The following is a 57,671-nucleotide window of genomic DNA, read 5'->3' on the forward strand; positions in this document are numbered from 1 at the left end:
GCTGCCCACAGAGCCGTTACAGACGGAACAGCCGCAGGCCGAACCGCCCCAACCGGAGCAACCACAGACCGAGCCAGCATTGTTTCCCACGTCCCTCCTAGGGCAACAACAATTTTGGCTGAGCCAGCTCGAAAACTGCGACATCTCTATCAGCACGACAACCGCCTGCACTGTTAATGCGCCTCCAGAGTATGTAGAAGCAGAACTCACCCCCCAAGCCATGCTGGCAGAGGTCAGACAAGTTTCTACAAATTTGCAAGAACGGCTATTGAAACAAAGCAGCGCCCTCACCTCAGTCCGGGAGGCCATTACAACCGCGCTTTTAGAAGATGGTGATGGGACCGGCGAATCGACCGGTGAAAGTCTTGAAACCGAAGGCAATGCCTCAGCAGCAGAGGATGCAACTGCGGCAGAAGAGGGCCAAAATTCAGGCCCTAATACTTTAGCAACCGCGCTTTCTGAAACCGAGTTAACGGCCTTAGAGAACGCTTTGACAACTTCAACCATCTGGGGAAGTTTGCAGGCAGAAGAGAGACGCCAGATTCTCAGAGCCATTCGGCGACCTAGCAGACTCCAGAGAATAGACGAGCTGTTTGAGGTTATTCAGCAGAGCTTTAACACCGTCGATATTCCGCTGATTTTAGTGGTGATGGCCACCGGGGCACTGGGTAGCTTTGTCAGCGTGATTGTGCGGGCCGACGAATTTGTCACTAAGCAGTCGGTGAATCAGTTGGACTTATTCTATATCGGCTTTTTCAGACCCCTGGTGGGCATGACCTTCGCCTTTTTCCTGGTAGCCCTGCTGGAATCTGGCCTGTTTGTGAACTTCCTCTCCACCAGTGAAATCAAGCCCAGCCAAAAGATTTATCTCTATATCACCATTTCCTTTGTGGCGGGCTTTAGTGAACGCTTGGTTAGAGACATTATGGGCAAAACGGAGCAGTTCGTCGGAGCGCGGCGAGATGAGCTATAGTCACCAATAGATTCTTCTGGGGGCAAAAAAAGCGATATGTGTCGCCTTTTGGGGTATTTAGGCCCTACTGTCACGCTCGATCGCCTGCTAATTAAGCCAGAACACTCGCTGATTGAGCAGAGCTATCAGCCGCGCGAGATGGAAACTGCCTTGCTCAATGCCGATGGCTTTGGTCTGGGCTGGTATCATCCGCAGCACTCCTGCGAACCTTTTGTCTATCACAACACCCTGCCGATTTGGAACGATACCAATCTGCCAGCCCTAAGCCGCTACATTGAATCTAGCTGCACTCTGGCCTACATTCGCAGCGCCACTATTGGTCAGGCCATCAGTATCGATAACTGCCAGCCCTTTCAGCACCGGCAAATCCTCTTTGTCCATAACGGCTTTATTGAAAACTTTCGTCAGTCGCTCTATCGCCCGCTGCGCGATCGCCTCTGCGATGTCGCCTACCAGAGCATTCACGGCTCCACCGATTCTGAGCATATTTTTGCCCTGCTGGTGCACCAGCTTGAAACCCAGCCCCATCTCTCCCTAGGAGAAGCCCTGTATCAAACTCTGCAGCAGCTAGCCGAGCTGAGCCAGCAGCACCGCATCCGTACCCTGGCCAATGTTGTGGTTAGCGACGGCCAGCAACTGATATTCGCTCGCTTTGCCACGGCAGATCCGCAGCCCTCCCTGTACTGGCTGCGAGACGATCCGCTACTGTCAGAATCAGTGCTGGTGGTTTCTGAACCGCTTTTTGCTGCCGACTGGCAACCCTGTCAGCCCTCTATGCTGCTACAGGTCAGCCGCGACCTAGAAATTCACAGCCGTCCCCTAGACTTTGCCTAAGCTATGACCGCTAGCTCTCTCAGCCGGTTTCATCCTGAGCGATCGCCCCATGCCGCCCGACTAGACGCTGACTTAGAACAGACGCGATCGCACCTGCGGCAAGCCTACCTTGCCTGCCGGGCTGACACCCTAGCCCTAGCCAATTCTCTAGACGACACCGCGTTTTACCAGCAGGCCCACCCCGACTTCAGCCCCATCGGCTGGCACCTTGGCCATATCGGCTTCACCGAATCCCTCTGGATTCTAGAACATCTAGCCCAGCGCCCCTGCCCTTTCCCCCAGTACCGCCAGCTTTTTGCTGCTGACGGCTTGCCCAAAGCCGAACGGCAAAACTTACCCGATTTGCCTACCCTGCTCACCTATCTCGACACCCTGCGGGCTGAAGTTTTAGACTACCTGGCGATCGCCCCCCTAGCCCAGCAAAGCCGCCTCTGGCACTGGCTCCTGCAGCATGAAAGCCAGCACTACGAAACCATGATGATGGTGCAGCAGATGCATCGGCTAGGAGAGGGGGAGACGGGGAAGATGGGGAAGCTTGAGACGATCGAGACAGAAAATGTTGGGCAATTCAGCAATCCACGTCTACTATCAACGTCTTACTATTGCTATCCATCTGCCTCATCCTCCCTATCTGCCACCCCCCACCTCATCCCCGCTGGTCCCTTCCAAATGGGCTATGACGGCATCGAGGCAATCGACAATGAGACACCAGCTTATTCAGTTTATTTAGACGATTTCTACGTTGACCCCTATCCGGTGACGCAGGCAGAATTTCACCAGTTCATGGCTGCTGGCGGCTATCGAGAGCAGCAGTATTGGTCAGCGGCGGGCTGGGAGTGGCTGCAGCAAGCACGAGTAGAGCGTCCGCTCTATTGGCGATCGCACTCGGATGATGCACCTGTCTGCGGCGTGAGCTGGTATGAGGCAGCGGCCTATGCTTGCTTTGTGGGGAAACGGCTGCCGACCGAGGCAGAGTGGGAAAAGGCAATGCAGGCTCATTCTGTATCAGAAGTCACTCCAGCGACAGACGGACGGGGCGATCCCAGGCTCTACAATGGCAGCGATCGCGCAAAAGCGGTGCCTACGGCCCAGTCTGCTCTAGCGGCCTCCTGCGGGCAGGTATGGGAGTGGACAGCTTCCTGGTTTACTGGATATCGCGGTTTTCTAGCTTATCCTTACCGGGGCTACTCCCAGGCGTATTTTGACGGTCAGCATCGAGTCTTGAGGGGAGGAAGCTGGGCTACTCGTCCTTGGGCACGGCGCACCACATTTCGCAACTGGTACCACCCCCATGTGCGACAGGTTTTTGCGGGCTTTCGCTGCGTGTCTGACTAATGTATCTAAAACCCTAGCCGCAAAGCGATCGCCAGTGGGACAATACGCTCGCATCCTAATGTCTGCCAGTTAGCTGTGCATTTTTTACGCCTAAAGCCCCCAAGGCTGATTACAGGTGCTGCTGTCACGTTGATAAAACACTATGCCAATCTCTAAGCCGCCTCATATGTCGCCGCTAAAGCCCGTTGAGGCAGGAGCAACAACGTCTATAGAAGACCGGCTGACCTTGCAAAATGGGTTAAATAGCGGAGCTGAAACCGAAATGGGGCAGGACGTTATTCATGGGCTGACCCAGCAGCCTAAGACACTTCCCCCCAAGTATTTCTACGACGATCGCGGCTCGCAACTGTTTGAGCAAATCACCCAGCTACCGGAATACTATCTGACCCGCACCGAAACTCAAATATTAAAAAGCTCAGCCGCCGCGATCGCGCAGTTCACCGGCCCCTGTGAACTCGTTGAATTAGGCAGCGGTAGCTCAACTAAGACGCGCCTGCTGCTAGACGCCTATCAGGCGGCGGGCTATCCCCTGCGCTATCTGCCGATTGATGTCAGCGGCGGTATGCTCAAAGACAGTGCCCTCCAGCTTTTGCAGGACTATTCCACCCTGCAGGTACACGGCTTGGTCAGCACCTATGAAACAGCGCTAGCTCACTTGCCAAAGGCGAAGCTGCCTAGCCGCATGATTGGTTTTATTGGCAGCACTTTGGGCAACTTGACGCCAGCGGCTTGTCAGGCATTTTTGGCGAAGATATCCCAGGCGCTACAGCCTCAGGAATACTTTTTGCTGGGCGTGGACTTGCGCAAGCCCAAAGCAGTTTTAGAAGCGGCCTATAACGACAGTCAGGGGGGGACAGAGGCGTTTAACTTGAATATGCTGCATCATCTCAACTGGCGCTTTGACGGCAATTTTGAGGTTTCTCAGTTTAAGCACGTGGCTTTTTATAACGAGGTCGAACACCAAGTCGAGATTTACATTGAAAGCCTAGTTGAACAGACGGTTAGGCTAGCAGCGCTGGATCTACGGGTGCATTTTGCCCAAGGCGAACGGCTGCTAAGTGAGATTTCACGCAAGTTTGATGTGCAAGTTCTAACTCAGGAGCTAGCAGGCTTCAATCTCTCTGTGCTTAAAACCTTCACCGATGAGCGTGACTGGTTTGCTCTACTGCTATGTCAGCGTCAATAGCCTGTAAACCATAGCTACGGTAGGGGTTTGACCGGCCAAATCCCTACCGCAGACGCCAGCCTTATTCGTTTACCAGTTCGGTGTTCACCTCGTTGACCGGACGCCGCTTTAGCTCAATTGATTCCGATCGCGGCAGCAGATCAAACACCTGCCGCATCACATCGTCTACAGTCGTGTACTCAACAGTGCCAGCCTCATTGAAGACCACCTCGCCCGCCTGATTAAAAACCAGAGTTTGCGGCACGACTCCCTCAAAGTAATAGCCTGGCTCCGTCGGCTCGTAGCGCTCTTTGACCGGCACTGAGTCGGCCATGATCGGAATGAAATTAGCGGCTCGTCCATAGGGCGCCTGAAGCTGAGAAACAACAGACGAATATTCTTTGCAGTCAGAGCTGTCGTCTACGTAAAAAACCAGAAGTACGGGCTTATTGGTTTTGAGAGACTGGGCCAAACTGACGCGCGGCGGCACCAGTGAACCATTGCCCGCATATAGCGCAAAAATGTTGCCGTCATAGCGATCGTCATTCAGTCCGGCCCAAGCCGCTCCGGGCAGCAGCCCCAATAGGCTGAACAGTACCAGCGCTAAGGCAATACACTTGAAAAAACGTCTGAAAAAAGCAGTTACGTGAAGCAGCATTCAACTAGCCGAAAGTCAGCAAGATAGATCAAGGCCAAAGCGCGATCGCGCTAGTCCCTTCTTCATTAGGCCATATTTTGACAGCCGTGACTAATTCTCGCGAAAGCTATTGGCTATCTGCTGAAACTCGTCTACATGTTGATCAAACTGGTCAGCCTGCGTCCAGCTAATGATCTGATAGTAAGCCCGCTGGGTCGCCACGGTGGTATGCAGGTATGTGATGGGCACTTCGTCGTAAATCCCTTCAATCACGTACTGCACCGCGTTGTTGCTGTTGACTAGATCTACCTCGGTAGGGGTTTCTTCAATGAACTGATCTAAGCCAGCAATTAGCAGGCGGCGATAGGTCGTGGCGTTATTTTCGAGGGTGAATTTATCTAGGTTGTTCTTATCTTCGGCCAGTACAAGGGTGTAGAGATCCTCAGCCGGACGCGCCAACTGCAAATCCGCATTGCGGTGCAGTCCTTCCGTTTGCTGCCAGTTGAGGGGAGGCGATAGCTGAATGTCTCCCTCGTCACTGCGAAGACCCAGATTGAGGCTATCATCGCCTGAGCTGCGGATACCTGAATCTGGATCTACCGAGTCAATCTCAACTGGCTCAGAAATGCCCAGGAGATCTTCCATAAAGCTACAGCCACCAAGCAAGGAGCTGAGCAAAATTGCAGTAGTCGCCGCCAACCTGACGCGCCGAATGGCCATCGCTCTCATTGCCACGAAAGAACGGGATTATTGTAGCCAAAGCATAGCATCTAAGCGATAAGATAAATCTTCGCCGAGGTCTGAGCCAAAGCAGAATCTGCCTGAGCCTTTTCTAGCTGGTTCGCTGTCTGGCGCCTTTAAAAAATGGCAGGATAGGTTGAGAGCCACTGCTACCCTTTAGTTGCTACCGCAAACGCTAAAAAATCACCATGCTAAGAGCCGGAATTGTTGGTCTCCCGAATGTCGGTAAATCAACGCTGTTTAACGCCCTCGTCGCTAATGCTAAAGCCCAAGCGGCTAACTTTCCTTTCTGCACGATTGAGCCAAACGTAGGCGTGGTGGCGGTGCCGGATGAGCGCTTGGGCGTTTTAGCCAAAATTTCGGAATCAGCGGAAGTGCTGCCAGCCCGGGTTGAGTTTGTCGATATTGCCGGACTGGTGCAGGGAGCCAGTAAAGGGGAAGGACTGGGCAACCAGTTTTTAGCCAATATCCGGGAAGTTGACGCCATTGTGCACGTGGTGCGCTGCTTTGAGAACGACGACATTATTCACGTCTCTGGCTCAATCGATCCGCTGCGCGATATCGAAGTCATCAACTTAGAACTGGCGCTGTCAGATCTGGCCCAAATCGAGCGGCGGCTAGAGCGGGTTCGCAAGCAGGCTCGCAACAATAAAGAAGCTCAGGCAGAACTGGAAATTTTAGAAAAGCTGCAGCCCGCTCTAGACGAAGGCAAACCCGCCCGCGCTGTTGAGCTAGAGGCCGAGGAAGACCTGATCATCAAACCCCTAGGACTGCTCACCCGCAAACCGATTATCTACGCGGCCAATGTCTCAGAAGAAGACCTCGCTACGGGCAATGAGTGGGTCGAGCAGGTGCGGCAGCTTGCCGCGACAGAAGCAGCTCAGGTAGTGGTGGTTTCGGCCCAGGTGGAGGCAGAGCTAGTAGAACTTTCGGCTGAGGAACGAGTGGACTTTCTGGAGTCTTTGGGTGTGACAGAAGGGGGCCTCAAGTCACTGATTCGCGCCACCTACGAGCTGCTGGGGCTGCGCACCTATTTCACCACGGGGCCAAAAGAGACGCGGGCCTGGACAATTCAGTCCGGGATGCTGGCCCCCCAGGCGGCAGGGGTGATTCATACCGACTTTGAGCGCGGCTTTATTCGCGCCGAAACCATCGCCTATGAAGATTTAGTCACAGCCGGTTCGATGAATGCGGCCAAGGAGAAAGGCTTAGTCCGCAGCGAGGGCAAGGAATACACTGTCAAGGAAGGGGACGTTATGCTGTTTCGCTTTAACGTATAAGCCTTGTCTACTCCAGGCCGTGACTTTTGCCGATTACCCAATGACGGCGGAAAAAGCGCGACAGGCTAGACTCCTCCAAATTGAGGCAAATAGGCCGACCGTGAGGACACGTCCGGGGATGGCGCGTCTGCTGCCACTGACTTAGCAGCGCCTGCATCTGCGGCTGGCTGAGGGCAACGCCGTTACGAATGGCAGTGCGGCAGGCAGTTGCCACCAGCGCCGCGTCTAGGCTACCGCCCAGGCTCAGCTCCACTAAAGCCTCAGCACAGTCTTCCCTATCCGCCAACGCTGCCGGGACCTCCCGCACCGCCCACAGGTCTTCCCCAAATGGCTCAACTGAGAGCGAAAGCGCTTGGAGCTGCTGCACCTGGGCTGAACTGAGATGAGACAGCACAATCGGCGGTTCCTGGGGCACGATCTGCCAGCGATCGCAGAGCTGCTCATACAGCACCCGCTCATGGGCAATGTGCTGCTCAATTAGGCAAACTCCGGTGGGAGACTCCGCCAGAATGTAGCGGCCATGCACCTGGGCGATCGCCTGCAGACTGCCCTGAGGTTCCGTCGGCTCCGCAGGGGAAATTTGACGGGAATTGCCATAGACGCCTGCCGCCTCCGCTGTCTTCAGGACCTGATCAATCCGGCTGTTGTCAGCCGTTTCCAGCAGAGAGTGCGGCACCCGGCCCAGTCCCTGGGCGATCGCCTCTGAAACCTGAGCCTGCCAGTGTTCTAGATGGTGCAAATAGACGACTGACTTGGCCGGATGGCGGTTCCAGTCGATGTAAGCGGGGCTGAGCTGCAGGTGGACAAAGCAAACCGGATAGCGATCGCGGGGCAGCATTCGCTGAAAGCTGCCAATCAAAGTATGCTCTAGCTCCGGGGCCTGGACAACGCGGCCATTGAGGGCCACCTTAATCCAGTCAGCGCGGCGGCGATGACAGCGATCGGGCAAGCCCAGCAGCACATAAGCCTGACCGCCGCTGGCAGCGTCAGCGGGCAGCGTCAGCGACCAGTTCACCTCGCGCAAATCAGCGGGCTGGGTATGGCGCAGAAGCTGGGGCAAAATAGTCTGGGCTGAGGGTCCCGGCCACAGGGTAAACCAGGGACGATGGCGCTGCTCTACCTGCCAGGTGACGTGGGGATGACACAGGGCTAGCTGCTGCACCATGAGCTGGATGGCCCGGAGCTGCTGCGGGATGCTGGGTAAGCTATCGCGGCGGGTAGGCCAGTCCTGAAACAGATGGGAAACGGTGACAATGCTGCCGGGGGCGATCGCTATGGTTTTGAGGTCAGCCACCTGGCCTTGGCGATCGTAAACGGCCTGCCAGCCCTCAATCTCAGACGGCTCACGGCTGCAAATCTCTAAATTGGCTAGCTGACTCAGACTGTGCAGGGCCTCACCCCGAAACCCCAGACTCCGAATCGCCCACAAGTCATCCTGGGTGCGAATTTTGCTGGTGCTGTGGGGAGCAGCGGCCTGCTTTAGATCCGCTAAACTCATTCCCCGGCCATTATCCACAACGCGGATGCGGCCCTGCTCCGGCCAGACTGAAATTATCAGGCGCGTAGCACCGGCGTCTAAGGCATTCTCCGCTAGCTCGCGCACCACAGCGGCGGCAGAGTCAATAACCTCACCGGCGGCAATTAAATGAACCAGCTCAGTTGAAAGGGGCTGAATTTGAGAAATCACGCGCTAGGGCAATCTTGCAGACAATCTGTATATTCCTTGTTCTCAGCCTAGCGCAGCCAATTGCAGATGTTTAAGCGGCTGGGTTATCTCTGTTCTAAAAGTTTTGGCGCTTGGCGCTTTAAGCATTGAATCAGCTTAAACAAAACGATAAATAGTGCCCTATGACACAGCCCATACCAGAAAACGGTAATATTTTAATTCATCAGGCATAAATTTTTACACAAATACAAAATGTTTTGTTAAGTTGCAGATATATTTCTCATTTTTCTAGCTTCAACCTCTTCTAGGAGAACCGACCATGTTTCCTAAGCCCGCTCCGATTCAGGCGTATTCGCGCGTGTATGATCTCAAGTCTCGCCTAGACTGGGGTGAGCCAGCCCTGACCATTATTGATGTGCGCGATCGCCAACTGTTCAACCAGGCTCGCATCTTGGGAGCGGTTTCGATGCCAATGGCGGAGCTGGTCAACAGCGCCACCGCAAGCCTAGAGCCTGAGCGCGATCTATACGTTTATGCTGATACCGATGAAGAAGCGGCTGAAGCCGTCGCCCATCTGCACTCAGCCGGATTCCGCAATGTTTCGCTACTGCGCGGTGGCGTAGCAGCCTGGAAAGCAGTCGGTTTTCCCACCGAGTCTACCGGCAACTTAGCGGCCTAAGCCGCAGCAGATAGGTGGGCGTAAGCTTCACCGTGAGCGGGGAAAAAGCGTAGCTGCTGCGGCCTGACGGCAGCGCGGACGTGCGCTCCCACCGGCAGACGGACAGTCGTGCGGGCATGGAGCATTTGGTTGGAAGGGGTTTTGAGGCAGTATTTATATTCTCTGCCGAGAAAATGGCGATCGCGCACCAGCAACGGCGCCTGCTCGTCCAGCTCAATCTGCAAGTCTTCCTGGCGAATCATCAGTTCACCGCGCTCTGCCTGCGCTGTCTGGCTGGCGCTCAGTTCAAAGTGACCAATTTCTGTCTCCCACAGCTTGCCCTGTCGCCGCGCCGGAATAAAATTGGCCTGCGTCACGAATTCAGCCACAAAGCGGGAGGCAGGCTGACAGTAGATTTCTTCCGGGGTGCCGACCTGTTCAATGTGTCCGCGTCGCATCACTGCTAGGCGATCAGAAATGGCGAGGGCTTCTTCTTGGTCGTGGGTGACAAAAATTCCCGAAGCGTTGATGCTTTTAAGGATATCGCGCACTTCCTGTCGCAGATAGAGCCTCACCTGTACATCTAGATTGCTGAAAGGTTCATCTAATAAGATCAAAGCCGGACGCGGCGCCAGTGCCCTAGCAAGCGCCACCCGCTGCTGCTGTCCGCCGGATAGCTCATGGGGATAGCGCTGCTCTAAACCGCTTAGACCCACCAGGGCGATCGCTTCATGTGCCCGGCGCTGGCAGTCTGACTTGACTAAATCGCCCTGCCGAACCAGGGATTTTAGACCAAACATGACGTTCTCAGCCACATTCAGGTGCGGAAACAGGGCATAGTCCTGAAAGACAATGCCCACCCCTCGCTGCTCCGGCACTGTCCAACGCCCAGCCGCACAGACCGTTGCGCCAGCTAGCTCAATTACGCCCTGCTGGGGCCGCTCAAATCCGGCAATCAGACGCAGCAGAGTCGTCTTACCGCAGCCAGAGGGGCCCAGCAAACTCAAAAGCTCACCGCTGCCCAGGTGGAGGTTGACAGCTTCAACCGCGTAGGGACCAGTGCGGCCATAGCGTTTGGCAATATTTTCTAGGCGCAGAACGGGCTGTGGCTGTAGGGTAGGAGCAGAGGGAACTTTGGATTGAAGCAGCATTGATAAGACTAGAGAATATAGTGAGACAAAAATTTGTAATCTAAATTCTTTTGACTGTTTTTATTGAAAGTCTGATGCATTAAAGCGTCTACCGACTTAAGGTCCATTTTAAGCTTATTTCACACTCGTAACGCAGAATCTTAGCCATTCGCTCATTTTTGTCAACGGCCTAGAGCTGGGTAGAGACGAGTTTTGAGACTGATTTCACGCCTTAGCAGACGGCCAGTTTCGGGTTTGCGGTTGAGAATAGGGCCACGGCTAACGCCGTAAATTACTCGGTTACTGCTGCGATCTATTTTCAACTGGTTAGAGCAGTTGACTCCAGCCTGGCGATGTCTTAGTAGACTCAGCTACAAAGCTGTTGTTGGAATTCCCGCTGACGGCAAAGCGATCGCCTAAAAAGTCGCTATGCCTGCTAAATAGACATTAGCTGTCAGCTCAGCGGTTTTACTCGATAGATGGACGGTTTCTGCTGATGCCCATCCCTATCTGCGGCATCGAGAGGCCGACTAACATTTATGCCCTAGAGAACCTTTAAAGTGAGAGACTCCAGACTAAATCCGCAAAACAATCAGCGATTAATCAAGAAAGCCTCTAAAATAGTTGGGATTTTTCAGAAGCCGTAAAGTCTATGCCCCGTCGTGATGACCTCCACAAAATTCTGCTGATTGGTTCAGGGCCAATCGTTATTGGTCAAGCCTGCGAGTTTGACTATTCGGGTACTCAAGCCTGCAAGGCACTGAGAGAGGAAGGCTACGAGGTCGTGCTGGTCAACTCCAACCCAGCCACCATCATGACTGATCCAGAAATTGCCAACCGCACCTATATTGAGCCGCTGACGCCAGAATTGGTTGAAAAAGTCATTGCCCAAGAGCGGCCTGACGCGCTGCTGCCGACGATGGGAGGCCAGACGGCGCTGAATATAGCCGTGGCGCTGGCGAAAAACGGTGCCTTAGAAAAATACGGCGTTGATCTAATTGGTGCCAACCTAGCCGCGATCGAGATGGCAGAAGATCGCAAGCTCTTTAAGGAAGCAATGGAGCGGATTGGGGTGGGGGTCTGCCCGTCAGGGCTAGCAGAGACGATGGACGAGGCCAAGACCATTGCCGCCCAGATTGGCAGCTATCCGCTGATTATCCGTCCGGCCTTTACGATGGGCGGCTCTGGCGGCGGTATTGCTTACAACCAGGAAGAGTTTGAGGAAATTTCCCAGTCCGGCCTCGATGCCAGTCCGGTTTCGCAAATCCTAATTGAGCAGTCGCTCTTGGGCTGGAAAGAATACGAGCTGGAGGTGATGCGAGATCTGGCAGATAACGTGGTCATCATCTGCTCGATTGAAAACCTCGATCCGATGGGCATTCATACGGGCGATTCCATCACCGTAGCGCCCGCTCAGACCTTAACCGACAAGGAATATCAGCGGCTACGGGACTTCTCGATCAAAATCATCCGCGAAATTGGGGTGGAAACGGGAGGCTCCAATATTCAGTTTGCCGTCAATCCCGATGACGGCCAGGTGATTGTAATTGAGATGAACCCGCGCGTATCTCGCAGTTCGGCCCTCGCCTCCAAGGCTACTGGCTTTCCTATTGCCAAATTTGCCGCCAAGCTGGCAGTAGGCTACACCCTAGACGAAATTCCCAACGACATCACCCAAAAAACGCCCGCGAGCTTTGAGCCGACCATTGACTACGTGGTTACCAAGGTGCCGCGCTTCACCTTTGAAAAGTTCAGCGGTGCCAAGCCCATTCTCACCACTCAGATGAAGTCGGTCGGGGAGGCGATGGCGATTGGTCGGACCTTCCAGGAGTCGTTTCAGAAGGCCCTGCGATCGCTAGAAATTGGCCGGGCGGGCTGGGGCTGCGATCGCCGGGAGAAGCTGCCAACGCTGGCCCAGGCCCGCGCTAACCTGCGCACCCCCAACCCCGATCGCATTTTTACCCTGCGCCACGCCCTGCAGCTCGGCATGACAGTAGAAGAGATCTACGAGCTGACCGGCATCGACCCCTGGTTTCTCGACAAAATGCAGGGCCTGCTCAGCACCGAAAAGCTGCTAAAGCGAACTCCCCTGAAAGAGCTATCGGCAGAACAGCTTTGGGGCGTGAAGCAGCAGGGCTTTAGCGATCGCCAGATTGCCTTTGCCACGAAAACTGCCGAAGACGAGGTGCGCACTTACCGCAAGTCCCTCGGCATCATCCCCGTTTACAAAACTGTAGACACCTGTGCCGCTGAGTTTGAAGCGTTCACCCCCTACTACTATTCCACTTACGAAAAAGAGAACGAAGTCACCCCCTCCGATCGCCGCAAAGTCATGATTTTAGGTGGCGGCCCCAACCGGATTGGTCAGGGCATCGAGTTTGACTACTGCTGCTGCCATGCCTCCTTTGCCCTCCAGGATGATGACTATGAAACCATCATGGTCAACTCTAACCCAGAGACCGTTTCCACAGATTACGACACCAGCGATCGCCTCTATTTTGAGCCGCTGACTAAAGAAGACGTGCTCAACATTATTGAGATGGAGCAGCCAGAGGGCATCATCATTCAGTTTGGCGGGCAAACGCCGCTAAAATTGGCGGTGCCGCTACAGGAATATTTGGCCTCTCTATCAGAGACGAAAACCCAAATTTGGGGCACCTCACCGGACTCAATTGACACAGCCGAAGACCGGGAACGCTTCGAGCAGATTCTGCGCGAGCTGGATATTCTTCAGCCTCCCAACGGCATTGCCCGTAGCTACGACGAAGCCCTACGCATCGCTCAGAAAATCAACTATCCGGCAGTAGTGCGCCCCAGCTATGTGCTAGGCGGGCGGGCGATGGAAATTGTCTACTCGGATAAGGAACTGGAACACTACATGACCTACGCAGTGGAGGTAGAGCCAGATCATCCAATTCTGATCGACAAGTTTTTGGAAAACGCGGTGGAGGTGGACGTAGACGCGATCGCCGATCAGAGCGGCACAGTGGTCATCGGCGGCATCATGGAGCATATTGAGCAGGCTGGGATTCACTCTGGAGATTCCGCCTGCTCCATTCCCACCATCACCCTCAGCGAGGCTGCCCTCAGCACCATCCGCGACTGGACCACCAAGCTAGCTAAGCGCCTGCAGGTGATAGGACTGATGAATATTCAGTTTGCCGTCCAGGGAGATCAGGTTTATATCCTAGAAGCCAACCCACGGGCCTCGCGGACGGTGCCCTTTGTCTCTAAGGCGACGGGATTGCCTCTGGCTAAAGTTGCGGTGCGGGTGATGTCGGGCAAAACCCTAGCTGAGCTAGGCGCGACTGAGGAAATCATTCCAGACCACATTGCGGTCAAAGAAGCTGTGCTCCCCTTTGAAAAGTTTCCGGGCACAGATACCATCCTCGGCCCCGAAATGCGATCGACCGGGGAAGTCATGGGCGTAGACGTAGACTTTGGCCGCGCTTTTGCCAAGGCGGAACTCGCGGCTAATCAGCGACTCCCCCTAGAGGGCACCGTGTTTATTTCGATGAACAATCGCGACAAAGCGGCGGTTGTCCCGGTTGCCAAAGCCTTTGCGGAAATGGGCTTTAAAATCGTGGCGACTGCGGGCACCCGGCAGGTCCTGCAGGATGAAGGGCTAGACGTAGAGCTGGTGCTGAAGGTACACGAGGGCCGTCCCCACGTGCTGGACTGGATTAAAAATAATCAGATTCAGCTGATTCTCAACACCCCTGCCGGAGAAGAAGCCCAAGAAGACGATCGCTCTATTCGGCGTACGGCTCTGGCCTATAAGATTCCGATTATCACCACCATTGCCGGGGCCAAAGCGACGGCTGCCGCCATTCGCGCCTTGCAGAAAGAAGCCCTAGGTGTCAAAGCGCTGCAGGATTATCTCAGCGTTTAGAGAAATGTGTCGATTACCTAACTTTTCGGCAGACCACACTCGACTGAGTTAGCAAAAAAGGGCTTACTAGAGATAGAGACGGTTATTCTTTTTTGCTGTCACAATCGTCTTTGCTTCTTTTATCAAACTCAAACTCCAGCACGCACCTGTAGATCTATGAATACGCCAAGACAAAATCCCTCCAGCTCCACCTTCAATCCCGAAACGCCCCTACCGCGAGAAAACTTCAATCGCTGGGCCAGGGCTGTCCGCCAGCAAATGCTAGAAGCTTTGCGTAAGCACGAGCAGCAGTAGCGCTGAGCTGACACGAACAATCTTAAAGTCCCAGGTTTTACTTGGGACTTTTTGTTTTTGATCTCAAGCCGCAGAACGGCCCGCAAAGGGGACAACAGCCTCTTCGGCGATCGCGTAGGCTACCGTCTGCGGCTGTAGCGTCATTTCATAGCCGCCGGTGAATTCGCCAAAGGCGGGCAGGATGAGCTGATTAGCCGCCTTGTCAAGAAAGAAGCAGGGCAACCGCAGCCGATCCAACCGGGTGCGGAGCTGCAGGCAGGGATGTACGTGACCGCAAACATTGAAGCGATCGCCTAGGGCTAGCGGTTCATGACTCAAAACCAAACTGCCTAGCTCTAAAACTTCTGCTACGCAGGCAATACCGCAGGACTCTAAGCTAGCAGCCAGGCCGCGATCGTGATTACCCACAATCAGCTTGATGTCTACTTCCCCTGTCGCCACAAACTGCTGCAGTGGCCCTAGAGCAGAGTCTACGAGGGACAGCCGTGAGTGGAGTAAATCCCCCAGAATTAAAAGCTGTTTGGGCCTGAACTGAGCGCAGAGCTGACTGAGACAATCCAGCGTAGTTTGGTTAACCGTACTAGCGATGGGAATGCCAAAGTGCTGAAAGGTTTCGGACTTGCCAATATGGACATCGGCTACCAAAAGCGCTTCAAATGCTGGCAGGTAGACTGCCTTTTGGGGTAGCAGATGAAGGGTTAGCCCGTCACAAACAATCGCCTGCATAATCTCGCTCTGCCTGTCAAAACTCATGATATCCTCTCATCCCATTCGCTGAAATAGAGCAACAGCGTACAATAGCTACAGGATGTGAGCTGAAAAGGAAATCTATGGCTGGCAAGTTAAAAAAAGGCAGTATTGTGCGAGCGGTGCGGGAGAAGCTAGCGGGCAGCTTAGAAGCTCAGGCCAGCGACGATCGCTTTCCGCCCTATCTGTTTGAAACCAAGGGCGAAATTTTAGATACCAAAGATGACTATGCCTTAGTCATGTTCGGCCACACCCCTACCCCCAACATTTGGCTACGCCTAGATCAGCTAGAGGAATTTGAGTAGACGCTGCGTTAAGAAAAAAGCACCGCGCCTGACAACCCTACGATCTAGCTTCTAGGATCGAGGTATTCCCCACCTTTTTGCCGCTACACAAGGGGCCTAGTCTCATGAATTCTGTCTCAGCTTATCGGTCTGGCCGCGTCACCATTGTGGGCGCGGGCAATGTGGGCAGCACCCTGGCCCAGCGCATAGCTGAGAGAAACCTAGCAGACGTGGTGCTGCTAGACGTAGTAGAAGGACGCCCCCAGGGATTGGCCTTAGATTTGCAGGAAGCCAGCGGTCTGGTAGGGCATCATCGTCAAATCACGGGCACTAACGACTACGCTGATACCGCTGAGTCCGATATCGTCGTCATCACTGCCGGACTGCCGCGTAAACCCGGCATGTCGCGGGATGACCTGCTGCAGGTGAACGGCAAAATTGTCTTAGACGTGGCCCGACAGGCGATCGCCCATTCTCCTCAGGCCCGCTTTATCGTCGTTACCAATCCGCTGGACGTGATGGTCTATCTGGTATGGCAGGCCACGGGCTTGCCCTGGCAGCAGGTAGTCGGGATGGCCGGTGTGCTGGACTCCGCCCGGTTTCAAACCTTTATTTCTCTAGAGCTGAAGGTGCCGCCCCAGGACGTGTCAGCGATGGTCTTGGGCGGACACGGTGACCTGATGGTACCGCTGCCCCAGTATTCCACGGTCTGCGGCATTCCCATTCCCGAACTGCTGGATCAGGGGACAATTGAGCGCCTCTGCCACCGTACTCGCCACGGCGGCGCTGAGGTGGTAGATCTGCTGCAGAAAGGCGGGGCCTACTCAGCTCCCTCCGCCGCTATTTACAAAATGGTGGAAGCCATCTTACTCAACCAGTCTCGCATTCTGCCTGCGTCGGTTTATCTGCAGGGGCAGTATGGCTTAAAGGATCTCTATCTCGGTGTCCCCTGTCGCTTGGGCTGGCAGGGCGTTGAGGAAATTTTAGAACTGCGTCTGAACCAGTCAGAACAGCAGCTTTTGCAAAAGTCGGGAGACTTTGTGAAGCAGCGAACTCAGGAAACGATGGCGCAACTGCTTTAGTCATTATTTTTTGCTTTAGTCATTATTTTTAACGTGAAGGGCAGCGGCGGTAGATGACACTGAAAGCAGCAACAGCAACTTTTGCCTGTCCGCTGCCACCAAGTGTTAGCGGGCAACACTACTCCAGGCAGCAAAATCCTTTCTCACCTTTCAATTTGCCATCGAAACTTACAGTTTCTGCGCAGCCCGCTTGGCGAGATACTGCCCCAATCAGGTAATCAGAAAAATCAGCTTTGCCCTGTTTATATCGCTGTAGAGCCTGGTCAACCGTCGAGCGGTCTTCAAATTCAAACGCAGCGCTATGCAGCATGGCATCTAAAACGCTTGCAATTTCTTCCTTTCGGAAACGGTAGTTAGTCCCTCTAAGCACCCAAACCAGTTCACAGAGAACAATATTGGCAATGAAGCAAGGTTGGTTTTGCTGAATCAGGTCGGCAGCTTGTCGCCATTGCTGCTCGTTATCGCGGGTGAGGTAGCGCACCAGAATGTTGGTATCAAGCCCAATCATTGGCTCTCTCAGCGATGGCAGCATCCATGTCTGCGAGGGTGGCGGGCTGGATGTTGGGCCGATGCAGTATGCCAGATAGAGTTTCTACCGGGACGTTGAGGGGAAAGATCTTGACCTGGCCGTCTTCGTCAATGACGAACTCAACTCGGCTACCACTGGTGAGCTTGAGATGCTGCCGAATTGCGTCAGGCAGGGTGATTTGGCCGGTATCGGTGACGGTGGTGCTGAGCATAGTGGCCAAGGTTGAAGAGGACTTGCTTCTATTTTAGTTGTGTCGGTCGATTGGGCTTTGCAGCAGGTTGCACTGGCGCTATCGTTTCTGAATGTCCAAGTTGGTGAAGTGTTCTTGAACCAGACGACGAATGAAGCGGTAGCGATCGCCTACGCAGTCTTAGACTTAAAACCTTTGCAGATTAGGCTATCGGCGTTTTCACCTGTGCTTTGACCGTGGTGAGCTGTTGCGATCGCAGTTGCCAAGCCTTTTGCAAACTGACAACGTCATAGCTCCACTCTGGCAACAGCAGCGTCATCACAATCTCTTCCAGGTTGTGCAGAATGCCGGTGACAATTGCCAGCCCCAGCGTCCAGCCTGCGTAACCAAAGCCAAAGAGGGCTACCGTGGCGATCGCCAGCGTCAGTCCCCAAAACTTAGCCGAATAGCTGTGATAGCTAGCCAAGCGGCCATACTTGAGCAAACTCGCCAGCCAGTGCAAAATCTGGGAGCCAATCAAAGCCAGCAAAGGCAGCTCAAACGCTAGCCAAATTTGGGGATAAACCCGCCACAAACTAAGAGCAACGCAGATGTAAAGACATAAATCAGCCCGGCTATCCGCTTCTCGAAGCCAAGCCGTGACACCGCCAAAGCGACGGGCAATCATACCGTCGATAATGTCAGAAATAACGGCCAGGATGAAAATAACAGTAAAGCTGCCGTCTACATGACCGTCCCAAGCCATTTTTAACAGCACAAAGGCAGCAAAAAACCGAAAAATAATGAGGAGGTTGGGAATAGTTTTCAGAACCGATTGAGGCGCTAAATTTTCAGGTAGAGCTTTCATTTTGAGTGACTTCTTTGACAGGTTAAACCGCGATTGTAACGCTCGCGCAGTTAACAGCCTGTCATTAGAATCAACAGAAAAGCGATCGCCTATGACGCTTTCAAGACCGTCTCCGCCTACCTATAAACGTCAGTTTAGAAACTATAGCTACTGCTCGTACTGGCTAGATACCACTCGTCTAATTGGGAAGGCTAAATCGAGTCCAACTTAGATTGCCGGGTTTCGACTTCGCTCAACCCTCTGCCTAGCAATGGCCGAGCACTAAGCGGAGTCGAAATGCATCTTATAGATAATCAGACTCAATCGCCTACAGCAAACTCGACTTTGCTCAACCCTCTGCTCAGCAATGGATCGAGCATTGAGCGGAGTCGAAATGCCTCCTACAAACAATCAGACCTTCTTACGTACAAAGGGTTAACGCCGCTTAGCGGGATGTCATACAGGCGAGAGGCTTGAAGCTAAACAACCTCTGCAACGGCGAAGCTTCAGACCAAAATAATAACTAGCAGCAGGAAACCGGCAACGGAAATACCAGATTCAGCAAAAATTTTAAAAACTGTATCGTTGGATTGCATAAGTTTTAGCTTGAAGTCAAGCAGTTGAGCTTATATTCTTAAGCTAACAAATTCTACAATTAGGCTGTGTGATAGCCTTTTAAGAAAGACGTGATTTCTAGCTGAGAAAGCTGTGCTTTAGGTGGCAAAAAGCTGTGACCTAAAACTATCTTTTCGGTGATCAGAGTCACATCTGGGCATCAGCGGTAGCGAGGTACGCCAAAGCTGTTCTATGCGGTTGGCTGGCATAGTGAGATAAAGCACGTCATTTTCCTGCAGGCCGTATTCCAGCAAAGACAGGCCATGCACCGTTCCCTGGCGAGACTCAACGTAGAGCGGCACAAAATCTGCCGTGGTGGCGGCTTCCCGAATAGATTTACCGCAGAAAGGATGCCCCGGCGTAATCAGAGTAGCGATCGCCACCCACAGACTATTGGCCGTCATGCCGTTGCCCAAAATCCGCCCGCCCAAAGCCGCAGCCGCAAAGGCCGGAGCCGCCAGATCCGTCGGACTCATCACCCGCTCGAACTCAAACACCTGCTGTACCTGCTGGGCAAACTCTGGGTCCTGATTGCGCACGACAACGGCCAGGCGCGGCGCCAGACTTTTGGTGGTGAGGGCAATTTCTAGATTGACGGTGTCATCGCTGGTGACGGCTAGCAGCGCCGCAGCCTGCTCCACGTTCACCATCGACAGCGTCGCGGCCACGCTGGCATCCCCAATCACGACGGGAATCTTTAGCGATCGCGCCGCGTTGATAAAGCGATTGTTGGGGTCGCGCTCTAGCACCACCACATCCTGATGCAGCGCCTTGAGCTGACTGACAATCTGAAAACCGACTCCCCCCAAGCCACACACTACATAGTGATGTCGCTGGGGCAAACGCGCCGCATTGAGTACCTGCTGGAAGCGAGCACCCAGCACATAGTCATTCAGCAGAGCATAGCAAATGCCGATCACCCCCGCCCCCACCAGCATCATGAACGCCGTAAAGACCTTGATCAGGCCGGAAGAGGTTTCGGCGACCTGCTCCAGGCCGCCTGCCCCGGTAATCATACCCACGGAAAAATAGAGGGCGTCGATAAATGAGGTGTTGAGGTTAACGCTGATATAGGTCAGCGTGGCGGCAAAAATGGTGGTGAGCAGGGTCAACAGCACCAGCAACGTCACCCGGCTCTGCCGCCGAAAATGACTAAAGCTGACCAAAAACCGCTGAAATCTTTGAATCAGGTTAATCCGGCGCTTGCGCAGGCTGGGCTTAGTCGCCACAATCAGGCGATCGCCCGTTTGCAGCGCTCTGTTTTCGGCCACGGCAGAAACCAGGTCGATCGACTGATTTTTGGGCAAGTAATAGATCAACATGCGGGAGCGATTTTCCCACAGTTCCCGCATCTTGCGCCCGTTCCAGGGATGCTCTTCGTCAATATACTCTTCATGAATCGGCCAGGTCCGATCCATTAGACGAATCTGCCCAATGGCCCGGTTGCCCAGAGCCGCAAAGGCAAACAGAGGAGCTGCCAGGGAAGCGACGCTCATGCTGACGTGGTGCGGCAGGGTGCTGTCTAAGCGATCGCCCAAACTGGCGTTGAACAAGCGATTGATGATGTGAATACGCGGATTCAGCAGTCGAGCCTGGGTCAAAATTGCCAAATTTAGCGTGTCATCAGAGTTGGCGAGCAGCAAGGTATGAGCTTCCCGGATGCCCGCACTGATTAGGGTCGTGGCTGACCGCATGTCTCCCACGACAACTTGCCCTTCCTCGTTAGCTAAGGGATGATAGTGAATGCCAACCACGTAAGCCCCCTGCTGTTTGAGCAGGGAAAAGATGCGGTAGCCGGTTCGACCTAAACCACAGACAATAATTTGCGGTTTCATGCATTTAATGGCAACTAAGGCGGGCGGCGAATCGATTCAAAGCAATCGCGAATAAATTCAGGATTGAAGTTAGCTTTCTATTGTCTTTGGCTAACGGCTCTAGGACTGTAAAGCAGAGCACTTACAGCCTCAGTCTTTAGCAAATCGTAATTGTCTACTGCTGCCATGCCCTCACGGTAATTTCTCTCCTGCCATTGCGCTGCCATTCTGGCTAGGAGCTGCAAAATATAGCGATCGCGCTAGAGAATTGACTCAGTCAGTCCAGAAATTGTTTAGAACCAACTCGGCTAAGACTGAGAGGCCACCGGAACTCGCTCCGTCTCGGTAGCCTCAGCCGAACCGTCGTCCGAGTCATCGTCGTTATTGAACAAATAGCGATCGCTGAGCTGCTTCACCACAATGTAGAGAATTGGCACGACAAACAGGCTGAGAAACGTCGCTACAAACATGCCGCCAAACACCGCATTTCCCAGCGATCGCCGACTCGCGGCACCTGCACCCGAAGCGATCGCCAGCGGGAAAATACTGCTCAAAGTAGAAATCGCCGTCATCAAAATCGGGCGCATCCGCTGCTTAGCGGACTCGAACGCCGCTTTGACAATGGGGAAGCCCTGATCTCGAAGCTGGTTGGCTAACTCCACAATCAGGATTGAGTTTTTGCTGGCAAGGCCAATCAGCATTACCAGACCAATCTGGCAGTAGACATCATTGGGATAGCCCCGCACCCACTGGGCCGTCAGTGCCCCCAGTACCGCCAGCGGCACCGCGAAGAGAATGATCACCGGGTCGATATAGCTCTCGTACTGGGCGGCCAGCACTAAGAAGACAAAAACCAAGCCCAGACCGAAGATAATCGGGGCCTGGTTGCCTGACTGGATTTCTTCGAGGGAAATGCCCGACCACTGATAGCCCGCGCTGGGCGGGAGCGCCTGGGCCGCTGCCTGCTCCATCGCCTGAATCGCCGCGCCGGAGCTTTCGCCAGGGGCGGCGCTGCCGTTGATGGCAATGGAACGATAGAGGTTGTAGTGGTTGATGGTTTGAGCCCCCGTGGTTTCGGTTAGTGTGACCAGGTTGCCCATCGGGATCATCTCGTCCGTCTGCGATCGCACATAAAGCTGAGAAATATCCTCCGGGTTAGAGCGGAACTGCTGGTCAGCCTGGACGTAGACCCGGTAAGTCCGCTGTCCCTGGATAAAATCATTGACATAGCGCGAACCCAAATAGGTTTGCAGCGTAGCAAAAATATCGTCTACGTCTACCTGCAGTGACTTGGCCCGGTTGCGATCCACCTCAATTAGAATTTGAGGGGTACTGGCCGCATAGGTGCTAAAAGCCTGCTGAATCGAGGGCTGCTGGTTAGCCGTCCCCAAGAGCTGCCCCATTATCTCAACCAGTTGAGAAATACTGAGGTTGCCCAGTCGATCTTGGAGCTGAAACTCAAAGCCGCCAAAGTTGCCTAAACCCTGAATTGGTGGCGGATTGACCGGAAAGACGCGGGCCTCAGTGATGGTGCTAAACTGACCCTGAAGCTGTCCAATCAGATCTTGCACTCGGATATTTCGCTCTTGCCAGGGAATCAGGGTGGTGAAAATAACGCCGTTATTGGCCGTGTTGCCGCTGAAGCTAAAACCGCCCACGGCAAACGTTGCCCGGACTCCATCTTGGGCCAGCAGTTCCTCCTCCACCCGGCTCATCACGTCGCTGGTGTAGTTCAGCGATACTCCTTCTGGCCCCTGAATCAGGGTAATAAAATAGCCCTGATCTTCATCGGGCAAGAAAGCCGAGGGCACAGTGCGGTAGAGCCAGCCTGTCATCACCAGCAGAAACACAAAAGCGGCTAGAACTAGAGGCTTGACGGCATTGAGGGCATCTAGAGACGAGCGATAGCGATCGCGCAGCCAGTCTAAGCCATTGTTAAAAACGCGAAAGGCGCGGCCCAGCCAGCCAGTACGCTCAGGCCGCGATCGCAGCAGCAGCCCCGCTAGGGTCGGCGTCAGCGTCAGGGCATTGAAGGTCGAGAGCACAATCGCAAAGGCGATGGTTAAGGCGAACTGCCGGTAAAGCGCGCCAGTAGTGCCAGGGAAAAAAGCCACCGGCACAAACACCGCCATCAGCACCAGCGAGGTGGCAATCACCGCGCCCGACAGCTCCTGCATCGCCACGATTGCCGCCCGCGTCGGCTTCATGCCGTCATCCTGAATCTTGCGGGCAATATCTTCTACCACCACAATGGCGTCATCGACCACCATCCCGGTAGCCAAGGTCAGGCCGAACAGCGTCAGGCTATTGATTGAAAAGCCAAAGATTTTAATGATGGCAAAGGTACCAATCAGCGAAACCGGAATCGTCACCGCCGGAATCACCGTCGTCCGCCAGTCCTGCAAAAAGATGTAGATCACCAGCACCACCAGCGCCACCGCCTGCACCAGCGTCCAAATCACGCTGGAGAGAGACTGCTCTACAAACTCGGTGGTGTCAAAGCCGATGCCGTACTCCATCCCCGGCGGAAAGGCGTCAGACAGGTTTTCCATCTCGGCCTTGACGCCTCTGGCCACATCCAGGGCGTTGCTGCCCGGCAGCTGAAAAATACCCAAACCCACGGCATCTTTGCCGCGAAAGCGCAGAAACGTGCTGTAGTTTTCCGCCCCCAGTTCGGCATAGCCTACGTCCTTCAGCTTGATCAGCCCCCCATTCTCATCAGACCGCAGCACCAGCTCCTCAAACTCAGACACATCCTCCAGACGGCTAACCGCCCTCAGGTCAATCTGAAACTGCTGATCAGAAGGGGCCGGTGGCTGACCAATTTGGCCGGCGCCCACCTGAATATTTTGCTCTTGCAGGGCGTTGACTACATCCTGAGCTACCAGGTTGCGGCTGGCGAGCTTTTGCGGATCTAGCCACAGCCGCATGGCATAGGTACGTTCACCAAAAATGACGACATTGCCAACGCCGGGGACGCGCCTCAGAGCATCCACAATGTAAAGATCGGCGTAGTTGCTGAGAAAAATATTGTCGTATTCGTCATTCTCCGTGTAGAGACTCATCGCCAGCAGGATATTGCTGGTTTCTTTGGTCACGGAAACGCCCGTCTGCCTGACCGGCTCCGGTAGCTGTGGCTCTGCAAGAGACACCCGGTTTTGCACGTCAACAGCGGCAATGTCTTTGTCGCGGGAAGAGTCAAAAGTGATGGTGATATTGCTAATGCCGTTGTTACTGCTGGAAGAGGACATATAGCGCATCCCCTCCACACCGTTGATTTCCCGCTCTAGCAGCGTGGTAACGCCGCGCTCAACAGTGACGGCATCGGCCCCGATATAGTTGGCCTGAACGCTGATCTGGGTGGGGCTAATGTCGGGATACTGGGCGATCGGCAGCGTCGGAATGCTGATAGCGCCTACCAGCAGCAGAATCAGGGCACAAACCGTAGCAAAAACCGGACGCTTAATAAAATATTCGACAAACATAGTCGTTACAGGCGAAGACTACACGAACCGGAGCGGAATGCTTAAGGCGACTGAGGGGCTGACTGCTCGGCAGGCGCTTCGGACTGGGGCATGATGGGAGCACCATCTTGCAGATTGATAACGCCAGAAACCACAATAGTTTCTCCAGCGCTGAGGCCGTCTAACACCTGATAGCTATTGCCTTGAATATCTCCCAGGGTGACAGGCTGCAGGCGGGCTACCTGCTGCGGCCCTTCAGCTTCAGCGGCAGGCTGCGGCTGCCCCTGTCCGGTAGGCTGCTCGGCGGGATCTGCAGTGGCGACCTGGTAAACAAAGGTTTGGCCGCCCAGACGCGCGATCGCACTGGTAGGGACTAAAATACCGGGGCGTCGATCCCAGATGATGCGGGCATTGACGCGCTGATCGTCTTGCAAACGGCCAGAGGTATTTTCAAAGCGGGCCTTGGCTAAGATGGTCTGTGAGTTGGCGTCTGCTTTGGGCGAAATAAAGGTGATGCTGCCGGTAGCCAGGGGTGCTTCGCCGTCGCCGCTCAGCAGTTCAACGGGCAAGCCCAGTTCTAGCTGATCGGCTTGGTCAATCGGAATGGAAAGCTCTAGCTCTAGGGTGCTGTTTTGCACAATGGTGGTTAGCACGGTGCCAGGACCCACATAGTCCCCTAGCTCTACGGGAATATCGGCCACAATGCCAGCAGTCGGGGCGCTGACCGTGCGATCTTGCAAATCTTCGCGGACGGCAGCGGCGTTCGCCTGAGTCTGTTGGTAAGCGGCCTCTGCCTGATCAAGGCTGGAACGCGCCGCCGCAATTTCTTGTTCAGCAGCGCGCAGGCTGGCGCGAGCGGCTTCGCGATCGCGGCTAGCAATGTCTAGATCCTGCTCTGACTGCGCCCCCCGTTCAACCAGATAGGCCGTGCGGCGATACTCTTCTTCCTGCAATTCAGCTTCGGCCTCGACTTCGGTGCGTCTGGCCAACAGCGAATTGAGCTGAGAGCGGCTGGTATCGCGGGCCGCGCGAGCGGCATTGGCATTGGCTAGCGCAGCGCTGAGTTCGGCCTGGGTGCGATCGGGGCTGAGCTGCAAAATGGGGGCACCTGCCGCCACGCGATCGCCCGCAGACACATAAATCTGGGTGATTCGGCCCGACACTTCTGGCTGTAGCGCCACCCCTGCCTGGGCGTCTAGACTGCCGATAAACTCTGAGCTATCCCGCAGGGTGCCCTGCTGCACTGCCTCTAACTTGACAGGCACCCCCTGGGGCATCTGTGCCCCAGCTGGCGGCCCCTTAGGCGAGAACACCCGCCAGAGCAGGAACCCACCGCCTAAAATCACCAAGGCCCCAGCCAATCCCCACAGCGCTTTTGAGGACCAGCGATTTGAGTCAGAAGAGGGGGGAAGCGCTTCTGAAGTGGCAACGGAATTGGGGGGCTGAAGCTTAGGAGATGCCATGAGCAACCAAATTGTGATGAAGACCTGAAACGCTGCTGTGCCGGAAATGAGCTAAAAATTAAATGAGCTAAAAATCAGTTAATAGCCGTATAGTATGGCACCTTATTAAGTTCTATGAAATAGGGTAGCAAGAATTATCAGCGGAGGAGCAGTTTTTGCCAACTTATTCAGCTATTGAGAAAATACCGGGAAGGTATTGAGCCGCTCAAGGCTCTAGCTCAGCCGCCTGAGGTAACTTTTGCGCTCCTCGCCGTAGCTTCTGCAACAGAGACTGCAGCAGCTTCATCTCAGCCGTTGTCAGTTCCGACAGCATTTGGGCAATCAGGGCAAAGTGACGCGGCAAAATCTGGTCGAGGCGCTGTTCGCCCGCGGTCGTCAGTGACACATACAGCCGCCGTCGATCTTCAGGGCAGGGGCAGCGCTGAATCCAGCCTTCTCGCTCTAGTCCATCTAGTAGTCCTGTCACCGTTCCCCGCGTGACGCCAGCCCGTTCTGCGCATTCTGAGGGCGTCAGCCATTCTTTCTCAGCGTGAACCAACAGCATCAGCAGGGTGAATTTGCCCATTGATAGGTCGTACTGATCAAAATGAACATCCAATACGCCATAGACATCAGTAGCCGTACGCAGAAAGGTAAGACAGGTTTCTACCGAGGTGATATTGAGTTCGGGGTAGCGCTGAGCCAGAGTCAGCAACGCTTCGTACTTAGGAAGGTCTTTTAGGGTTAACAAAGGTCTGCCGCAGTCAATGCAATCTGGAACACATCTACAGTTCGTCTAATTATAGAGCGGCAGACCTCTCTAGCCTGTCAGCTATCCCGGATACGCATTGCCGATTTGATCGACAAATACATTATTTGACAGGGGCAATCGACCCGGATTTTTGCGTGGCTCTGCTTTGTAACCAATGGGCAGCAGAACGGCGATCGCTAAATTGTCTCCAGCCCCAATAACTTCTTTAACCTGATCCTCTGCCCAGCCGTTCATGAAGCAGCTTGAAAGCCCCATTGCTTCTGCGGCTAGCGCCATATGGGTCGCCGCAATCATAGCGTCTTTGATGGCATATTCGCGGTTGCGATCGCCCAGATTTTCCTGAAACTCAGGAATCACGCTCTTAAACCGCTCCACCGCCTTGGGGGGCCAAGCGCCGCGATCTAGGGCTTCCTGATAGATTTTTTCCATCTGGGCCTCGTCTTTCCAGGCATAGGGAGCCGCCGCAAAAACGAAGGTGACGGGAGCCTGCACAATCTGCTCTTGCCCCCAAGCCGCTTCCGAGAGAGCTGCTTTTTGCTCGTCGCTTTGCACAAGTACGATGCGCCAGTCTTGCAGATTCCAGCTGCTGGGAGCGGCTACAGTAAGTTCTAACAATTTTTGCAGCATTTCCGGTGCGATCGGATCGGGCTTAAAGCTCTTGATCGATCGGCGCTGCAGAATTGCCTGAGCCGTATCTAGCAGAGGAGTTGCAGGTGCAAATGTCATGAAGTTCTGTCCTTGAGGGTTAGCAACCGTAACCTTATCTGGGGTTTACCAAATCACCTTTGAAATTAATGGAGCTTTTAGCGCAGCAGCATCCCTCTCAAGTCCGAGGTTGGTGATATTGCTAGATGGGGTGTGATGCCAAACGGGGCAAACGCCATCTTTTGCTTTAATAACACCACAAATCGTCTTGAACAGTTGCCACAACAAACAATTTTCTGAGTATTTTCAAACTTACAAATAATTTCAAAGAACGAGCCCAAAAACTCTGTAAAAAGCTAGTTAACGATCAAGATAAGCGGCGGCAAGCAACATCAAACTCAGCACCAGTGGTTTTCGTCCGTTCGCTGTCACGCAGTGTTGGGCGGCTAGCTATGGGCCTACTGTTTTGCTCTCAGACACAACTCGAAAGCAAGATCAGCGCGATAGAAACACACGTCAAAGTCTGCAAAGAAATTCATGTAACCCAAAATCAATGGGACTTCTCTCCAACCTCATAAGACAGAACGTTGACGCTTGCACCAGTGTCTAGCAAAGCCATTAGCTCCAGAGAGCGATCTCTGTAGCTCAGTGTTATTGCCAAATAAGGCATTACACTGAACAAGCATTGCCCTCTTGCCTTGCTGTCTCTAGAAGGTCTGAGGGAGTTTGAGCGGCTCCATAAGCATTATGAAGTGACCACACAACCGCTTCAGTAGCTTCTAACTGTTCTAGTAATAAATCTTCTTGAGTCTAAATCTCAGATGTTTGTAGTTCATAGCCTTCCTCTTTAGCGACTACAAGCAGAAGAAAATGAATCAGGCGTAACTTGTCTTGGTGTGACAACTGAGCAACATTAGGAAGCAGTTCATTTAAGGACATATCGCTACTCGCATGTGGAGATATGAACAATCAGTCAGGCTTGTCTTGAAAAGCTATTTGGAAGTACGCAACTTGTCTGCTTGAAGCACCAGTTTTTATCTAAATTCTAAAATCGATGCGGGTGTAGTAAGAATAAAGGCGATCGCCCATCTATAGTCATCTATGCTTGACGCCGCTCGCCTATATGCGTATCCTCAAACATTAAGCCGTTTCGACGGCGAGTTAACCGCAGAACTCGAAGACCTTCGGCGGTGCCTGCTAGTGTCGTAACCACTAACAGACACCTGACCCGCAACCTGATGCGTCCAGATTACGGGCTAGTGGTCAGTTTACCCTAGCCACCGGATTTGTATCTCGCGCGGTGTGCTGGGGTTTTCGTGTTCTGTTTTCCTCAACCACCTCCATCCTCTCTACTTAGAGCGGACATCGTGGCGGTGGGGTTCATTGCAAACCCAAAAACAGGAAACAGAACATCATGTTTCAAGAATCTCACTCGGACGCCGCAGCGTCCACAGTTTCGGCTACGCCCGCACCTCAACCCGCCCCCAAGCGTAAGCGAGTGCGCCATGTGCTCATCGGTGACGCCGAAGCCGTCAAGCTCGACATTCACCTGATGCACATCAAAGGCTATGCTGAAGCCACCGCCTGGAGCGAACCGCAGCGGACAAGCAACCCCAGCGAAGTCGTGTGCGTGCTAATCAAGACGCCTATAGCCGAATAGTGCCGCCAAATCCCAGGGATTTAGTCATTAGATGAGAGAATTTCATCCCAACGCTGAAATCTCTGGGATCTGCCCTCATCTGCTCCAGCTTTAACCCATGACTCTGCGCCCCTACTGCTATCAGTGCTACCTTGAGAAAATAGCCCGCTGCGATCGCCGCAGATTGTTATGTTTTTGAATCGTCGTGATTTGCTCAAGCTGAGCATTTTCCTGCCGCTGGCCGCACCCTCTTGGGCACGCACCGTGTCTGACTGGACGGGTCAGCTCAACCGCCTCTTTGATCGCGCCAAGAAGCAAGTCCTCAAAGCGCTGAATCTGGAAGAGCCGCTGCAGATCATGACCTACATGGGCTATGGCACCCCCCAGCAGCTCCACTTTATGGGCCGGGTGCTGCAAGATGAAAAAATCGATCACGGCACTAGCGCAGCGCCCATCTGGAAGAATCTGCTGAATATGTACCGTCGCTTTGAGAGTGACGAAATTCCGGGGGCAAAGCTGCGGCTCACGTTTGGCGATCGCACCCAAGAATTTGAAACCGATGCCGAAGGCTATTTTCACACCGTTGTCGAGCTGGCGCAGCCGCTAGAGCGCGATCGCCTCTGGTATACGGCGGAGCTAGAGCTATTAGAGCCAGAGCCGCCTAAACAAGAGCGCGTCACCGCGATCGCCCCGGCCCGCATCCCCGGCGCTACAGCCCAGTTTGGTCTGATCAGCGACGTGGACGACACGGTGGTCAATACGGGCGGCGACAACTTTTTTCGCATGGTGCAGATGGCCTACTTGGGCAACGCCTACACCCGCATCCCCTTACCCGGCATGGCCAGGCTGTATCAGGCCCTAGAGTCGGGCGATCGCGGCGAGCGGGGCAACCCCATTTTTTACGTCTCCAGCAGCCCCTGGAATATGTATGACGTGTTTGAGCGCTTCATTGCCATTCACGGCCTGCCCCCCGGCCCGGTTTTTCTGCACGACATTGAGCTGGCCCTCGATAACATACTGTCCTTCAGCCACGAAAAGCACAAACGCCAGCAAATCGAGCCAATTTTGCAGCTCTACAGTGACCTGCCATTTATCCTAGTAGGCGATAGCGGCCAGCAGGATGCCGAGATCTATGCGCGGCTGGTGCAAGACTATCCGGGGCGCATTCTCTGCATTTACATTCGGGAGGTCAATCCGGCTGATCAAAAGCGGCGACAGGTTTTAGAGGCGATTGCGGCTGAGGTGGCCCAGCAGGGCAGCGAACTCGTGCTTATGTCCTCTACGGCAGTAGCAGCGAACCATGCCGCCCAGCAGACCTGGATTTCTCAGGCGGCGCTGACGGCGCTGCAGGAAGAGACGGGCGATCGCCCTGATTCGATTAATTCAGCTTAGCCTTATGATAAAGTAAGCCACGATTTTTTCAGTATTTCCGATTTGCGGCTGTCACTTGATTCAATTCGTGACGTGCCTGAGCCTCAACTCGCTTCTAGACTCAACACATAGTGCAGTCAGTGTCATGGAAACTAGCAAGCTTCTAGTCATCAGTGACGGAGCGAATGAGCTGCAGGACTTGTTCGCCATTCTGCAAGCGTCAGCCTGGGACTGCTCAAGCATTACTTACGATGACAGCACTCTCCAGCAAGTCAGGACGCTACAGCCTGACCTACTGCTGCTGAGCATGGCCCAAACTGCCGTTGCTCAATTCTGCCATCATCTGCAGACCGCTGCCGCAGTCCGGGACATACCCGTTATTTTTGTCATTGATGTCGGCGAGCTGGCCCAGCGCAAAGACGGTTTAATTAGCGGCGCGGCAGATTATCTCATCAGACCCTTTCAGGCAGAAGAAATCGCCGCCAAAGTTGGCACGCAGCTAAAGCTACGGCACCTGAATCAACACTTCGAGCAGCAGAACACAGCGCTGCGAAAAGCTTTTGAGGCCCATCGGCAGGCAGAAAATGCCTTACAGCAGGGGCAGGCTGGCCCTGTCCCAAACAGGAGCGATTGCCGTCAGACCGAGCCCCAGATACAGCCGCAGTCGCTTTTTCCGCTGCTGAATGACGTAATTGCTGCTCGCATAGAGGCTACTAAGGCCAAAGACTTGCTCACCAGCGTCTTCGAGCGTATGCATGATGGCATCGTGGCCTTAGATACGGAGTGGCGCTATGTCTATGTCAACGACAATGCGGGCAAACTGCTGGGGCGTCCGGCAGCCGAGCTGATTGGCAAGCATATCTGGACAGAGTTTCCCGACGGCGTCGGACAGCCTTTCTATCAGGCGTATCACCGAGCGGTGGAACAGCAAACGACAGTCTATCTAGAAGAGTATTACGAACCCTGGGATCGCTGGTTTGAAAATCGAATTTACCCAGATGCTAATGGCTTGACTATTTACTTTACTGAAATCACCGATCGCAAACAGGCCGAAACAGAGCGGCTGCAGGCAGAGCAGGTTCGGCAAGAACTGACTCTGCTAGAGCAAATCTTAGATGTGATTTTAGCGGGCTATTGGGACTGGGATATTCCAGGCAATCAGGAGTATCTCAGTCCTGGATTCAAGCACATGTTTGGCTACGCCGATCACGAGCTGGCTAACACGCCTGACACCTGGCAGGCGCTGATTTTTCCAGAAGATTTGGCTAAAGTTCTAGTCTGTTTTGAACAGCACGTTCAGAGTCACGGCCAGATTCCCTACTACAACGAAGTGCGCTATCGCCACAAAGACGGCTCGACGGTATGGGTCATGTGTTCAGGCAAGGTGATTGAGTGGGACGAAGCGGGCAATCCGCTGCGCATGATTGGCTGTCACGTTGATATTAGCGATCGCAAGCGAGCCGAAACGGCTCTGCGTGAAAGTGAACGTCGCTATGCCGCTTTAGCAAAGTCAGCGCCAGTGGGCATCTTTCGCAACGATGTGAACGGCAGCCTGATCTATGCCAACGAGCGCTGGAGCGAAATTACGGGACTCACTTTAGCAGAAGGACTGGGGGATCGCTGGCTAACCTGCGTTCACCCGAACTGGCGCGATCGCCTTGTCAGTGAATGGGAAGCAATTATTGAGGAAGGCTCCCACCACTATGTAGAAAGCTGTCTGCAAATGCCGGATGGCAGCCTCAAATGGGTTTACTGTCAGGCCCAGCCGGAAAAAGATGCGTCCGGTCAGGTCGTCGGCTATGTGGGCAGCCTGACGGATGTGACGACCCTGGTGCAAACGCGCCAGCTTTTAGCCGAGCAGACAGCTCAGCTCAAGGCAACAGTTCAAGAACTAGAGTCGTTTTCCTATTCGGTGTCCCACGACCTGCGCGCCCCGCTGCGCCATATTCATGGCTTTGCCAATGCGCTGCGGCAGCAGCTAGAGCCCCATAGCGTTATTGCCAATCCTAAAGTCGCTCACTATCTCAAAGTCATTGATGAGAGCAGTCTCAAGCTGGGCCGCCTGATCGATGGCTTACTGACCTTGTCGCGCGTGGGCCGCCGACAGCTAACCTATGAGTTGGTCAACACCCGGCAGCTAGTGCAGCAGGCTATTGATCTGCTCAGCAGCGATCGCCCCGCTGCCGCCAGGGCCGAGTTTGTGCTAGGAGACTTACCTATCGTCAGAGGCGATGCCGTCTTGCTGCAGCAGGTTTTCAGCAATCTGATCAATAACGCCCTGAAGTTTAGCCGCTCTGTACCTGCGCCCCGAATCATTGTAGATAGCCTAGCCGACGATACTCTTTTCGTCCGCGATAATGGTGTTGGGTTTGAGATGGCTTATGCCGATCAGCTTTTTGGCCCATTTCAGCGCCTACATTCTCAGCGAGAATTTGAGGGCACTGGTATTGGCCTAGCGATCGTCCAGCGGATTATCCATCGCCACGGCGGCACTATCTGGGCTGAGAGTCAATCAGGGCAAGGCGCTACTTTCTATTTCACCTTACAGAGGCCAATTCCACCGCACTGAAGAATCTATTATGAAAGCGCTATCAGCTTTGTTAAGTCAGCCTCAATTGATTCGCAAAGCTCCGCTCCGCCTAATTTTAGTTGTGCCTTTTGTGCTGCAGTTGGGAGTTGCTGTCGGCCTGACCGGATGGCTATCGATTCGCAACGGCCAACAGGCTGTCAATGATGTGGCCGATCAGCTACGCGATGAGGTCACTTACCGCATTGATCACGAAGTCCGCGATATTTTGTCTACGGCTACAACCGTCAACCGTTTGACGGCCAAAGCGCTGCAGCGAGAGTCTTTCGATTTGCAAAATATTCGCTCTGTTGAAGCGCTGTTTTGGGACTATTTGCAGACATTTGACAATCTCAGAGGCATCGGCTTTGGTAGGCCCAATGGTTCTTTGATCGGTCTGTTTCGTCAGACCCATGACCAACAAGATACCTACTTTGTTGAATATGCGGGTGCCGGTACCGGCTATGACCTCGTGAGTCACCAGGTAGACGTGCAGCGTACTGTCTTAAATACGCAGATAGCTGCGCAAAACGTGGATGCTCGCGATCGCCCCTGGTATCAAACTGCGATCGCGGCGGCAAGTCCGGTCTGGACGCCTATCTATTCTTCTGTTAGCCGTTCAGCAGACCATACCCTAGCCATCAATGCCTCTCGTCCCATCTACGATCAAAATCAAAATTTGATCGGGGTTGCCAGCATAATTCTCAATCTTGACCAGGTTAGTCAGCTGCTCAATAGCTTAGATATCAGCGCGTCTGGGCAAACCTTTATCATTGAGCGCACCGGGGAAATGGTAGGCAGTTCCGATGGTCAAAACCCGTTCTCGCTGCAAAATGGGACCGTGGGCCGTTTGTTAGCGACAGCCAGCGCTACGCCTCTGATTCGAGCCGCCAGTACTTATCTCGGCCAGCAGTTTGATAGCTTACAGGCCATCCAACAGCCGCAGAAGCTGGAGTTTTGGCTTGATGGAGAGCGACATTTTCTGCAAGTTACCCCCCTTGCAGTTACCAACGGCATTGACTGGCTCATCGTGGTGGTAGTCCCTGAGGCCGACTTTATGGGACAGGTCAACGCCAACACCCGTCACACAATTGTGCTGTGTGCCTTGGCGCTGTCGATTGCGGTGCTGCTCAGCCTGCTGACTTCCCGCTGGATCACGACGCCCATTTCTAACCTGGTGCAGGCGGCTGAAGCGATCGCGGCAGGCCAGCTCAGCCAGTCGGTTCAGGTCAGAGGAATCTCCGACCTGGAAACCTTGGCGCGAGCCTTCAACCAGATGTCGGCGCAGTTACAGACCGCCTTTGAAAATTTAGAAGAGCGGGTCCACGAACGCACCGCCGAACTGCAGACGGCTAAGGAGGCCGCCGATCGCGCCAATCTCGCCAAAAGCGAGTTCCTAGCCAATATGAGCCATGAGCTACGAACGCCGCTCAATGCCATCCTGGGGTTTACCGAACTGCTCTCCCACAATCCAGCTTTGTTGACTGCCGCCGAAGAAGTTAGCGTCATCAGCCACAGCGCCAAACATCTGCTAGAGCTGATCAATGACGTGCTGGAAGTGTCAAAAATCGAGTCGGGCCACATCACTTTAAATCAAGGCCATTTTGACCTCTATGCCTTACTTAATGCCTTAGAAGATATTTTGCGGCTGCCAGCACAGGCTAAAGGGCTGCAGTTTATCTTTGTCTGCTCCACGGCTGTGCCTCAGTTCATCAAAACGGATGCCCAAAAGCTGCGTCAAATTTTGATGAATCTCATCAACAACGCTATCAAATTTACCGAGCAGGGAAGCGTGATCCTGCGGGTGAGCCAGCTAGAGCCGCCTCCATCCTCGCGTTCTCAGGCTTTACTCAACCTGCAGTTTGAGATAGAAGATACCGGCATTGGCATTGCTGAATCCGAGATAGGCCATCTCTTTCAGGCTTTTGTGCAAACCGAAAGTGGTCGTTTAGCAGAAGAAGGAACCGGCCTAGGACTAGCGATTAGCCGCCGGCTTGCCCGGCTGATGGGAGGAGATGTCATAGTGAGGAGCCGCCTCGGTCAAGGCTCCACTTTTCGCCTGACCATTGCGGTACAGCCCGGAAACGCGATGGCGGTGCCGACGGCTACTGCCGTGCGCCGCGTAATTGGCTTGGCAGCAGATCAGTCCCCCTGTCGCCTGCTTGTTGTTGACGACCGGGTCACCAACCGACAGCTTTTGACTCGCCTGTTGATTTCAGTCGGCTTTGAGGTGCGCGAAGCCGAGAACGGGCAAGAGGCGATCTATCAATGGCAAGCTTGGCAACCCCATTTGATCTGGATGGATATGCGAATGCCGGTAATGGACGGTTATGAAGCGACCCGGCAGATTCGGCAGCAGCAAGCAGCCTACCCCTCCAAGCCCATTATTATTGCCCTGACCGCCAGTGTCTTTCAGCAAGAGCGTACCGTTGTGCAGGCGGCTGGCTGTGACGATCTCATTTGTAAGCCCATCCAGATAAACGAAATTTTTGGCGCGATCGCCCAGCATTTAGGGGTGCAGTATGTCTATGAAACCAAAACTCTGCTTAGTTCAGCCGGCCAGCCTGTTGCTCCGATATCGCCTCAGATTCTCCGTCAAATGCCAAGATCCTGGATTCGACAAGTCTATGTTGCCGCCGAGCAGGCCAATCGTTCCCAGATGATGCAGTTAATTGAGCAAATTCCACCTGCTGCTGCCACCTTGAAAAAAGTCCTGCTCGACTGGGTTAGCGGCTTCTGTTGGGACAAAATTATTGATTTAATTGAGCAATTAGATGAATATTCCACTGAATCAAGCTGTTAAAGGCAGAATCTTAATTGTTGATGACATTCCAGAGAACCTCAGGGTTTTGGACCGAGTTTTGACCAAACACGGCTATGAAGTCCGGGGCGTCTTGAGCGGAGCGATGGCGCTGCGAGCGGCAGAATCAGCTCAGCCCGATGTCATTTTGCTGGATATTCGGATGCCAGATTTAGACGGCTATCAGGTTTGTCAGGCCCTCAAATCAAGGCAGCAGACTCGCAAGATCCCCGTTATTTTTCTTAGCGCCCTGGACGATACCTTAGACAAGGTGAAAGCGTTTGCCGCAGGCGGGGTTGACTACATCACCAAGCCCTTCCAGACCGAAGAAGTGCTAGCTCGTATTCAAAATCAGCTCATCATTCAGGCGGCCCAGGCCGAGATTTGTCAGCTCAATGCTGAGCTAGAAGCCAGAGTTTTGCAGCGGACAGAGCAGCTTTCTGCCTCTAACCGGCAGCTACAGGCGGAGATAAACCAGCGACGGAAGACCGAACAAGCCCTACGCCAAAGTGAAGAACGCTTCCGCCGCGCTGTCCTATATGCCCCCTTTCCAATTATCATTCATGCCGAAGACGGGGAGATTCTAGAGATTAATCAAACCTGGACAGAGCTGACCGGCTACAGTCCGCAGGAGATACCGACTATCAGCGCCTGGATTGAAAGGGCTTATAGGGGTGACGAAGCCGCTGTCAGAGCGCATATCAACCGCCTGTATCACCAGCGCGGCACAGCCGATGAAGGCGAGTTTACGCTGACCACTCGCACGGGAGAACAGCGTATCTGGTACTTCAGCTCCGCCAATCTAGGACAGCTCCCCGATGGGCGGTATAGCGTCATTTCGATGGCCGTTGACGTGACTGAGCAAAAGCTGGCTGAGCAAGACCGCGATCGCTTAATTACGATTCTAGAAGCCTCCACAGACTACATCGGCATTGCCAATCCTCAAGGGCAAGCACTTTGGAGTAATACTCAGGCTAAACATTTGCTCGGTCTAGCTGCGGATGCCGATGTTTCCCAGAAAAAAATCCCTGACTACCATCCTCAATGGGCTTTAGACATTGTTGAACGACAAGGCATCCCAACTGCCAGCCATCATGGCATCTGGGTTGGGGAGACAGCCGTGCGGCAAGCAGACGGCAATGAACTGCCGGTTTCTCAAATGATTATTGCCCACAAGTCTGAAACGGGCGACATTGAGTACTTTTCCACCATCATGCGCGATATTAGCAGTCTCAAACTGGCCGAAGCTGAGATTCGCCAGCTCAACGCAGATCTAGAAGCACGCGTCAGCCAGCGCACAGTCCAGCTAGAAGCCGCTAATCAGGAGCTAAAGTCCTTTTCCTACTCTGTTTCTCACGATTTACGCGCCCCGCTGCGGCACATCCAAGGGTTTGTGACGGCCCTCCGCCGACAGCTAGAACAGGGAGACTCTTTAGCAGATTCAAAGTCAGCCCACTACCTGCAGGTGATTGAAGCCAGCAGCTCCAGAATGGAACAGCTCATCGAAGGGCTGCTAAAGCTTTCCCGGATTGGCCGCCAAGAACTTGTCCTCAACACCGTTGAACTACAGCCGCTGGTGCAAAGCGTAATTGATGTCGTACTGGCAGAGTTTGAGGCGTCAACCATTGATCTGCAAATTGGCAATCTCCCTGCCATTATGGGCGATACGGCCCTGCTGCAGCAGGTGTTTACCAACCTGCTCAGCAATGCAATCAAGTTTAGTCGCGATCGCCGACCGGCCAAAATTGAAGTTGGCAGTTTGCCGGACAGCACCATTTTTGTGCGAGACAATGGGGTTGGCTTTTCGATGGACTATGCCGACCAGCTCTTTGGCGCTTTTCAGCGACTGCATTCACGGCAGCAGTTTGAGGGCACCGGCATCGGCCTATCCATTGTGCAGCGCATTATTCATCGTCATGGCGGCAGCGTTTGGGCCACCAGCCAGCCAGATGAAGGGGCCACTTTTTACTTTAAATTAATCGAACCTTATCAGTTGCAGCTATAAAACAAAACATTTTTTGAGCCTTATTCTATTAACTTGGTCTATAGCTTTCTATTTTTGATCTGGGAATTTTGCTTCGCCAATTTGGCGATGCCATAATACTGAGAGTTAAGGAGTCGATAAATGTGAATGCCGAGCCTACAAAAATTTTACTGGTTGAAGATGATCCCAATGATGTTGAACTGATTCAGCTCGCTCTAAATGAATATAACTTTGTCAATCAAATAGAAGTGGTTGAGGACGGAGAACAAGCGCTGCAGTATTTGCTAGCTGAAACAGCAGGCGTTCCGCTCAATCCCTTACCTCGTTTAGTCTTATTAGACTTAAAATTGCCCAAAATAAACGGTATTCAGGTTTTAGAAGCCATTCGCAATCATGCTCGTACCCGGCACTTAGTCGTCGTTGTCATGACCTCATCGGCAGAAGATCAAGATCTAACGGCTTGTTATCAGCTAGGCGTCAATAGCTATATCGTTAAACCGTTAGACTTTAATCAGTTTGTCAATATTGCCCGCCAGGTTGGATTTTACTGGATGATGTTAAATCAGATACCCAATTGGGAGCAATAAAGTTAAATCGATAATAGAAAAAATTAGCTTCTTAAAATTTTACGTGACTACCTTAGCCCAACTTATAAGATTGCTATAGATAAAAATGTTTTAACAAAAAATAGTGAGTGATGTCGCAGTGATTGGTAGTGTCATTACGATGAAAGTCACATAAAAGTACATCTTTCAGGACTTGACTATCGGTAGTTATAATGCACTCACTCAAAATTTTAATTGTAGAGGATGTACCCGAAGATGTAGAACTTATTGTTCTGACCTTAGAAGCGGCTCAGGTTTCTTTTGAGTACGACATTGCCATCACAGCAGAGATTTGTCATCAACTTCTGACGACCCAAGGTTATGACGTTGTTCTATCAGATTATCGCCTGCCTAGCTTTAATGGTCTACAAGCCTTTGAACTATTGCAGCAAGCAGATCAAAATATTCCTTTTATCCTGATTACGGGGAGTTTAGGCGAAGAATCGGCTGTTGAATGCATTAGGGGCGGCATGACCGATTATGTCCTCAAAGATCGGTTATTTCGTTTGCCCACCGTCCTCCAGCGGGCGCTGCGAGAATTTGAGCTACGGCGGCAGAAGCAAGCGGCGATCGCACAGCTGCAGCAGCAAGCCTGGCGAGATGCCGTGATGAACCGCATCATTCAAGCCATGCGGCAAACTCTAGTGTTAGATGAGGTGCTGCAAACAACGGTGGATCAGCTGCGCGATGCTATTGAAGTGGCGCAGTGTTTCATCGCTCAGCCAGATAGCGATGGCCAGATGAGGATGACTCACTTGGATCGATTCAATCCTGCCCACCAAGAGAGCATAGGCCTTACTTTTACTTGTCAAGATTATGATGATAATCAAGCCAAGCTGCTACGGGGAGAACTGGTTATCATTGCCAAAGATTCTCAACAAGTCAGTATCCAAAAACAAAACTTGTCTGATCCTGAGCAACACTGCTCTTTAGTTTTAGCGCCGCTGCTTTATCAGCAGTCTTATCGCGGCTGCGTTGGTCTTCGTCAGTGCGATCGCGATCGCCAATGGAATGCCTGCGAGCTGACTTTAATTGAGTCCATTGCCCATCAGTGCGCGATCGCAATTCATCAAACGGAACTTTACCATCAGGCCCAGGTAGAGCTAGGGGAACGACAGAAGATTGAGGAAAAGCTGCGGCACGATGCTTTTTACGATACGCTGACAGACTTGCCGAACCGAACCCTATTTATTGAAAGGCTACAGCACGCTTTACAGCTCTATCAGCGGCGAGCAAAGCGGGAGTCTAGCAGCGACTCCTATCACTTTGCTGTTCTATTTCTAGACCTAGATCGCTTCAAAGTTGTCAACGACAGTCTAGGACATATTATTGGTGATCAGCTATTAGAAAGGGTGGCCCAAAGATTCAGTTCCTCTCTCAGGATAGGCGACACGGTAGCCCGGCTGAGCGGAGATGAATTTGCCATTCTATTAGAAGATATTGCCGAAGTTAACGATGCGTTTGAAGTTGTCTACCGCATTCGGCAAGAACTCAGTTCTCCTTTTTTGCTCGATAATCACGAAGTTTTCATTAGCGTTAGCATCGGCATTGCCTTCAGCGCTGAGCACTACAGTGAACCGATTCAGCTCCTGCGCGATGCTGATACGGCCATGTACCAGGCTAAGGCTAGAGGGCGTAATAGCTATGAGGTTTTCAATGCTTCTATGCACGCCTATGCCTTAAAGCAGCTCCAGCTAGAAACTGATTTACGCCACGCTATTGAGCGCCAGGAACTAACTGTTTACTACCAGCCCATTGTTGCGCTGCAGACTAATCAAATATGCGGCTTTGAAGCGCTAGTGCGCTGGCAGCATCCGGAGCAGGGATTCATCGCCCCGACTGAGTTTATTGCGATCGCCGAAGATACGGGACTGATTGCTCTAATTGACCTGTGGGTACTGCAACAGGCTTGCAGTCAGCTCTATCATTGGCGGACAAAATTTCCGGCGCTCAGCCATTTGACAATGAACGTCAATCTTTCGGGCAAGCAGTTTTCTCGCCCCGATCTGATTGCCCAAATCGATCAGGTTTTGACCGAAACTCGGCTAGACAGCAGCTACTTAAAGTTAGAAATTACCGAAAGCGTGCTAATTGAAAACGCCAACTCTGCCCTCAATATTTTCGAGCAGTTGAAAACTAAAGGCACACAAATCTGTCTCGACGATTTTGGGACTGGCTATTCGTCTCTTAGCTATCTGCGGCGATTTCCCATTCATACGTTAAAAATCGATCGCTCTTTTGTTGCCCGGCTGAATACTAACCTAGAAGATAGCGAAATTGTCAAAGCTATTACTAATTTGGGACTGATCTTGGGCCTGCGGGTTGTGGCGGAAGGGGTCGAAACCTTAGAGCAACTCTCTTTTTTGAAAACAACAGGCTGCCATGAAGCGCAGGGCTACTATTTTTCTCGGCCTGTTGATAGCCAAGCTGCCGAGCGTTTTCTTGCGACTGCTACCCTGTCAGGGGCGGAGCCAGAGCTGAAAAAGGAAGCAGAACAACATTAGGTACCCGCCGAAGAATCGCCTCGCAGGCGCTGAAGGGATATCTGGATACCCAAGGCAAACAGACCCAAGGCCGCTACGCCAAAGACGCCTGCCCCTAGCGCTACGATGCCCATAACTAGAGTGCGCACCGCTGCCGAAATATTGACTGCCGTGACGTTGCTAGAGGCAATGGGTTTGTTGGCAAAGGTGAGGGCGATCGCGCTAAACAACCGATAGAGCAAGAAGCCAAGTCCGCCGGCTACCACAGAGCCGAGAAAGCAGCGCAGCGGCTTAACAGTCGTCATCGCGCTGTTAGCAGGTGAGTCTGAGGCCGGTTCGGTCATCGCCCTATTCCATACATTTGCCTCATTATCTTAGCCCGCGCTTTGACATCGCTCCTCACTCTAAGGTTCTAGCTGAATGCTAGAAGGCGTAAACTGGGTCGGCCAGATGCCCAAATCTGGATCTGGAATAGCCTGCCGCAGCTCGGTGGCAAAGGCTTCAGCCGCCGCCGCTGTTTCTAGCAGGGTAAAAACGGTCGGCCCCGAACCGGACATCAGCGTTCCCAGTCCTCCCAGTCCGGCCATCGTCTCTTTGAGCTGCGCAACTTGCGGGTAGGCTGGCAGCACAATGCGCTCAAAGTCATTGCACAGTTCCTGGCCAATGGTGGCCGAGTCGCGCTGGCTGATCGCCGCTACCATGGCGCTGGAGTGGATCCGCTGCTGGCGTTCCTGACGCTTTTGCGGGTCATTGAGATAGCGATCGCCAAACTGCTGACGATAGGTTTTATAGGCCCAGGGGGTGGAAACGGCTAGGTTTTGATATTTGGCTAAGACCACATGGAGCTGATCGGAGCCGGTCAGCGCGTCTAGCTCCTCACCGCGTCCAGTGGCGATCGCGGTGCCGCCCATAATGCAAAAGGGAACATCAGACCCCAGTTTGGCACCCAAGTCCTGTAGTTCTAGCTGCGTCAGTCCGAGCTGCCACAGCAGATCGAGGCCCACCAGCACCGCAGCGGCGTTGCTAGATCCCCCCGCGAGCCCCGCCCCCACCGGAATATTTTTTTCAATCACAATCTCGACGCCGCCCAGCTTGGCAATCTGACTGGGGAACGACTCGGCCAGCAGCGCCGCCGCCTGGTAGGCCAGATTGGTTTCATCTGTGGGCACCAGCGGGTGACTGCACTGCAGACGAATTTCATCGACGCCAATGGTGCGTACCGTAATGCGATCGCTAAGGGCAACGCTTTGCATAATCATCACCAGCTCATGAAACCCATCCGGGCGATCGCCAATGATTTCTAGGTACAAATTGATTTTTGCTGCCGCCCGTAAAGAATAAAGACGCATCTGAAATTATCTTTGACTCATTAGAAGTTACGCAGTTCAGAATTCGAGACACTGTGGTAGCGATAGATTCCCCCTGTCCCAATTATTAAGGGGGGTGGCGACAGCCGGGGGAGCTCGCGAGCAGTTAACACCTCGTCAAGCGCGTCAGTTCTGCCCATAGGAGAAATATGCCGTAGGGATGGGGTCTGGTAAACACGGCCCTCCCTACCCGTCATTGCCACGCATCTCTTGAATCTTATTACTTAACCTGACCCATTGCTCAACGCTAAGATCTTCTGCCCGGGCTGTCGGCAAAACTTTTAAAGACGTCAGTAGGGATATTAGCTGTTCTCGATCGATTAAATCCTGGAGATTGTTGCGCAGCATTTTGCGGCGACTGCTAAAGCCCAGCTGGACTAGCTGCTCAAAAAGGGGAGGATTGATCGCTGCCGGCAAAAAGGGCCGAGGCCGCAGGCGGACAACGGCAGATTCGACTTTGGGCGGGGGCTGGAAGGCTTTGGCAGGTACCGGACAGATCAGCTCACAGCTAGCCAAATACTGCACTCTGACCGAAAGCGCGCCGAAGATTTTGGAGCCGGGTTGGGCATAGAGGCGATCGGCGACCTCTCGCTGAATCAGCAGCACAATCTGGTCGAAGGGTTGAGGATTGGGCTGGGCGACACGGCCCAGCAGCTTTTCTAAAATGGGCGCGGTGATGTAGTAGGGAATATTGGCCACAACTTTGTTGAGGGGCCAAAAATCGGGCTGCTGGCTCAGGGACGCTGCTAGATCGAGCTGTAGAATGTCACCTTCCAGCAGCAGAAATTGCTCAACTGCCTCAAACTGACGGCGCAGCTGCTGACAGAGATCGCGATCGATCTCGACGGCTACGACTGCGTCGGCCAGGGAGGTCAACCACCGGGTCAAAATACCCGTGCCAGGGCCAATTTCCAAAATGCGATCGCCCTTGGTCACTTCGGCAGCAGCCAAAATTCGGTTCAACACTTTTTCACTTTTAAGCCAGTGCTGACCGAATCGTTTGCGAGGCTGTGGGGGCATAGGTCGGGCGCGAATGTCGCCCTATGCTATCAGTTTTTGAGCGCTACCGTATCGGCCAGTTCCTCTAGGCCGACAGACTGTAGCAGCGATCGCCACTGCAGAGAGGTATAGTCGGGTTCGACGGCGGCTAGGGCCTCTAGGGTTTCGTACCAGACTCCAGCGCCCGCATAGATGGCAGGGCGGTCTTGGGGGCGGGCGGCGGCTAGCTGCTGGCTCAGCTCAGCTGTGGGAGCAATCCGGCGAATATTGCTTTCTACCACCAAATTTTCATCTGGCTGGGCCTGACTGCAAACTACCGAAAAGTACCAGTAATAGTCTTGCCCTACGGCTAGCGAGTGCTGACCGTCTGCCGGCAAATCAACCGCTAGGAGCTGCCCAGAACTAGCCTGTGGCTCGTAGCTTTCCTGATAAACAAGGCGGTTAGTGCCCGCTTCATAGAGCAAAAATTCCAACGTTTCACCGCGATTGGGCGGCACGTAAACATAAAAAGTAGGGGCAGCTTCAGTTGTGAGGCCCATGTTGGTGTTGGGAATCAGGGCGACTAGCTCATCGGGGCGGCTGTCAGCCGCAACTAGGCAATTATCATCACTGCGAGAAGCGCCTGCCTCACGGTTACCGGGGGCCTGCAAATCGGGAGAATTGAAACTAAGACCGGCCTGAACAGAAGACGCGAGGGCGACAACTGAGAGACTGGTTAAAAAGGATGTTGAGAGTTTGCACCAGTGAGGCATAGCAGGTTTTATGGCTTAGCAGTTGGGTTGAGGGCTAGGGAGCTAAAATCGCGATCGCCCGTATCTATGTGTCTATAGAGATAGAGACTGACTAAAGACTGATCCAGTTCATACTTCGCGCCTATCAGGCCCTATCCGTAAAAATCGGCAAAATTTTGTTTTGGGGGAGAAGGGGAGGTACAATTTCAGCCTCACGCTTGAGCAACCCCACGGAGCAGTACCGTCCAGACAGCCCACCAGTTGTCCTTAAAGTTCATCTGTGCGAATAACTGCCGATGGCACTAAGCTTGAAGTACCGCTCGGCTGCGAATCTTACTTGCAGATGGCCCCTTCTTCTCCTCTCAGTCAGCTACGGGCCTGGCTACCGCGCCGCCCCTGGCAAAAACTGCGCCCGTTTTTGCAAACGGCTTGCCTGACAAGCCTGCTACTGGGCGCTGCCGTGGCGGGTGGTCGCTCGCTAGGCTGGCTCCAGGGTCTAGAACTAGCCGCTTACGATCAGCTCATTCGCGTCCGGCCTGAGGCCGAACCCGATCCGCGCCTTTTAATTGTCGGCATCACTGAAAATGATATTCAAACCCGTCAGGAATGGCCGATTCAGGATCAGACCCTGACGGCGCTGCTGACGCGGCTGCTGGCCGATGAACCCAGAGTGATTGGCCTCGATATTTTCCGCGACGTGCCGATTGGGGCGGGGCACGAGGCGCTGCTCAGCCAGATTCGGCAAAGCGATCGCATTGTCACCGTCTGTAAGCTGAGCAGTTTCGAGGATCCGGGCATTGCACCGCCTGCCAGTGCTGCCGCTGAAACAGTTGGCTTTTCTGACATCGTGGTCGATCCAGGCGGCATCTTGCGCCGCAACCTGCTGGTGGCGGCCCCGGAACCGTTTGGAGATGTCCTGCCCCTAGAGCATCTCTGTAATGGCTCAGAGATTCTGTTTTCCTTTGGCCTGCAGCTCGCCCTCAAGTATTTGCAGGCAGAGGGAATTGAGGCCCAACTAACTGAAACTGAGGCGATTCAGCTTGATACCGTTGTGCTCGATCGCTTCCGCAGCGGCATGGGCGGCTACCAGGCCGTCGATGACAACGGCTACCAGATTCTGCTCAACTATCGTTCGGCTGAGCAGATAGCTCCCCGCGTGACCTTTGGGCAGGTGATGGCGGGCCAGGTAGATCCAGAACTGATCCGCGATCGCATCGTGCTGATCGGCCTCACTACCCCCCAGGCCAAGGATGAGTTTTATACGCCCTACAGCGGCGGCCTGCAAGATCAGCAAAAGATGCCGGGAGTCGTGGTTCATGCTCAGTCCATCAGCCAGATTCTCAGCGCGGTCCTAGACGATCGCCCCCTGATTTGGACCTGGTCAACCCGACAAGAAATTCTTTGGATTATGGGCTGGGGGCTAATGGGGGGTGTTTTGGCCTGGTTTGTGCGCCATCCTCTGGGATTTAGCTTTGGCTTGCTGCTGCTGACCGGCCTTATCTATGGTGGAGCTTGGCTACTGTTTATAGAAGGGGGCTGGATTCCGCTAGTGCCGCCCGTAGTCTCTCTGCTGGTCGCCGCCACCGGCGTTATCCTCGTGGATCGCTTCAGCCACAGTTCCTACGGTCAGGCCGTCTATCGCCAGGTGCAAAACTTGCTAAGGCTCAATATTGAAATTGATACTGCCAAGGTAGATCGTCAGGTTGCCGAAATTTCAGAAACTGAGTACTTCAGCCAGCTTCAGCAGCGGGCCAAGCAGCTACGCCAGCAGCGCCAGCTCTCTCGACCCACCCCATCGGCTTCAGAAACGCCCCCCCCGGACGCTCAGAAAGCCCCGTCCCCAGATAAAGAGGATTAGGGGCTTACCGAACACGGCCTAAACTCTGGGCTGCGGAATGGTGATGTCGATTGGCGTGACTTCATCATTGGTCAGGCTGGAGAGGGGCGGCTGAATTGCCTCGGCATTGCCCACCACTAAAATGACGAGCTGTTCAGGCTTAAGATTACTCTGCGCTGCCCGAAGCACATCTTCTACCTCGACCGCTGCCACCCCTTGCTGGTAGCGAAAGACAAAATCGGCGGGATAGCCGTAATACTCGTATCGAATCAGGCGAGACAGGGTTTGGTTCGGGCTTTGGAAATTGAACACAAAGCTGTTAAGCACTGAATCTTTGGCCTGCTGCAGCTCAGAAGCGGCGATTGGCCTCTCCCGAATGCTTTCGAGCTGAGCCAGCACCGCCTTAACAAACGGCACCGTCGTCTCGGAGCGGGTTTGACCACCGCCAAAAAAGGTGCCTGGATAGTCGTAGCGCGGCGACCAGACAGCATAGACCGAATAGGCCAGTCCCTGCTGCGATCGCACCTGATTGAACAAACGGCCACTGAAGCCGTTCAAAACTTCATTGAGCACTGACATCGAGGGATAGTCTTCGCCGTTGAGCTGTCCCCCCAAATGACCTATCTGCACCGAACTCTGGGTTAGCTGCGGCTGATTCACCAGAAAAACGCCGGTCTTGGCCTGAGTAACCGTGGGCCGGTCAAAATCGTAGGCTGTGTTGGCCTCAGCTTGCCAATCGCCAAAGAATTCAGTGATGAGCGCCTTCATAGCGGCAGGCTCAAAGTCGCCCACAATGCCCAAAATCATCTGATCAGGCTGTACCGAAGCCCGGTAAAACTCTAAAATATCCTCCCGGTCGAAGTTGTTGAGCGTGTCATACTCGATGGTGCGGGCATAGGGACTGTCGTGACCGTAGACCAGCTTGCTAAATTCCCGCTGGGCAATACTGTTGGGGCTGTCATTGCGGCGGGCAATACTGCCACGATACTGATTTTTGAGAAAATCAATCTTGTCTGGAGCAAAAGCCGGATAGCGAATAACCTCAGAAAATAGCTCAAAAATGGTAGCTGTATCGGCTGAAAGAGCATTGAAGCTAGCCGAGCCTGCTGTTGTGTCAATGCCGGTTTCAATGGCCGCTGCCCGCTGCTCTAAAAGCTGGTTGAGTTCATCCGGGCTGTGACTGCGAGTTCCCCCCAGCCGCATGGCCTCTCCCACCACTTTAGCCAGTCCGACCTGATCTTCTGGCTCATAGCGATCGCCGCTGCGAAAAGTGGCTGTGCCGCCAATTAGCGGCAGCTCATGATCTTCCATCAGATAGACAGTCAGCCCGTTTTCTAACTCATAGCGCTCGTAGGGGGGAATCTGCACCTCTCCCAGAGGCGGAAACTCCAGCTCCGTATAGTGGAGGGCTTCATTGGCAACGGCTGCAGGCTGCCAGCTAAAAAGCAGCGCCCCGATTAGGGTAATCAAGCTAAGCAGAGCCGACGGTAAAAACCGCCGCTGCCAGTGCTGTCGAGCAATCTTAGACCACTGCATTGACAAATCTTCCACGTTAGAAAATCACAAACAGACAAAAGAGACGGAAAGGGGAAAAACCCGCTCAGACTACACCTTGGCTAGGGCCGCTGACAGGTCTGCCTACTCAGCAGAAATCAGCCGTCCCACCGTACGATTCTCTGGCCGGAAAAGCTGCTGGGCGACCTGCTGCACATCGGCTGCCGTCACGGCCTCGATCGCTTCAATCTCAGTAAAAGCATTGCGCCAGCTTCCTGTTTTAGCTTCGTATTCGGCTAAACGGGCGGCCAATCCCTGATTAGAGTCTAGGGAACGCACTAGGTTGGCTCGCGCCTGCGTTTTAATCCGCTCTAGCTCTGTGGCGGCTACTGGCTCATTTTGAAGCTGTTCCAGTTCTGCCGCTAGCAGCGCCGCCAGTTCATCGACCGTATGATTAGGGGCGGTCAGGGCATAGAGCAAAAAGAGGGTGGGATATTTGTCTCCCGGCAAGCCGTTGATGCTGCCGATATCAAGGGCTACCTGGCTCTCATCAACCAGCGACTCATACAGGCGAGAGGTGCGCCCCCCTACGAGCAAGTCTTCAATGATGCCGTAGACCACATGATTGGCATCGGTCAGGGCAGGGCGGTGGTAGCCCTCTAGGTACCAGGGCTGAGACGGCAACTCTAGCGTAAATTCTTTGGGGGCCTGCTGGGGCAGCTCATTCCCCTCTACGGCAGGCGGTTCGGGGCGGCGAGAGAAGCGACCAAAATAGGTTTCAGCCATTTGCTGGACTGTCGCTAGCTCCACGTCGCCAACGATCGCCGCCACTAGGTTGCTAGGGCCGTAATAGGTATCAAAAAAGTCCTGAATATCCTGGCGGCTGACCCGGTAGAGATCAGATTCATAGCCGATCACAGGGCGTCCGTAAGGGCTAGTTTCAAAAGCTTCTTCTAAAAAGGTTTCAATCATCAGGCCGATGGGGGAGTTGTCTACCCGCATCCGGCGCTCTTCCAGAATGACCTCTTTTTCTTCGTAAAACTGGCGGAAGACAGGCTCTAAAAAGCGCTCTGACTCTAGCGACATCCACAGCTCTAGCTTATTAGAGGGCAGGCTATAAAAGTAGCGGGTGGCATCAGCGCCGGTAGTGGCGTTAAGACCCACACCACCTGCCTGCTCAATAATTTGGCCGTATTTATTTTGCACAACATAGGCGTTAGCCTGCTCGCGCAGAACGTCGAGTTCCTGCCGCAGCTTGGCAACGGCTTCGTCGGTGCCTGTCGCCTCTGCGGCTAACAGCGCCTCGAACTTGCGATCCATCTGTTCAAATAGGGCCTGCTCCGCCGGGAAGTCCTCGGTGCCAATCTGCTGAGTGCCTTTGAAAGCCAAATGCTCTAAATAGTGGGCAACGCCCGTTTTACCTTCGGGTTCATCAACGGCCCCAACATCGGCATAGAGCATAAAAGAAACCACGGGTGCCTGATGACGCTCCAGCACAATAAATTTCATGCCGTTGTCTAAGGTGAACTCATTCACCTGCTCGGCCACCCGATCCAGGTAAGGCTGGACTGAGCTATCAGCCTGAGCGATCGCCCCTAGCGGACTGCACCCCAGCAAAAGCACTAGCAGGCAGACCTGCAGGAAGCGGTAGCTAAAAGACTCTCTGGCTGAGGCTAATCTGCTGCCTGCACCCGCAAACCCAAAAGCACGCAAGTTCATAAATTAGCTTTGAACGGAGACTCCTGTTCCAGGATAAGCGCTGGCAAGAAGATTTGGGATCACTAACGCCGCAAACCGGAATAGCGGAAGGAGGTAAAGGCATCGAATAGGGTGCCGACCACGCTGGAAGCCAAGCCAATAATCACGATGCCTTCTAAGACATCGCCGCCGCCAAACGTACTCAGAAAGTGAAAAATTCGCTGCAGCATGAGCTGACTGAAATGGGTGACTAAAGCTAAGTGACCCATTGCCAAAACAATACCCACAACGCTGCCAATCAGGCCCAAGGGGATCAGAAAGCTAACAATTGCAGTCAAAATAAGAGAACGAAGTATCTGCATCCAACTTGCCATAAGCCGCGATCGCCTTTCAGATTCTCTAACGAGACGATTGGGAAAAATGTCCCTATCAACACCTTAAGGGCGATCGCCCTACAACATTGGCTACTTTTGAAGAAAGTTAAATCTTCATAAAATATCGTTTTGAAGTGCTGTAATGGTTTCTCAGAAACGGCTTGACACTGGCGGCTGCAATAGTGAAGCTAGTCAGCGACGGACTGATTGTCCTAATTGATCGCAGTTTTTATAGAAGAGAGATAACCTTGACTCAAGCTGTTCAACTGTCTGGACTTAAGCGCTGGGGGCAGCGTCTGCTCGCAGCCGTTTTGCTAACGGGCCAAGTCGTTATTCATCTCATTTCTCGCCCGATTCACCGCCGCAACACCGTTGAGCAAATGGCGGCTGTCGGCCCGGAGTCACTACTAATTGCCCTCGTGACCGCCGCTTTTGTTGGCATGGTCTTCACCATTCAGGTGACACGCGAATTTATTAATTTTGGGGCAGGAACCGCTATTGGCGGCGTCTTGGCTTTGACTTTAGCCAGAGAACTGGCCCCCGTCCTCACTGCTGTGGTTTTAGCCGGACGGGTGGGCTCGGCCTTTGCAGCTGAAATTGGCACGATGCAGGTAACCGAGCAGATTGATGCCCTGCAGATGCTGCAGACCGACCCGATTGACTACTTAGTCATTCCCCGCGTGATTGCCTGCGCCCTGATGCTGCCCATTCTCAGCGTCCTTTCCTTTATTACGGGCATGACGGGCGGCCTAGTGATTGCGACCAATCTTTACAGCATTTCTCAGACGGTCTTTTTGGAATCAGCTCAAACGTTTCTAACGGTGTGGGATCTCGCCAGCGCCCTGATCAAGGCTTTTGTCTTTGGTGTGCTGATTGCTGTTATTGGCGCTAGCTGGGGCTTGACCACTAGCGGGGGAGCCAAAGGGGTAGGGCAGTCTACCACCACGGCTGTTGTCACCGCTCTTTTAGCCATTTTTGTCAGCAATTTCTTTTTGTCCTGGCTGATGTTCCAGGGGACAGGCAGCGCTGTGATGCGGAGTTTCTAATCGCTTAAAATAGGAGTAACTGCATCGACGATCGCTATGACACCAACTTCCGCCACTACTGCTACTGAAACTCGCCTCAGCCCCAGCTACAACTTGCCAACAGCGATTATTGCCCTAGGAGCGGTTTCCCTGCTGTGGCAGCCCTGGCTGGGAATTGTTTTGGCTGTTTTTGGCCTGTTTCTGCTGGTGCAGGCGGTCAAAATTGGGCTAGCGTTCACTGAGACAGCGCTAGAGGTTTATCGGGGCGATCGCCAAATTCGCCGCTTTCCCTATCAAGATTGGCAAAACTGGGAAATCTTTTGGTCGCCTGTTCCCATTTTGTTCTATTTCAAGGAAGTCAACAGCATTCATTTTCTGCCGGTCTTATTTTCGCCCCAAGAGCTACGAGCCGCTTTAGAAACGCACCTAGCCTGGCTGGATCAATCGCCAAGCTGAATCGCGCAGTGTTACAGTTTGCCTAGTCTCAGTCCTATAGAGTGTTCATGGCTCCAGAAAACTTCTCGAATTCTGATACAGCGGCAGCGTCTGACAGCGCGGCTACCCCCAACTTAGAGCAGCAGGTGAGTCGCCTACAGGCACAAGAAGCGGATCTAAAGCGCAATATTGAAAATCTGAAAGCTACCTACAGCCGCCTATTGCAGGAACAGTCACAAACGCTGCAGGCTGACCTGAGTCGTTTAGTGCGGCAAAACCTGGCCGAACTGGAGCAGCAGCGGCAGGCGCTCAAAAAAGAAGTCGAACAGCTAGAGCGAAGACAGGAGCGAATTCGAGCGGAGATGCGCACTAGCTTTGCCGGTGTTTCCCAGGACTTAGCGATTCGAGTGCAGGGCTTTAAAGAATACTTAGTGGGCAGCCTGCAAGACTTAGCCGTCGCCGCTGAACAGCTAGAACTGGTGCCACCAGAAGCGCCGCCGGTAGCGCCTAGTCGCTCGGTGATAGAACCGCGTGAGCCAGACCCGGTTACCCCTGAAGTGGGCTTTGCGAGCCAGCGCTTTCAAGAGCAGACCGAGCGTATTCGCAGCCTCATTGATCAATATCGCCTGCGACCTGACTACTATGGCCCGGTCTGGCAGTTACGGCGGACGTTTGAGCCGATTCATGCCGAGCGCATTGGTGACTGGTTCTTTACCCAGGGCGGACGCGGTGCCATTAAAAGTACGGGCAGTCGCCTGCAAAACGTGCTGATTGCCTCAGCCGGAATTTCTATTTTGTATGCGCTTTATGGCAGTCGGCTCAGGTCGTTAGTCTTGGCCAATACCCCAGAGCGGCTAGGCGAGTGGCGGCGCGGTCTGCAGGACTGTTTGGGTATTTCTCGCACCGACTTTGGCACCAATCGAGGCGTCATGCTGTTTGAAGCGCCAGAACCGCTCGTGCAGCGGGCCGATCGCCTGGTTGAGAATGGATTGCTACCGCTGATTATCGTGGATGAATCGGAGGACAAAATTAGTTTGTCGCTGCTCCAGTTTCCGCTGTGGCTAGCATTTGCGCCTGATCCCACCAGTCCGATGGCGGAATACGACTTTTGATCCCCGCCTGTGACAAAACCCGTCAAATAACTACACGTTTGCTTCTACCCCCTCCCCTAACCTTCTAAACTGATACTGTTGATACCCACAGGAACGGTTTGTGAGCGGGATAACCATCGGTGTTTTTTTACTAGCGGCATACCTGTTGGGATCAATTCCGACAGGCTATTTGATTGCCAGAGCCGCCAAGGGGATCGATATTCGCCAGTGCGGATCGGGCGGGACGGGAGCCACCAATGTCCTGCGAACTGTGGGTAAAGGCGCGGCTTTCTTAGTCTTGGTTATTGACGTGCTCAAAGGGACTTTGGCGGTACTGCTGGCTAAGTATTTGTATCCTTTGGTGGCAGTCGGAGCCGGTGGAGGAATAAATTCAGGATTGTTGGCCTGGATTGTGACAGCTGCTAGCCTGCTGGTTTTGGTAGGGCACAGCCGCTCGGTGTGGATTAACTTTATGGGCGGCAAGTCAGCCGCTTCTGGACTGGGGGTGTTGCTGGCAATGGCTTGGCCTGTAGCCCTGGGCGCGCTGTTCGTTTTTATCGGCGTTTTAGCCGTTTCGCGGATTGTCTCTCTCAGCTCAGTGGGGGCAGCGATCGCCGCTTTTGTCTTAATGGTTGTGTCTCATCAACCGCTGCCTTATATTCTGCTCGGCCTGGCAGGTGGCCTCTACGTTATCCTGCGCCATCAGAGCAACCTGCAGCGGATCCTAGCCGGGACTGAGCCTCGACTGGGCAACAGTCGCAGCCGCAGCTCCCAAGCATAGCTTTTGGGCCTAGGGCAACAGCTTCTGCAATTTTGTTTGCACTCGCCGCATCAATAGCTTTGCCAATCGCAGACGGGTCAGAGCAGGAATATCGCTGGCCTGCGATCGCCGGTGATCGAAAAATAGGTTTAGTTCCGTCAGAATTACCTGTAGCCGCTTCAAAATATTGTCTCTGCGGTATTCCCTAAAGAATGCCTCTGGCAGTGACCTTTGCACCGATGACTGGATAACGCTGAGGATGCGCTGCACGTCATAAGCCGTCGAATAGCCGGCGATTTTGTAAGCGTTGAACCCTGGATCTAAGTAGTCCGCGATCGCGCCGTTGACGCTAGAAAAGACCTGGCAGCCACAGGCCAGCGCCTCCATCGGCGGCAGACCAAAACCTTCACTTACCCGGTGCTGCGCCCAATATTCTGCTGAGTCGTAGAGATAGACCTTGCTGCGGTTGAATAGGCCTGCAAGATCTTCGACATAGCTATCGAGCAGCGTCACCCGACAGTGGGGCTTTAAAGCTGGCACGAGCTGCTGCAGGAGATATTCAGAAGATTTGCGGCTCTGCACCAGCACGTCAATGTCACGGGATTTCCCATAATTGCGGAAGTCTTCTGAAATGTAGTTGGGCAAATAGTAAATCAGCGCATTGGGCGATCGCTGGCCCCAGTAGCTCATGGTGTTGCGGCTGACGGTGACAACCGGGATATCTGCCGGGAGGTGAAAGCCATAGCCGGCGCTGTGGGCGTGATAGATCACGTTTTGCCCTCGGAGCTGCTTCACCAGCTTGGGCACATCAAAGCCCCAACTCACCACGAAGGTACTCCCGTCTAAACGGCCTTGCCGCAGCAGGTCTGGCAGAAATAGGGTATTGGCTTCTCGCTGGCGATAGGTGACGACTGCTGCCTCGCATAGCTGCTGAACCAGCTCTAGCATTTTTAGCTCTGCCCACAGCCCGCCGCAGGCAAACTGGCCTGTGGTGCCGGGTACGAGGAAGTAAAGCGATCGCATGGCAGCTCTGTGTTTGAGGGGTCAGGTTTTAGTTTAGGGGATGGCTGTTATGCGAGGGCATCTAGGGACCGGTTTTTCCCATGCTTGCGAAAACATATCGCTTCCGCTGCAAAAACCGGTCCCTGGAGATGTCGCGATCGCCTAGGTCGCTAAAATGAGAAGGCTGGTCTGACCTGAAACAGCGATGATTCTAAAGTTTGACCCAAAGCAATGCTTGCCCTCCTCGGCTGAGCTACCGGACTCAGATGATACGCCCGTGGATAATGAGTTGCAGAACTTAATTCCCAACTTGCTCGAAGCCATCTTGGCCCTGCTCTGGCCCAACCGAGAGGATTGGTTTTTCGGGGTAGACATGGGAGTCTACTTTGACCCCAGCCTGCCAGCGGTGGTGCCCGACGGGTTTTTGAGTCTGGGCGTGGAGCGCTTTGTAGGAGAAGGGGGACGGCTGAGCTATGTGCTGTGGGAAGAGGACAACATTCCCCCCATCCTGGCATTGGAAGTGGTTTCTAAGACCTACGGCGGCGAATACGAGCGCAAGAAAAAGCTGTATGCAGAGCTAGGGATTACCTATTACGCGGTGTACGTGCCCGATGGTGTTTCGCGCCGTAAGCGGCAGCCGTTGGAGGTTTATCGGCTTGTAGACGGTGAGTATCAGCAGCTAGCGGGCAACCCGGTATGGCTACCTGAAATTGGGCTAGGTTTAGGGCGCGATCGCGGTGTGTATCTGGGTCGTGAGCGAGAGTGGCTGTACTGGTATGACGAGAGCGGACAGCGGCTGAGCACGCCGGAGGAGCGGTTAGCTCAAGAGGCCGCACGAGCCGATCGCTTGGCGGATAAGCTGAGGGAGCTAGGGATTGATCCGGAGTCAGTTTAGAGCGATCGCGTCTGGCAGAACCTGAGACGGGTGATAGGTAAAGGCGCGAGCATCCAGCTCGCGCCGGGCTTCGACAATTGAGTAAACGAAAAAGTGTGAGCGTCTCGCTCACGTTGTTCAGAGAGCGGGTTATCTATACTATCCAAGAATATTCAACGTCCCCTGAGCGTAGTCGAAGGGGACACAGAGCTTAGATTTTGATGGCTTTGGTGCGTCACGCTGCGCTGACAGCACCCTACGAGGGGGAAGGTGGGCAATGCCCACCCTACCAATTGCCTACGGCAGCTCCGTATGGCCCATCAGATAGCGATCGCACTCTCGCGCCGCGCCGCGCCCTTCATTAAAGGCCCAGACCACTAGGCTCTGTCCCCGGCGGCAGTCGCCCGCCGCAAACACACCGGGAAGCGTTGTCGTGTACTGGCCTTCCTCTGCCTTGACATTGCTGCGTCTGTCTCGCTCTAGTCCTAGCGCATCTAATAGTGGCTGCTCTGGCCCTAAAAAGCCGATTGCTAGCAGCACAAGCTGAGCGGGCAGCACTTTCTCGGTACCGGGGACAGGCTGCGGCGTGAACCGACCGTTCTCGTCCCGCTGCCACTCAATCTCGACCGTGTGTACCGCTTTAATATGGCCTTGCTCATCTCCCTCAAACTTAGTCGTCGTGGTGGTATAGACGCGGGGATCGTCACCAAACATCGCCGCCGCTTCTTCTTGGCCGTAGTCCATCCGGTGTACTTTGGGCCACTCCGGCCAAGGATTGCTGCTAGCCCGTACCTGGGGTGGCTTGGGCATAATTTCAAGCTGGGTAACGCTCTTGCAGCCGTGGCGCACCGAAGTACCCACGCAGTCTGTCCCCGTGTCGCCGCCGCCGATGATCACCACGTCTTTGCTGGCGGCTGAAATATAGTCATCTGTGGGACTGCCGGACAGCACGCTCTTGGTATTGGCGGTCAGGAAGTCCATAGCAAAGTGAATGCCCTGGAGATCGCGGCCTTCCACAGTGAGGTCGCGGGGTTTGGTCGCTCCGGTGCAGAGAACGGCGGCATCGTAGTCCTGCATCAGCGTTTCGGTGGATAGATCTTTGCCCACTTCTGTATTACAGACAAAGGTGACGCCTTCAGCTTCCAGTACGTCTAGGCGGCGCTGCACTACCTCTTTTTTGTCTAGCTTCATGTTGGGGATGCCGTAGGTCAGCAGTCCGCCAGGGCGATCGGCCCGCTCGTAGACCGTGACCCAGTGCCCGGCGCTGTTGAGCTGGGCGGCAGCGGCCAGTCCGGCAGGGCCAGAACCAATGACGGCTACCTTCTTGCCGGTACGCTTTGCCGGGGGATTGGGCGTAATCCAGCCTTCCTGCCAGCCTTTTTCAGCGATCGAGTACTCAATATTTTTAATCGTTACGGGAGGGCTGGTAATGCCCAGCACGCAGGAACCTTCGCAGGGAGCCGGGCATACCCGCCCGGTAAACTCTGGAAAATTATTGGTTTTGTGCAGGCGATCGAGGGCTTCCTGCCATAGTCCCCGGTAAACCAGATCGTTCCATTCCGGAATCAGGTTATTAATTGGGCAGCCGCTAGCCATGCCGCTGATGACAGTGCCGGTATGGCAAAAGGGGGTGCCGCAGTCCATACAGCGAGCGCCCTGGGTTTGCAGCCGTTCTTCCGGCATTTCTAGGTGAAATTCATCCCAGTTGCGAATGCGATCGAGCGGGGAGATTTCGTCAGCCACCTCCCGCAGATATTCCATGAAGCCTGTAGGTTTTCCCATGTTCTCGAGTCGTTAGTTTGATGTGTGTAGAAGAGACGACGTATAACCAATCAGCTGCCGCTAATGCGGGCGGTATCGCGGGCGTTTTCTTCAAACGCGGCAGATAGGGCATCATCGCCGCTGAGACCATCTGCGATCGCCTTTTGAATGTGCTGCAAAACTCGCTTGTAGTCACGCGGCATCACTTTGACGAACTGCGCTACCCTTGCCTCCCAATCTGCGAGAACATGGACAGCTTTCTGGCTCCCCGTATAGTCAGCGTGTTTCTGAATCATTTCCCGCAGATCACGGATTTCTTCTGGTTCCTCCAGCCGCTCTAGATCCACCATCTCGGTATTGCAGCGGCTAGTAAAATCTCCCGATTCATCCAGCACGTAGGCGACACCGCCGCTCATGCCCGCCGCAAAGTTGCGTCCGGTGCGGCCCAAAACGACAACCTTACCCCCCGTCATATACTCGCAGCCGTGATCGCCAATGGCCTCCACGACGGCTTTCACGCCAGAGTTGCGCACGCAGAAGCGTTCTCCGGCCATGCCGTAGAGATATGCCTCACCGCCCGTCGCACCGTAGAAGGCGACGTTGCCCGCAATAATATTGTCTTCTGGCACAAACGTAGAAGCTTTAGAGGGATAGAGCACGATCTTGCCGCCGCTCAGTCCCTTACCCACATAGTCATTGGCATCTCCTTCTAGCTCCAAGGTGACACCCTTGGGCACAAACGCGCCGAAGCTCTGGCCGGCACTGCCCTGAAAATGCAGATGCACCGTATCCTCCGGTAGCCCTTCCCAGTGCCGCTGGGTGATTTCGTTGCCCAAGATGGTGCCCACTACCCGGTTAACGTTGCGAATCGGCAACGTGGCTTTGACCTTCTCGCCCCGGGCGATCGCGGGTTCGCACAGCTCCAGCAGCTTCGTCATATCTAGAGACTTCTCTAGGCCATGATCTTGAGGAATCTGGCAGTAGCGGCCAACGCTATCATCGACCTCTGGCTGATGCAGAATCTTCGAGAGGTCAATGCCTTTGGCTTTCCAATGATCGATCGCCTGCTTCGGCTCCAGTACGTCGGTGCGACCTACCATTTCGTTGATCGTGCGGAAGCCAAGCTGGGCCATCAGTTCCCGTACTTCCTGAGCCAGGAACTTCATAAAGTTGACCGTGTACTCCGGATCGCCCATAAAGTGCTTGCGCAGCTCTGGATCCTGAGTAGCCACACCCACCGGGCAGGTATTCTTATGGCAAACCCGCATCATAATGCAGCCCAGCGTTACCAGCGGTGCGGTCGAGAAGCCGTACTCTTCCGCCCCCAGCAGCGTTGCCATCACCACGTCGCGCCCAGTTTTCATCTGGCCGTCGGTTTCAACCGCGATGCGGCTGCGTAGATTGTTTAGCACCAGGGTTTGATGGGTTTCGGCCAGTCCTAGCTCCCAGGGCAAGCCCGCGTGCTTAATCGAAGTTTGAGGCGACGCCCCTGTACCACCGTCGAAGCCAGAAATCAGCACCACGTCGGCGTGGGCCTTAGCCACACCGGCGGCGATCGTGCCGACGCCCACCTCGGAAACCAGCTTGACGCTGACGCGGGCTTTGCGGTTGGCGTTCTTCAGGTCGTGAATTAGCTCGGCTAGGTCTTCGATGGAGTAGATATCGTGGTGGGGCGGCGGCGAAATTAGGCCGACTCCGGGGGTAGAGTGGCGCACCTTGGCAATCCAGGGGTAGACCTTGCGCCCCGGTAGCTGGCCGCC

The 57,671-nt window shown here is 53.9% G+C and carries 45 protein-coding genes and 3 pseudogenes (1 of these 48 running past the window's edge); 23 read left to right on the top strand and 25 right to left on the bottom strand.

Features of this window, described 5'->3' with window-relative positions:
* The 4 genes and pseudogenes from QJQ48_RS18210 to egtD form a co-directional block, all read left to right on the top strand.
* Positions 1–973, top strand: a pseudogene (locus QJQ48_RS18210) (hypothetical protein); the annotation flags it as partial.
* Positions 974–1,009: 36 nt separating this feature from the next.
* Positions 1,010–1,807, top strand: a complete 798-nt coding sequence (egtC, locus tag QJQ48_RS18215) for an ergothioneine biosynthesis protein EgtC (protein ID WP_346292675.1) — start codon at positions 1,010–1,012, stop codon at positions 1,805–1,807.
* A gap of 3 nt (positions 1,808–1,810) precedes the next feature.
* A complete protein-coding gene (locus QJQ48_RS18220) occupies positions 1,811–3,142 on the top strand; it encodes an SUMF1/EgtB/PvdO family nonheme iron enzyme (RefSeq protein WP_346292676.1) in 1,332 nt (443 codons plus the stop codon).
* A gap of 142 nt (positions 3,143–3,284) precedes the next feature.
* Entirely contained in the window at positions 3,285–4,328 is a 1,044-nt protein-coding gene (egtD, locus tag QJQ48_RS18225; protein WP_428843064.1) for an L-histidine N(alpha)-methyltransferase, read from the top strand.
* Between the two features lie 61 nt (positions 4,329–4,389).
* Here the strand turns inward: egtD and QJQ48_RS18230 are convergent, their stop codons facing one another.
* Positions 4,390–4,965, bottom strand: a complete 576-nt coding sequence (locus QJQ48_RS18230) for a thylakoid membrane photosystem I accumulation factor (RefSeq protein WP_346292677.1) — start codon at positions 4,963–4,965, stop codon at positions 4,390–4,392.
* Positions 4,966–5,055: 90 nt separating this feature from the next.
* Positions 5,056–5,664, bottom strand: a complete 609-nt coding sequence (locus QJQ48_RS18235) for a hypothetical protein (RefSeq protein ID WP_346292678.1) — start codon at positions 5,662–5,664, stop codon at positions 5,056–5,058.
* 209 nt (positions 5,665–5,873) lie between these two features.
* Between QJQ48_RS18235 and ychF the strand changes: the two genes are divergently transcribed.
* The gene (ychF, locus tag QJQ48_RS18240; RefSeq protein ID WP_346292679.1) at positions 5,874–6,965 is read left to right on the top strand and encodes a redox-regulated ATPase YchF; all 1,092 of its coding nucleotides are present in this window, start codon (positions 5,874–5,876) and stop codon (positions 6,963–6,965) included.
* Between the two features lie 7 nt (positions 6,966–6,972).
* Here ychF and mutL read toward each other — a convergent pair whose 3' ends face one another.
* Positions 6,973–8,652, bottom strand: coding sequence for a DNA mismatch repair endonuclease MutL (gene mutL / locus QJQ48_RS18245; protein ID WP_346292680.1), 1,680 nt, complete (start codon positions 8,650–8,652; stop codon positions 6,973–6,975).
* A 298-nt stretch (positions 8,653–8,950) separates the two neighbouring features.
* On the opposite strand from mutL, the gene QJQ48_RS18250 reads away from it, so the two are divergent.
* Positions 8,951–9,310, top strand: coding sequence for a rhodanese-like domain-containing protein (locus tag QJQ48_RS18250; RefSeq protein WP_346292681.1), 360 nt, complete (start codon positions 8,951–8,953; stop codon positions 9,308–9,310).
* Here QJQ48_RS18250 and QJQ48_RS18255 read toward each other — a convergent pair.
* A complete protein-coding gene (locus tag QJQ48_RS18255; RefSeq protein ID WP_346292682.1) occupies positions 9,307–10,440 on the bottom strand; it encodes an ABC transporter ATP-binding protein in 1,134 nt (377 codons plus the stop codon). The genes QJQ48_RS18250 and QJQ48_RS18255 overlap by 4 nt on opposite strands.
* 631 nt (positions 10,441–11,071) lie before the next feature.
* On the opposite strand from QJQ48_RS18255, the gene carB reads away from it, so the two are divergent.
* Together carB and QJQ48_RS18265 are read left to right on the top strand one after the other, a co-directional pair.
* Positions 11,072–14,311, top strand: a complete 3,240-nt coding sequence (carB, locus tag QJQ48_RS18260; RefSeq protein WP_346292683.1) for a carbamoyl-phosphate synthase large subunit — start codon at positions 11,072–11,074, stop codon at positions 14,309–14,311.
* Between the two features lie 156 nt (positions 14,312–14,467).
* Positions 14,468–14,605, top strand: a complete 138-nt coding sequence (locus QJQ48_RS18265; protein ID WP_346292684.1) for a hypothetical protein — start codon at positions 14,468–14,470, stop codon at positions 14,603–14,605.
* 63 nt (positions 14,606–14,668) lie between these two features.
* Here QJQ48_RS18265 and pdeM read toward each other — a convergent pair whose 3' ends face one another.
* Positions 14,669–15,358: a ligase-associated DNA damage response endonuclease PdeM gene (pdeM, locus tag QJQ48_RS18270; protein ID WP_346292685.1), complete on the bottom strand. Its 690-nt coding sequence runs from the start codon at positions 15,356–15,358 to the stop codon at positions 14,669–14,671.
* Positions 15,359–15,435: 77 nt separating this feature from the next.
* On the opposite strand from pdeM, the gene ndhO reads away from it, so the two are divergent.
* Together ndhO and mdh are read left to right on the top strand one after the other, a co-directional pair.
* On the top strand, positions 15,436–15,657 hold the full coding sequence (ndhO, locus tag QJQ48_RS18275; RefSeq protein ID WP_346292686.1) for an NAD(P)H-quinone oxidoreductase subunit O: 222 nt from the start codon (positions 15,436–15,438) through the stop codon (positions 15,655–15,657).
* Positions 15,658–15,761: 104 nt separating this feature from the next.
* A complete protein-coding gene (mdh, locus tag QJQ48_RS18280) occupies positions 15,762–16,718 on the top strand; it encodes a malate dehydrogenase (protein WP_346292687.1) in 957 nt (318 codons plus the stop codon).
* Positions 16,719–16,836: 118 nt separating this feature from the next.
* Here mdh and QJQ48_RS18285 read toward each other — a convergent pair whose 3' ends face one another.
* From QJQ48_RS18285 to QJQ48_RS18330, 10 genes and pseudogenes are all read right to left on the bottom strand, one after another.
* Positions 16,837–17,226 carry a type II toxin-antitoxin system VapC family toxin gene (locus QJQ48_RS18285; protein WP_346292688.1) on the bottom strand — a complete coding sequence of 130 codons (390 nt, stop codon included), beginning with the start codon at positions 17,224–17,226 and terminating at the stop codon, positions 16,837–16,839.
* Positions 17,213–17,458, bottom strand: a complete 246-nt coding sequence (locus QJQ48_RS18290; protein ID WP_346292689.1) for an AbrB/MazE/SpoVT family DNA-binding domain-containing protein — start codon at positions 17,456–17,458, stop codon at positions 17,213–17,215. The genes QJQ48_RS18285 and QJQ48_RS18290 overlap by 14 nt, the downstream gene beginning before the upstream one ends.
* A gap of 181 nt (positions 17,459–17,639) precedes the next feature.
* Positions 17,640–18,284, bottom strand: a complete 645-nt coding sequence (locus tag QJQ48_RS18295; RefSeq protein ID WP_346292690.1) for a CDP-alcohol phosphatidyltransferase family protein — start codon at positions 18,282–18,284, stop codon at positions 17,640–17,642.
* 692 nt (positions 18,285–18,976) lie between these two features.
* Positions 18,977–20,713, bottom strand: coding sequence for a potassium channel family protein (locus QJQ48_RS18300; RefSeq protein ID WP_346292691.1), 1,737 nt, complete (start codon positions 20,711–20,713; stop codon positions 18,977–18,979).
* 287 nt (positions 20,714–21,000) lie between these two features.
* Positions 21,001–24,177 (bottom strand): efflux RND transporter permease subunit, encoded by a 3,177-nt coding sequence (locus QJQ48_RS18305; protein WP_346292692.1) that lies wholly within the window; start codon positions 24,175–24,177, stop codon positions 21,001–21,003.
* 41 nt (positions 24,178–24,218) lie between these two features.
* Positions 24,219–25,619, bottom strand: coding sequence for an efflux RND transporter periplasmic adaptor subunit (locus tag QJQ48_RS18310; RefSeq protein ID WP_346292693.1), 1,401 nt, complete (start codon positions 25,617–25,619; stop codon positions 24,219–24,221).
* A 205-nt stretch (positions 25,620–25,824) separates the two neighbouring features.
* Positions 25,825–26,349, bottom strand: coding sequence for a MarR family transcriptional regulator (locus QJQ48_RS18315; protein WP_346292694.1), 525 nt, complete (start codon positions 26,347–26,349; stop codon positions 25,825–25,827).
* Between the two features lie 81 nt (positions 26,350–26,430).
* The gene (locus QJQ48_RS18320; RefSeq protein ID WP_346292695.1) at positions 26,431–27,096 is read right to left on the bottom strand and encodes a nitroreductase family protein; all 666 of its coding nucleotides are present in this window, start codon (positions 27,094–27,096) and stop codon (positions 26,431–26,433) included.
* Positions 27,097–27,473: 377 nt separating this feature from the next.
* A pseudogene (locus tag QJQ48_RS18325) lies at positions 27,474–27,697 on the bottom strand (hypothetical protein).
* Positions 27,685–27,954, bottom strand: a pseudogene (locus tag QJQ48_RS18330) (hypothetical protein). The pseudogenes QJQ48_RS18325 and QJQ48_RS18330 overlap by 13 nt, the downstream one beginning before the upstream one ends.
* A gap of 475 nt (positions 27,955–28,429) precedes the next feature.
* Here QJQ48_RS18330 and QJQ48_RS18335 point away from each other — a divergent pair.
* From QJQ48_RS18335 to QJQ48_RS18365, 7 genes are all read left to right on the top strand, one after another.
* Positions 28,430–28,675 carry a hypothetical protein gene (locus QJQ48_RS18335; protein ID WP_346292696.1) on the top strand — a complete coding sequence of 82 codons (246 nt, stop codon included), beginning with the start codon at positions 28,430–28,432 and terminating at the stop codon, positions 28,673–28,675.
* 168 nt (positions 28,676–28,843) lie between these two features.
* Positions 28,844–30,046, top strand: coding sequence for an App1 family protein phosphatidate phosphatase (locus QJQ48_RS18340; protein WP_346292697.1), 1,203 nt, complete (start codon positions 28,844–28,846; stop codon positions 30,044–30,046).
* Between the two features lie 124 nt (positions 30,047–30,170).
* Positions 30,171–32,594 carry a PAS domain S-box protein gene (locus QJQ48_RS18345; protein WP_346292698.1) on the top strand — a complete coding sequence of 808 codons (2,424 nt, stop codon included), beginning with the start codon at positions 30,171–30,173 and terminating at the stop codon, positions 32,592–32,594.
* A 10-nt stretch (positions 32,595–32,604) separates the two neighbouring features.
* Entirely contained in the window at positions 32,605–35,394 is a 2,790-nt protein-coding gene (locus tag QJQ48_RS18350) for a hybrid sensor histidine kinase/response regulator (protein WP_346292699.1), read from the top strand.
* The gene (locus tag QJQ48_RS18355; protein ID WP_346292700.1) at positions 35,366–37,396 is read left to right on the top strand and encodes a response regulator; all 2,031 of its coding nucleotides are present in this window, start codon (positions 35,366–35,368) and stop codon (positions 37,394–37,396) included. Before QJQ48_RS18350 ends, QJQ48_RS18355 begins: the two co-directional genes overlap by 29 nt.
* Positions 37,397–37,518: 122 nt before the next feature.
* On the top strand, positions 37,519–37,962 hold the full coding sequence (locus QJQ48_RS18360; protein ID WP_346292701.1) for a response regulator: 444 nt from the start codon (positions 37,519–37,521) through the stop codon (positions 37,960–37,962).
* 191 nt (positions 37,963–38,153) lie between these two features.
* On the top strand, positions 38,154–40,484 hold the full coding sequence (locus QJQ48_RS18365; RefSeq protein ID WP_346292702.1) for an EAL domain-containing response regulator: 2,331 nt from the start codon (positions 38,154–38,156) through the stop codon (positions 40,482–40,484).
* Here the strand turns inward: QJQ48_RS18365 and QJQ48_RS18370 are convergent.
* The 4 genes from QJQ48_RS18370 to QJQ48_RS18385 all read right to left on the bottom strand — a co-directional run bounded on the left by QJQ48_RS18370 (position 40,481) and on the right by QJQ48_RS18385 (position 43,581).
* On the bottom strand, positions 40,481–40,807 hold the full coding sequence (locus QJQ48_RS18370) for a DUF3082 domain-containing protein (protein WP_346292703.1): 327 nt from the start codon (positions 40,805–40,807) through the stop codon (positions 40,481–40,483). The two genes, QJQ48_RS18365 and QJQ48_RS18370, sit on opposite strands and share 4 nt — an antisense overlap.
* Positions 40,808–40,867: 60 nt before the next feature.
* Positions 40,868–41,812, bottom strand: a complete 945-nt coding sequence (gene ispE / locus QJQ48_RS18375; protein WP_346292704.1) for a 4-(cytidine 5'-diphospho)-2-C-methyl-D-erythritol kinase — start codon at positions 41,810–41,812, stop codon at positions 40,868–40,870.
* Positions 41,813–42,016: 204 nt separating this feature from the next.
* Positions 42,017–42,850 (bottom strand): 16S rRNA (adenine(1518)-N(6)/adenine(1519)-N(6))-dimethyltransferase RsmA, encoded by an 834-nt coding sequence (gene rsmA, locus QJQ48_RS18380; protein ID WP_346292705.1) that lies wholly within the window; start codon positions 42,848–42,850, stop codon positions 42,017–42,019.
* Positions 42,851–42,879: 29 nt separating this feature from the next.
* Positions 42,880–43,581 carry a DUF928 domain-containing protein gene (locus QJQ48_RS18385; RefSeq protein WP_346292706.1) on the bottom strand — a complete coding sequence of 234 codons (702 nt, stop codon included), beginning with the start codon at positions 43,579–43,581 and terminating at the stop codon, positions 42,880–42,882.
* A gap of 259 nt (positions 43,582–43,840) precedes the next feature.
* Here QJQ48_RS18385 and QJQ48_RS18390 point away from each other — a divergent pair, with 259 nt between their 5' ends.
* Positions 43,841–45,418 carry a CHASE2 domain-containing protein gene (locus tag QJQ48_RS18390; protein WP_346292707.1) on the top strand — a complete coding sequence of 526 codons (1,578 nt, stop codon included), beginning with the start codon at positions 43,841–43,843 and terminating at the stop codon, positions 45,416–45,418.
* A gap of 18 nt (positions 45,419–45,436) precedes the next feature.
* Here the strand turns inward: QJQ48_RS18390 and QJQ48_RS18395 are convergent, their stop codons facing one another.
* The 3 genes from QJQ48_RS18395 to QJQ48_RS18405 all read right to left on the bottom strand — a co-directional run bounded on the left by QJQ48_RS18395 (position 45,437) and on the right by QJQ48_RS18405 (position 48,927).
* The gene (locus QJQ48_RS18395; RefSeq protein ID WP_346292708.1) at positions 45,437–46,933 is read right to left on the bottom strand and encodes a M16 family metallopeptidase; all 1,497 of its coding nucleotides are present in this window, start codon (positions 46,931–46,933) and stop codon (positions 45,437–45,439) included.
* 102 nt (positions 46,934–47,035) lie between these two features.
* On the bottom strand, positions 47,036–48,610 hold the full coding sequence (locus QJQ48_RS18400) for a M16 family metallopeptidase (protein WP_346292709.1): 1,575 nt from the start codon (positions 48,608–48,610) through the stop codon (positions 47,036–47,038).
* 62 nt (positions 48,611–48,672) lie between these two features.
* Positions 48,673–48,927 carry a hypothetical protein gene (locus tag QJQ48_RS18405; protein WP_346292710.1) on the bottom strand — a complete coding sequence of 85 codons (255 nt, stop codon included), beginning with the start codon at positions 48,925–48,927 and terminating at the stop codon, positions 48,673–48,675.
* Positions 48,928–49,211: 284 nt separating this feature from the next.
* On the opposite strand from QJQ48_RS18405, the gene QJQ48_RS18410 reads away from it, so the two are divergent.
* From QJQ48_RS18410 to plsY, 4 genes are all read left to right on the top strand, one after another.
* Positions 49,212–50,009: an MlaE family lipid ABC transporter permease subunit gene (locus QJQ48_RS18410; RefSeq protein WP_346292711.1), complete on the top strand. Its 798-nt coding sequence runs from the start codon at positions 49,212–49,214 to the stop codon at positions 50,007–50,009.
* A 36-nt stretch (positions 50,010–50,045) separates the two neighbouring features.
* Positions 50,046–50,444, top strand: a complete 399-nt coding sequence (locus QJQ48_RS18415; RefSeq protein WP_346292712.1) for a DUF3119 family protein — start codon at positions 50,046–50,048, stop codon at positions 50,442–50,444.
* A gap of 47 nt (positions 50,445–50,491) precedes the next feature.
* A complete protein-coding gene (locus tag QJQ48_RS18420) occupies positions 50,492–51,535 on the top strand; it encodes a DUF3086 domain-containing protein (protein WP_346292713.1) in 1,044 nt (347 codons plus the stop codon).
* Positions 51,536–51,635: 100 nt separating this feature from the next.
* The gene (gene plsY / locus QJQ48_RS18425; protein ID WP_346292714.1) at positions 51,636–52,295 is read left to right on the top strand and encodes a glycerol-3-phosphate 1-O-acyltransferase PlsY; all 660 of its coding nucleotides are present in this window, start codon (positions 51,636–51,638) and stop codon (positions 52,293–52,295) included.
* A 9-nt stretch (positions 52,296–52,304) separates the two neighbouring features.
* On the opposite strand, the gene QJQ48_RS18430 is transcribed toward plsY, so the two are convergent.
* Positions 52,305–53,297 (bottom strand): glycosyltransferase, encoded by a 993-nt coding sequence (locus QJQ48_RS18430; RefSeq protein WP_346292715.1) that lies wholly within the window; start codon positions 53,295–53,297, stop codon positions 52,305–52,307.
* Between the two features lie 184 nt (positions 53,298–53,481).
* Between QJQ48_RS18430 and QJQ48_RS18435 the strand changes: the two genes are divergently transcribed.
* On the top strand, positions 53,482–54,171 hold the full coding sequence (locus QJQ48_RS18435) for a Uma2 family endonuclease (protein ID WP_346292716.1): 690 nt from the start codon (positions 53,482–53,484) through the stop codon (positions 54,169–54,171).
* 276 nt (positions 54,172–54,447) lie between these two features.
* Here the strand turns inward: QJQ48_RS18435 and gltD are convergent, their stop codons facing one another.
* Together gltD and gltB are read right to left on the bottom strand one after the other, a co-directional pair.
* Positions 54,448–55,932 (bottom strand): glutamate synthase small subunit, encoded by a 1,485-nt coding sequence (gene gltD / locus QJQ48_RS18440; RefSeq protein ID WP_346292717.1) that lies wholly within the window; start codon positions 55,930–55,932, stop codon positions 54,448–54,450.
* Positions 55,933–55,982: 50 nt separating this feature from the next.
* Positions 55,983–57,671, bottom strand: the end of a protein-coding gene (gltB, locus tag QJQ48_RS18445; protein ID WP_346292718.1) for a glutamate synthase large subunit. 2,901 nt of this gene lie beyond the right edge of the window; the window shows 1,689 of its 4,590 coding nt (coding positions 2,902–4,590); the start codon falls outside the window, past its right edge; its stop codon occupies positions 55,983–55,985.

Origin of the sequence: Sphaerothrix gracilis Ecp01 (assembly GCF_030405905.1) — a bacterium.
Taxonomy (GTDB): Bacteria; Cyanobacteriota; Cyanobacteriia; order Phormidesmidales; family Phormidesmidaceae; genus Sphaerothrix; species Sphaerothrix gracilis.

Excerpts from the sequence above, each read along its gene's own strand:
- QJQ48_RS18350 (WP_346292699.1), top strand. The coding sequence starts at position 32,605 with ATGAAAGCGCTATCAGCTTTGTTAAGTCAGCCTCAATTGATTCGCAAA.
- QJQ48_RS18305 (WP_346292692.1), bottom strand. The coding sequence starts at position 24,177 with ATGTTTGTCGAATATTTTATTAAGCGTCCGGTTTTTGCTACGGTTTGT.
- gltD (WP_346292717.1), bottom strand. The coding sequence starts at position 55,932 with ATGGGAAAACCTACAGGCTTCATGGAATATCTGCGGGAGGTGGCTGAC.
- ychF (WP_346292679.1), top strand. The coding sequence starts at position 5,874 with ATGCTAAGAGCCGGAATTGTTGGTCTCCCGAATGTCGGTAAATCAACG.
- QJQ48_RS18420 (WP_346292713.1), top strand. The coding sequence starts at position 50,492 with ATGGCTCCAGAAAACTTCTCGAATTCTGATACAGCGGCAGCGTCTGAC.
- QJQ48_RS18265 (WP_346292684.1), top strand. The coding sequence starts at position 14,468 with ATGAATACGCCAAGACAAAATCCCTCCAGCTCCACCTTCAATCCCGAA.
- QJQ48_RS18395 (WP_346292708.1), bottom strand. The coding sequence starts at position 46,933 with ATGCAGTGGTCTAAGATTGCTCGACAGCACTGGCAGCGGCGGTTTTTA.
- QJQ48_RS18235 (WP_346292678.1), bottom strand. The coding sequence starts at position 5,664 with ATGGCCATTCGGCGCGTCAGGTTGGCGGCGACTACTGCAATTTTGCTC.
- QJQ48_RS18340 (WP_346292697.1), top strand. The coding sequence starts at position 28,844 with ATGTTTTTGAATCGTCGTGATTTGCTCAAGCTGAGCATTTTCCTGCCG.
- QJQ48_RS18250 (WP_346292681.1), top strand. The coding sequence starts at position 8,951 with ATGTTTCCTAAGCCCGCTCCGATTCAGGCGTATTCGCGCGTGTATGAT.
- QJQ48_RS18320 (WP_346292695.1), bottom strand. The coding sequence starts at position 27,096 with ATGACATTTGCACCTGCAACTCCTCTGCTAGATACGGCTCAGGCAATT.
- QJQ48_RS18285 (WP_346292688.1), bottom strand. The coding sequence starts at position 17,226 with ATGATTGGGCTTGATACCAACATTCTGGTGCGCTACCTCACCCGCGAT.
- egtD (WP_428843064.1), top strand. The coding sequence starts at position 3,285 with ATGCCAATCTCTAAGCCGCCTCATATGTCGCCGCTAAAGCCCGTTGAG.
- QJQ48_RS18385 (WP_346292706.1), bottom strand. The coding sequence starts at position 43,581 with ATGCCTCACTGGTGCAAACTCTCAACATCCTTTTTAACCAGTCTCTCA.
- QJQ48_RS18295 (WP_346292690.1), bottom strand. The coding sequence starts at position 18,284 with ATGAAAGCTCTACCTGAAAATTTAGCGCCTCAATCGGTTCTGAAAACT.
- ndhO (WP_346292686.1), top strand. The coding sequence starts at position 15,436 with ATGGCTGGCAAGTTAAAAAAAGGCAGTATTGTGCGAGCGGTGCGGGAG.
- QJQ48_RS18290 (WP_346292689.1), bottom strand. The coding sequence starts at position 17,458 with ATGCTCAGCACCACCGTCACCGATACCGGCCAAATCACCCTGCCTGAC.
- QJQ48_RS18415 (WP_346292712.1), top strand. The coding sequence starts at position 50,046 with ATGACACCAACTTCCGCCACTACTGCTACTGAAACTCGCCTCAGCCCC.
- QJQ48_RS18255 (WP_346292682.1), bottom strand. The coding sequence starts at position 10,440 with ATGCTGCTTCAATCCAAAGTTCCCTCTGCTCCTACCCTACAGCCACAG.
- carB (WP_346292683.1), top strand. The coding sequence starts at position 11,072 with ATGCCCCGTCGTGATGACCTCCACAAAATTCTGCTGATTGGTTCAGGG.
- QJQ48_RS18220 (WP_346292676.1), top strand. The coding sequence starts at position 1,811 with ATGACCGCTAGCTCTCTCAGCCGGTTTCATCCTGAGCGATCGCCCCAT.
- QJQ48_RS18310 (WP_346292693.1), bottom strand. The coding sequence starts at position 25,619 with ATGGCATCTCCTAAGCTTCAGCCCCCCAATTCCGTTGCCACTTCAGAA.
- pdeM (WP_346292685.1), bottom strand. The coding sequence starts at position 15,358 with ATGAGTTTTGACAGGCAGAGCGAGATTATGCAGGCGATTGTTTGTGAC.
- QJQ48_RS18370 (WP_346292703.1), bottom strand. The coding sequence starts at position 40,807 with ATGACCGAACCGGCCTCAGACTCACCTGCTAACAGCGCGATGACGACT.
- QJQ48_RS18335 (WP_346292696.1), top strand. The coding sequence starts at position 28,430 with ATGTTTCAAGAATCTCACTCGGACGCCGCAGCGTCCACAGTTTCGGCT.
- QJQ48_RS18230 (WP_346292677.1), bottom strand. The coding sequence starts at position 4,965 with ATGCTGCTTCACGTAACTGCTTTTTTCAGACGTTTTTTCAAGTGTATT.
- QJQ48_RS18300 (WP_346292691.1), bottom strand. The coding sequence starts at position 20,713 with ATGAAACCGCAAATTATTGTCTGTGGTTTAGGTCGAACCGGCTACCGC.
- rsmA (WP_346292705.1), bottom strand. The coding sequence starts at position 42,850 with ATGCCCCCACAGCCTCGCAAACGATTCGGTCAGCACTGGCTTAAAAGT.
- mdh (WP_346292687.1), top strand. The coding sequence starts at position 15,762 with ATGAATTCTGTCTCAGCTTATCGGTCTGGCCGCGTCACCATTGTGGGC.
- ispE (WP_346292704.1), bottom strand. The coding sequence starts at position 41,812 with ATGCGTCTTTATTCTTTACGGGCGGCAGCAAAAATCAATTTGTACCTA.
- QJQ48_RS18365 (WP_346292702.1), top strand. The coding sequence starts at position 38,154 with ATGCACTCACTCAAAATTTTAATTGTAGAGGATGTACCCGAAGATGTA.
- QJQ48_RS18435 (WP_346292716.1), top strand. The coding sequence starts at position 53,482 with ATGATTCTAAAGTTTGACCCAAAGCAATGCTTGCCCTCCTCGGCTGAG.
- QJQ48_RS18345 (WP_346292698.1), top strand. The coding sequence starts at position 30,171 with ATGGAAACTAGCAAGCTTCTAGTCATCAGTGACGGAGCGAATGAGCTG.
- egtC (WP_346292675.1), top strand. The coding sequence starts at position 1,010 with ATGTGTCGCCTTTTGGGGTATTTAGGCCCTACTGTCACGCTCGATCGC.
- QJQ48_RS18400 (WP_346292709.1), bottom strand. The coding sequence starts at position 48,610 with ATGAACTTGCGTGCTTTTGGGTTTGCGGGTGCAGGCAGCAGATTAGCC.
- QJQ48_RS18355 (WP_346292700.1), top strand. The coding sequence starts at position 35,366 with ATGAATATTCCACTGAATCAAGCTGTTAAAGGCAGAATCTTAATTGTT.
- QJQ48_RS18430 (WP_346292715.1), bottom strand. The coding sequence starts at position 53,297 with ATGCGATCGCTTTACTTCCTCGTACCCGGCACCACAGGCCAGTTTGCC.